Annotated in this window: 52 protein-coding genes, 1 tRNA gene and 1 riboswitch (1 of these 54 cut by a window edge); of the genes, 28 read left to right on the plus strand and 25 right to left on the minus strand. The window is 72.3% G+C overall.

The genetic code is table 11. The features are described 5' to 3' along the window. Positions 1-23: 23 nt before the first annotated feature. Entirely contained in the window at positions 24-257 is a 234-nt protein-coding gene (locus E6R62_RS16205) for a ferredoxin (RefSeq protein ID WP_136214144.1), read from the minus strand. Continuing rightward, positions 257-1,729, minus strand: coding sequence for an aldehyde dehydrogenase (locus E6R62_RS16210; protein WP_136214145.1), 1,473 nt, complete (start codon positions 1,727-1,729; stop codon positions 257-259). The genes E6R62_RS16205 and E6R62_RS16210 overlap by 1 nt, the downstream gene beginning before the upstream one ends. Before the next feature lie 203 nt (positions 1,730-1,932). On the opposite strand from E6R62_RS16210, the gene E6R62_RS16215 reads away from it, so the two are divergent. The 7 genes from E6R62_RS16215 to E6R62_RS16245 all read left to right on the plus strand — a co-directional run bounded on the left by E6R62_RS16215 (position 1,933) and on the right by E6R62_RS16245 (position 9,985). Beyond that, positions 1,933-2,985 (plus strand): MBL fold metallo-hydrolase, encoded by a 1,053-nt coding sequence (locus tag E6R62_RS16215; RefSeq protein WP_136214146.1) that lies wholly within the window; start codon positions 1,933-1,935, stop codon positions 2,983-2,985. Positions 2,986-3,135: 150 nt separating this feature from the next. Beyond that, a riboswitch (cobalamin riboswitch) is annotated at positions 3,136-3,227 on the plus strand. Positions 3,228-3,363: 136 nt separating this feature from the next. Continuing rightward, positions 3,364-4,620 carry a prenyltransferase/squalene oxidase repeat-containing protein gene (locus E6R62_RS16220; protein ID WP_136214147.1) on the plus strand — a complete coding sequence of 419 codons (1,257 nt, stop codon included), beginning with the start codon at positions 3,364-3,366 and terminating at the stop codon, positions 4,618-4,620. Next, a complete protein-coding gene (locus tag E6R62_RS16225; protein WP_136214148.1) occupies positions 4,620-5,261 on the plus strand; it encodes an SCO2322 family protein in 642 nt (213 codons plus the stop codon). The genes E6R62_RS16220 and E6R62_RS16225 overlap by 1 nt, the downstream gene beginning before the upstream one ends. 104 nt (positions 5,262-5,365) lie before the next feature. Further along, positions 5,366-6,490 carry an energy-coupling factor transporter transmembrane component T gene (locus E6R62_RS16230; RefSeq protein ID WP_136214149.1) on the plus strand — a complete coding sequence of 375 codons (1,125 nt, stop codon included), beginning with the start codon at positions 5,366-5,368 and terminating at the stop codon, positions 6,488-6,490. Further along, positions 6,487-8,391, plus strand: a complete 1,905-nt coding sequence (locus E6R62_RS16235) for an ABC transporter ATP-binding protein (RefSeq protein ID WP_136214150.1) — start codon at positions 6,487-6,489, stop codon at positions 8,389-8,391. Before E6R62_RS16230 ends, E6R62_RS16235 begins: the two co-directional genes overlap by 4 nt. After that, the gene (locus tag E6R62_RS16240; RefSeq protein WP_136214151.1) at positions 8,388-9,194 is read left to right on the plus strand and encodes an ECF transporter S component; all 807 of its coding nucleotides are present in this window, start codon (positions 8,388-8,390) and stop codon (positions 9,192-9,194) included. Before E6R62_RS16235 ends, E6R62_RS16240 begins: the two co-directional genes overlap by 4 nt. Positions 9,195-9,538: 344 nt before the next feature. Then, a complete protein-coding gene (locus tag E6R62_RS16245) occupies positions 9,539-9,985 on the plus strand; it encodes a transglycosylase SLT domain-containing protein (protein ID WP_136214308.1) in 447 nt (148 codons plus the stop codon). Between the two features lie 189 nt (positions 9,986-10,174). Here the strand turns inward: E6R62_RS16245 and E6R62_RS16250 are convergent, their stop codons facing one another. After that, a complete protein-coding gene (locus E6R62_RS16250; RefSeq protein ID WP_136214152.1) occupies positions 10,175-11,344 on the minus strand; it encodes a steroid 3-ketoacyl-CoA thiolase in 1,170 nt (389 codons plus the stop codon). A gap of 244 nt (positions 11,345-11,588) precedes the next feature. Here E6R62_RS16250 and E6R62_RS16255 point away from each other — a divergent pair, with 244 nt between their 5' ends. Both E6R62_RS16255 and E6R62_RS16260 read left to right on the plus strand, forming a co-directional pair. Then, the gene (locus tag E6R62_RS16255) at positions 11,589-12,839 is read left to right on the plus strand and encodes a cytochrome P450 (protein ID WP_136214153.1); all 1,251 of its coding nucleotides are present in this window, start codon (positions 11,589-11,591) and stop codon (positions 12,837-12,839) included. Between the two features lie 156 nt (positions 12,840-12,995). Further along, entirely contained in the window at positions 12,996-13,370 is a 375-nt protein-coding gene (locus E6R62_RS16260) for a DUF6193 family natural product biosynthesis protein (RefSeq protein ID WP_136214154.1), read from the plus strand. A gap of 195 nt (positions 13,371-13,565) precedes the next feature. Here the strand turns inward: E6R62_RS16260 and E6R62_RS16265 are convergent, their stop codons facing one another. Next, positions 13,566-15,560 carry a bifunctional glycosyltransferase 87/phosphatase PAP2 family protein gene (locus E6R62_RS16265; RefSeq protein ID WP_240801722.1) on the minus strand — a complete coding sequence of 665 codons (1,995 nt, stop codon included), beginning with the start codon at positions 15,558-15,560 and terminating at the stop codon, positions 13,566-13,568. A 169-nt stretch (positions 15,561-15,729) separates the two neighbouring features. On the opposite strand from E6R62_RS16265, the gene E6R62_RS16270 reads away from it, so the two are divergent. Further along, positions 15,730-16,065, plus strand: a complete 336-nt coding sequence (locus E6R62_RS16270) for an antibiotic biosynthesis monooxygenase (protein ID WP_136214156.1) — start codon at positions 15,730-15,732, stop codon at positions 16,063-16,065. A gap of 48 nt (positions 16,066-16,113) precedes the next feature. Here the strand turns inward: E6R62_RS16270 and E6R62_RS16275 are convergent, their stop codons facing one another. Beyond that, a complete protein-coding gene (locus E6R62_RS16275; protein WP_136214157.1) occupies positions 16,114-16,509 on the minus strand; it encodes a nuclear transport factor 2 family protein in 396 nt (131 codons plus the stop codon). Positions 16,510-16,615: 106 nt separating this feature from the next. Between E6R62_RS16275 and E6R62_RS16280 the strand changes: the two genes are divergently transcribed. Together E6R62_RS16280 and E6R62_RS16285 are read left to right on the plus strand one after the other, a co-directional pair. Next, a complete protein-coding gene (locus tag E6R62_RS16280; RefSeq protein ID WP_136214158.1) occupies positions 16,616-17,164 on the plus strand; it encodes a GNAT family N-acetyltransferase in 549 nt (182 codons plus the stop codon). Between the two features lie 33 nt (positions 17,165-17,197). Further along, the gene (locus E6R62_RS16285) at positions 17,198-17,560 is read left to right on the plus strand and encodes a peptidoglycan-binding protein (RefSeq protein WP_136214159.1); all 363 of its coding nucleotides are present in this window, start codon (positions 17,198-17,200) and stop codon (positions 17,558-17,560) included. Positions 17,561-17,608: 48 nt separating this feature from the next. Here the strand turns inward: E6R62_RS16285 and E6R62_RS16290 are convergent, their stop codons facing one another. After that, complete coding sequence (locus E6R62_RS16290; protein ID WP_136214160.1) at positions 17,609-19,660, minus strand: DHA2 family efflux MFS transporter permease subunit; 2,052 nt, start codon at positions 19,658-19,660, stop codon at positions 17,609-17,611. A gap of 202 nt (positions 19,661-19,862) precedes the next feature. Between E6R62_RS16290 and E6R62_RS16295 the strand changes: the two genes are divergently transcribed. Continuing rightward, positions 19,863-20,819 carry a peptidoglycan-binding protein gene (locus tag E6R62_RS16295; RefSeq protein WP_136214161.1) on the plus strand — a complete coding sequence of 319 codons (957 nt, stop codon included), beginning with the start codon at positions 19,863-19,865 and terminating at the stop codon, positions 20,817-20,819. A gap of 40 nt (positions 20,820-20,859) precedes the next feature. Here E6R62_RS16295 and E6R62_RS16300 read toward each other — a convergent pair whose 3' ends face one another. Beyond that, positions 20,860-21,201 carry a DUF5713 family protein gene (locus E6R62_RS16300; protein ID WP_136214162.1) on the minus strand — a complete coding sequence of 114 codons (342 nt, stop codon included), beginning with the start codon at positions 21,199-21,201 and terminating at the stop codon, positions 20,860-20,862. A 363-nt stretch (positions 21,202-21,564) separates the two neighbouring features. Here E6R62_RS16300 and E6R62_RS16305 point away from each other — a divergent pair, with 363 nt between their 5' ends. Next, on the plus strand, positions 21,565-22,260 hold the full coding sequence (locus E6R62_RS16305) for an HAD-IA family hydrolase (RefSeq protein ID WP_136214163.1): 696 nt from the start codon (positions 21,565-21,567) through the stop codon (positions 22,258-22,260). Between the two features lie 260 nt (positions 22,261-22,520). On the opposite strand, the gene E6R62_RS16310 is transcribed toward E6R62_RS16305, so the two are convergent. Continuing rightward, positions 22,521-23,102 carry a TMEM165/GDT1 family protein gene (locus E6R62_RS16310; RefSeq protein ID WP_136214164.1) on the minus strand — a complete coding sequence of 194 codons (582 nt, stop codon included), beginning with the start codon at positions 23,100-23,102 and terminating at the stop codon, positions 22,521-22,523. Positions 23,103-23,600: 498 nt separating this feature from the next. Between E6R62_RS16310 and E6R62_RS16315 the strand changes: the two genes are divergently transcribed. The 4 genes from E6R62_RS16315 (at position 23,601) to E6R62_RS16330 (ending at position 27,773) form a co-directional block, all read left to right on the plus strand. Continuing rightward, on the plus strand, positions 23,601-24,254 hold the full coding sequence (locus tag E6R62_RS16315; protein ID WP_136214309.1) for an HNH endonuclease family protein: 654 nt from the start codon (positions 23,601-23,603) through the stop codon (positions 24,252-24,254). 161 nt (positions 24,255-24,415) lie between these two features. Beyond that, entirely contained in the window at positions 24,416-26,074 is a 1,659-nt protein-coding gene (locus E6R62_RS16320) for an alkaline phosphatase D family protein (protein WP_136214165.1), read from the plus strand. A gap of 216 nt (positions 26,075-26,290) precedes the next feature. Then, entirely contained in the window at positions 26,291-26,923 is a 633-nt protein-coding gene (locus E6R62_RS16325) for a DedA family protein (protein ID WP_206308740.1), read from the plus strand. A gap of 355 nt (positions 26,924-27,278) precedes the next feature. Continuing rightward, positions 27,279-27,773: a hypothetical protein gene (locus E6R62_RS16330; RefSeq protein WP_136214166.1), complete on the plus strand. Its 495-nt coding sequence runs from the start codon at positions 27,279-27,281 to the stop codon at positions 27,771-27,773. Between the two features lie 70 nt (positions 27,774-27,843). Here the strand turns inward: E6R62_RS16330 and E6R62_RS16335 are convergent, their stop codons facing one another. Together E6R62_RS16335 and E6R62_RS16340 are read right to left on the minus strand one after the other, a co-directional pair. Beyond that, positions 27,844-28,077, minus strand: a complete 234-nt coding sequence (locus E6R62_RS16335) for a DUF2277 domain-containing protein (RefSeq protein WP_136214167.1) — start codon at positions 28,075-28,077, stop codon at positions 27,844-27,846. Between the two features lie 7 nt (positions 28,078-28,084). Further along, positions 28,085-28,822 (minus strand): hypothetical protein, encoded by a 738-nt coding sequence (locus E6R62_RS16340; protein ID WP_206308741.1) that lies wholly within the window; start codon positions 28,820-28,822, stop codon positions 28,085-28,087. A gap of 144 nt (positions 28,823-28,966) precedes the next feature. On the opposite strand from E6R62_RS16340, the gene E6R62_RS16345 reads away from it, so the two are divergent. Then, on the plus strand, positions 28,967-29,572 hold the full coding sequence (locus tag E6R62_RS16345) for a hypothetical protein (RefSeq protein ID WP_136214168.1): 606 nt from the start codon (positions 28,967-28,969) through the stop codon (positions 29,570-29,572). 98 nt (positions 29,573-29,670) lie between these two features. Here E6R62_RS16345 and E6R62_RS16350 read toward each other — a convergent pair whose 3' ends face one another. Further along, entirely contained in the window at positions 29,671-30,972 is a 1,302-nt protein-coding gene (locus E6R62_RS16350) for a restriction endonuclease (RefSeq protein WP_136214169.1), read from the minus strand. 249 nt (positions 30,973-31,221) lie between these two features. Then, a tRNA-Val gene (locus tag E6R62_RS16355) sits at positions 31,222-31,296 on the minus strand. 105 nt (positions 31,297-31,401) lie between these two features. Between E6R62_RS16355 and E6R62_RS16360 the strand changes: the two genes are divergently transcribed. The 3 genes from E6R62_RS16360 to E6R62_RS16370 all read left to right on the plus strand — a co-directional run bounded on the left by E6R62_RS16360 (position 31,402) and on the right by E6R62_RS16370 (position 33,710). Beyond that, positions 31,402-32,646, plus strand: a complete 1,245-nt coding sequence (locus tag E6R62_RS16360) for a hypothetical protein (protein WP_240801708.1) — start codon at positions 31,402-31,404, stop codon at positions 32,644-32,646. Between the two features lie 192 nt (positions 32,647-32,838). Beyond that, a complete protein-coding gene (locus E6R62_RS16365; RefSeq protein WP_136214170.1) occupies positions 32,839-33,432 on the plus strand; it encodes a DUF4383 domain-containing protein in 594 nt (197 codons plus the stop codon). 71 nt (positions 33,433-33,503) lie between these two features. Continuing rightward, positions 33,504-33,710: a zinc ribbon domain-containing protein gene (locus E6R62_RS16370; RefSeq protein WP_136214171.1), complete on the plus strand. Its 207-nt coding sequence runs from the start codon at positions 33,504-33,506 to the stop codon at positions 33,708-33,710. A gap of 94 nt (positions 33,711-33,804) precedes the next feature. Here the strand turns inward: E6R62_RS16370 and E6R62_RS16375 are convergent, their stop codons facing one another. Genes E6R62_RS16375 through E6R62_RS16390 form a run of 4 tightly spaced genes read right to left on the minus strand, consistent with a single transcriptional unit; the run spans position 33,805 to position 39,156 of the window. Further along, positions 33,805-34,464 (minus strand): O-methyltransferase, encoded by a 660-nt coding sequence (locus tag E6R62_RS16375; protein ID WP_136214172.1) that lies wholly within the window; start codon positions 34,462-34,464, stop codon positions 33,805-33,807. After that, a complete protein-coding gene (locus E6R62_RS16380) occupies positions 34,461-35,291 on the minus strand; it encodes an HAD family hydrolase (protein WP_136214173.1) in 831 nt (276 codons plus the stop codon). The genes E6R62_RS16375 and E6R62_RS16380 overlap by 4 nt, the downstream gene beginning before the upstream one ends. Beyond that, positions 35,288-37,993: a phosphoribosyltransferase gene (locus tag E6R62_RS16385; protein WP_136214174.1), complete on the minus strand. Its 2,706-nt coding sequence runs from the start codon at positions 37,991-37,993 to the stop codon at positions 35,288-35,290. Before E6R62_RS16385 ends, E6R62_RS16380 begins: the two co-directional genes overlap by 4 nt. Then, positions 37,990-39,156 carry an HpcH/HpaI aldolase/citrate lyase family protein gene (locus E6R62_RS16390; protein ID WP_136214175.1) on the minus strand — a complete coding sequence of 389 codons (1,167 nt, stop codon included), beginning with the start codon at positions 39,154-39,156 and terminating at the stop codon, positions 37,990-37,992. Before E6R62_RS16390 ends, E6R62_RS16385 begins: the two co-directional genes overlap by 4 nt. 208 nt (positions 39,157-39,364) lie before the next feature. On the opposite strand from E6R62_RS16390, the gene E6R62_RS16395 reads away from it, so the two are divergent. Next, positions 39,365-40,147 (plus strand): TerD family protein, encoded by a 783-nt coding sequence (locus tag E6R62_RS16395; RefSeq protein ID WP_168714087.1) that lies wholly within the window; start codon positions 39,365-39,367, stop codon positions 40,145-40,147. A gap of 53 nt (positions 40,148-40,200) precedes the next feature. On the opposite strand, the gene E6R62_RS16400 is transcribed toward E6R62_RS16395, so the two are convergent. The 6 genes from E6R62_RS16400 to E6R62_RS16425 form a co-directional block, all read right to left on the minus strand. Next, on the minus strand, positions 40,201-40,968 hold the full coding sequence (locus E6R62_RS16400; protein WP_240801709.1) for a Tellurium resistance: 768 nt from the start codon (positions 40,966-40,968) through the stop codon (positions 40,201-40,203). 103 nt (positions 40,969-41,071) lie between these two features. Next, entirely contained in the window at positions 41,072-42,190 is a 1,119-nt protein-coding gene (locus tag E6R62_RS16405; RefSeq protein WP_136214177.1) for a DUF475 domain-containing protein, read from the minus strand. A 25-nt stretch (positions 42,191-42,215) separates the two neighbouring features. Next, positions 42,216-42,791 (minus strand): TerD family protein, encoded by a 576-nt coding sequence (locus tag E6R62_RS16410; RefSeq protein ID WP_136214178.1) that lies wholly within the window; start codon positions 42,789-42,791, stop codon positions 42,216-42,218. Positions 42,792-42,975: 184 nt separating this feature from the next. Continuing rightward, entirely contained in the window at positions 42,976-43,551 is a 576-nt protein-coding gene (locus E6R62_RS16415; RefSeq protein WP_136214179.1) for a TerD family protein, read from the minus strand. Positions 43,552-43,689: 138 nt separating this feature from the next. Further along, positions 43,690-44,148, minus strand: coding sequence for a peroxiredoxin (locus tag E6R62_RS16420; RefSeq protein WP_136214180.1), 459 nt, complete (start codon positions 44,146-44,148; stop codon positions 43,690-43,692). Between the two features lie 170 nt (positions 44,149-44,318). Further along, positions 44,319-44,744, minus strand: a complete 426-nt coding sequence (locus E6R62_RS16425; RefSeq protein ID WP_030009300.1) for a DUF3052 domain-containing protein — start codon at positions 44,742-44,744, stop codon at positions 44,319-44,321. Between the two features lie 447 nt (positions 44,745-45,191). Here E6R62_RS16425 and aceE point away from each other — a divergent pair, with 447 nt between their 5' ends. After that, positions 45,192-47,924 carry a pyruvate dehydrogenase (acetyl-transferring), homodimeric type gene (aceE, locus tag E6R62_RS16435; protein WP_136214181.1) on the plus strand — a complete coding sequence of 911 codons (2,733 nt, stop codon included), beginning with the start codon at positions 45,192-45,194 and terminating at the stop codon, positions 47,922-47,924. Positions 47,925-47,994: 70 nt separating this feature from the next. Further along, on the plus strand, positions 47,995-48,885 hold the full coding sequence (locus E6R62_RS16440; protein ID WP_136214182.1) for a potassium channel family protein: 891 nt from the start codon (positions 47,995-47,997) through the stop codon (positions 48,883-48,885). On the opposite strand, the gene E6R62_RS16445 is transcribed toward E6R62_RS16440, so the two are convergent. Both E6R62_RS16445 and E6R62_RS16450 read right to left on the minus strand, forming a co-directional pair. Next, positions 48,866-49,282 (minus strand): peptidase inhibitor family I36 protein, encoded by a 417-nt coding sequence (locus E6R62_RS16445; protein ID WP_136214183.1) that lies wholly within the window; start codon positions 49,280-49,282, stop codon positions 48,866-48,868. The genes E6R62_RS16440 and E6R62_RS16445 overlap by 20 nt on opposite strands. Positions 49,283-49,479: 197 nt before the next feature. Then, a complete protein-coding gene (locus E6R62_RS16450; protein WP_136214184.1) occupies positions 49,480-51,087 on the minus strand; it encodes an MFS transporter in 1,608 nt (535 codons plus the stop codon). Between the two features lie 133 nt (positions 51,088-51,220). On the opposite strand from E6R62_RS16450, the gene E6R62_RS16455 reads away from it, so the two are divergent. The 3 genes from E6R62_RS16455 to E6R62_RS16465 all read left to right on the plus strand — a co-directional run bounded on the left by E6R62_RS16455 (position 51,221) and on the right by E6R62_RS16465 (position 54,169). Further along, positions 51,221-51,874 carry a TetR/AcrR family transcriptional regulator gene (locus E6R62_RS16455; protein ID WP_136214185.1) on the plus strand — a complete coding sequence of 218 codons (654 nt, stop codon included), beginning with the start codon at positions 51,221-51,223 and terminating at the stop codon, positions 51,872-51,874. 227 nt (positions 51,875-52,101) lie between these two features. Continuing rightward, positions 52,102-53,268, plus strand: a complete 1,167-nt coding sequence (locus tag E6R62_RS16460) for an alpha/beta hydrolase (RefSeq protein ID WP_136214313.1) — start codon at positions 52,102-52,104, stop codon at positions 53,266-53,268. Positions 53,269-53,335: 67 nt separating this feature from the next. Further along, positions 53,336-54,169, plus strand: coding sequence for a DUF4429 domain-containing protein (locus E6R62_RS16465; RefSeq protein WP_206308742.1), 834 nt, complete (start codon positions 53,336-53,338; stop codon positions 54,167-54,169). A gap of 305 nt (positions 54,170-54,474) precedes the next feature. Here the strand turns inward: E6R62_RS16465 and E6R62_RS16470 are convergent, their stop codons facing one another. Then, on the minus strand, positions 54,475-55,471 hold the 3' portion of the coding sequence (locus E6R62_RS16470) for an aldo/keto reductase (protein WP_136214186.1). 26 nt of this gene lie beyond the right edge of the window; 997 of the gene's 1,023 nt are visible here — the last part of the coding sequence; the start codon falls outside the window, past its right edge — the gene reads right to left on this strand; its stop codon occupies positions 54,475-54,477.

Below are 55,471 nucleotides of genomic sequence, written 5' to 3' on the forward strand. Positions count from 1 at the left end.
CCCGCCCCCCCCTGAGCCCCCGCCTACTCCTCCGGCGGGAACACCGCTTCGCCGCTCGTGAGCAGGGTGATGGTGATGGCCTCCACCGGGCAGCCCTCGGCCGCCGTCAGGACCGGCTCGTTGGCGTCCGTCTCCGGGTCGCGGGGGTGTGACTGGCGCGCCGAGTCGAGGCTGAAGCCCGCCGGGGCGTGGTTCACGCACATGCCCGAGCCGATGCAGACGCCCCGGTCCACCTCGACCCGCCAGCGGTCTCCCATCACGCACCGGCCCCGGGGGCCCGGTATCCCGACGGCAGGTGGATCATCTTGTGCTCCAGGTACTCGCTCAGACCCTCGGGGCCGAACTCCCGTCCCACGCCGCTGTTCTTGTAGCCGCCGAACGGTCCCAGCATGTCCAGGCTGAAGGTGTTCACGTTGAAGGTGCCGGTGCGGACGGCGCGGGCGAAGTCGAGGCCGTGTTCCACGTCCGCGGTCCAGACGCTGCCGCTGAGGCCGAACTCCGAGTCGTTGGCGACGCGTACCGCCTCGGCCTCGTCCCCGTACGGGATGAGGCAGACGACGGGCCCGAAGATCTCCTCCCGGGCGATCCGCATCGAGTTGTCCACGTCCCCGAAGAGGGTGGGCTCCACGTACCAGCCCCGCTCCGGCGCCGCCGGGCGGCCGCCGCCGGTGAGGATCTTGGCCCCTTCCTCCTGCCCGATCCGGATGTAGTCCAGCGAGCGCTGCTGCTGCCGGCGGGCCACCAGCGGCCCGAGCTGTGTCGCCGGGTCCAGCGGGTCCCCGACGACCAGCGCCCCCGCGGCGGCGGCGAGGGCCTCGGCGATCTCCCCGTAGCGGGCGCGCGGCGCGAGGACCCGGGTCTGGGCCACGCAGGCCTGCCCGTTGTTCATCCAGGCGGCGGGGACGATCCCGGCGATGGTCGATTCCAGGTCGGCGTCCGGCAGGATCACGGCGGCCGACTTGCCGCCCAGTTCGAGGGTGACCCGCGTCAGGTTGCGCGCGGCCACCTCCATGACGCGCTTGCCGGCCGCCACCGACCCGGTGAAGGCGACCTTGTCGATTCCGGGGTGGCCGACGAGGTACTCGCTGACTTCCCGGTCGGCGGGCAGGATCGACAGCACGCCCTGCGGCAGGCCGGCCTCCCGCGCGATGTCGGCCAGGATGTAGGAGTCGAGCGGGGACTCCGGCGAGGGCTTGAGGATCACCGCCGACCCGGTGAGCAGCGCGGGCGCGAGTTTGGCCGCGGCCACGAACTGCGGGACGTTCCACGGGATGACGGCGGCGACGACGCCCACCGGCTCGCGCCGCACCAGGATCGGTCCGAGCGCGCCCCGGCGGTGTTCCTCGTACGGGTAGTCGCGCGCGACGGTGATCGCCGCGTCGTAGACCATCATCGGGCCGAGCGCCTGGGCGAGGACGCTCCAGGAGTACGGGGACCCGTTCTGGGAGCTGATCGAGCGGGCGATCTCCTCGTGCCGGAGGGCGATGGCGTCCTTGATCCGGGAGACGACGGCGATCCGCTCCTCCAGGGCCATCCGGGGCCAGGGCCCTTCGTCGAAGGCCTTGCGGGCGGCGGCGACGGCGCGGTCCACGTCCGCCGCGCAGGCGTGCGGGACGCTGCCGATGACCTGCTCGGTGTGGGGTGAGACGACGGAGATGGTGGCCTCGCCCAGCGGATCGGTCCATTCCCCGCCGATGAACAGCTGTCCGTGTTGCACGAGCTCGGTCATGGCAAGGCCTCCTGCGGCTACCAGCGGGCTGGGCGTCCCAGAACTGATACCAGTTCTAGTTCCAGGAGTCCACGGCGCGGACGCGATCGCCGGGAGCCGGACGCGCCCCGGAGGGCGCGGAGTCGACGACTAGTCAGAACCCATCCCCGGATGGTGGACTGGGGCGACCAATGCAACACGTTCTCGTTCACCAGGGAGCCCGCATGACACCCCTCGCCCCACCTCAGGTCACCGACCACGGCGGAGGCGTCTGGGGCATCAAGGTCCCCATCCCCGACAACCCGCTCGGGCACACCCTCGTCCACGTCCTCGACACCGACCGCGGACCGGTCCTGATCGACACCGGCTGGGACGACCCGGACTCCTGGGACACCCTGGTGGCCGGGCTCGCCGCGCTCGGCATCGCCGTCGCCGACCTCCACGGCGTCGTCATCACCCACCACCACCCCGACCACCACGGCCTGTCGGGGCGGGTCCGGGACGTGTCGGGCGCCTGGATCGCGATGCACGCCGCCGACACCGAGGTCGTCGTACGGACCCGCTCCACCGCACCGGGCGTCTGGTACGACTACATGGGCGAGAAGCTGGCAGCCGCCGGCGCCCCCGAGGAACACATCGCCCCGCTGCGGGCGGCCCGGGCGGGCGGCCGGCCGCGGACGCTGCCCGGGCTGCGGGCCGCCGTCCCCGACCGGGAGATCGTCCCCGGCGAGCTGCTGCCCCTCGCCGGACGCGCGCTCCGCGCGATCTGGACCCCCGGTCACACCCCCGGCCACGTCTGCCTGCACCTGGAGGAGGTCCACCCTGACAACCTGCCGGGCAACGGCCGCCTCTTCTCCGGCGACCACCTCCTGCCCGGCATCTCCCCGCACATCGGGCTCTACGAGGACCCGCAGGACGAGCGGGTCACCGACCCCCTCGGCGACTACCTCGCCTCCCTCGAACGCGTCGGCCGGCTGCGCCCTGCCGAGGTGCTCCCCGCGCACCAGCACCCCTTCACCGACGCCCCGGCCCGGGTCCGCGAGCTTTTGGCCCACCACGAGGACCGGCTGGCCGGGCTGTGGGAGCTGCTCGCCCGGCCGTTGACCCCGTGGGCGCTGGCCGAGCGGATGGAGTGGAACCGGCCCTGGGAGCAGATCCCCTACGGCTCCCGGACCATCGCCGTCTCCGAAGCGGAAGCGCACCTGCGCCGCCTGGTGAAGCAGGGCCGCGCGGAGGCGGTGCCGGGCACGGACCCGGTGGCGTACCGGGCCGTGTGACGCCCGGGTCGGCGGGTAGGGCGGGGCCGGCGTGACGCGCGGGCCGGGCGAGGTGTAAGGGGCGCTCCAGGTGAGCGCCCCCCGCAGGGGCCACCCGGTGCGCGCGTTCGGGGCCGGTACAGTAAGGCCGTCGTCCACACTTCCGTACGGGGGGAAGCCGGTGCGAATCCGGCGCTGACCCGCAACCGTGACCCGCACCCAGGCGCCCTTCCCGGCGCTGCCGGCGGGGAGCCGGGATGCCCCGTCGGGAGTGCGCGGCTCGTGCCGCCGGGTCCCCGGCGGCCGGCACCGTCGAGGTATACGGAGCCGGAGCCCGGTACCGCGTGTGCTCGCGCGTGCCTGCCTCCGCTCCCCGGCACGAGAGGCACCCGCCCCGCAATGAACGTCCGCCGCAGCGCCGCAGCGCTCGCCGCCTCCGCCGTGCTCTGCGCGGGCGCCGCCCCCGCGGCCCTCGCCGCCCCCTCCCCGTCCCCGGCGCCGGTCATCCCCTCCGGGCTGTTCGGTCAGGCCGACCCCACCTACGACGGCGTCTGGCGCCAGTCGTTCGCGCTCCTCGCCCAGAACACGGTCGGCCTGCGGCCGTCCCCGCGGGCCGTGGACTGGCTCGCCGGTCAGCAGTGCGCGGACGGCGGCTTCGCCTCCTTCCGTGCGGACGCGACGAAGGCGTGCGACCCGGCGACGCCGCTCGACACCAACGCCACCGCGGTGGCCGTGCAGGCCCTCAAGGCGCTCGGCGGCCACGACGCGGCGGTCAAGAAGGCCGTGGACTGGCTCAAGTCCGTGCAGAACGAGGACGGCGGCTGGGCGTACGTCCCGGGCTCCCCGAGCGAGGCGAGTTCCACCTCCGTCGTCATCAGCGCGCTCGCCGCGGCGGGCGAGAAGCCGGCCGACGTCACGTCCAAGGCGGGCAAGTCCGGGTACGACGGCCTGCTCTCCTTCCGGCTGGGCTGCGCCGCCGAGCCGGCATCCGACCGGGGCGCGTTCGGCTACCAGCCGGCGGACGGCAAGCTCCCCGCCAACGCGGACGCGACGGCCGCCGCGACCCTGGCCGGCCTCGGCAAGGGCGCGGTCGTCGCCCCCGCCGGCGCCGACACCCCCGCGACCGCGCCGGCCTGCCCGGCGGGCGCCGACGATCCCGCCGCCACCGACCCGGCGGCCGCCGCCCAGGGCGCGGCCGGGTACCTGGCCGAGGCCCTCAAGAAGGACGGCCACCTCACCGCCGCCACCCCGGGCGCCGACCAGCCCACACCCGACACCGGCAACACGGCCGACGCCGTCATCGCCCTCGCCGCGGCCGGCCACAAGCAGTCGGCGGCGGGCGCCCTGGAGTGGCTGAAGGCCAACTCGGCGCAGTGGGCCAAGGGCAACCCCGCCGCCCTGGGCACCCTGATCCTCACCGCGCACGCGACGGGCACCGACCCGCGCTCCTTCGGCGGTACCGACCTGGTGGCGGCTCTGAACGCGACCGGCCCGTCCCCGCAGACCCCGGCGACGGGCGGCATGACCAAGGCCGACGGCAAGGACGCGGACGGCTCCGGCAACGGCGCCATCGGCTGGATGATCGGCGCGGGCGCCGCCGCCGGCGTCGGCATCGGCTTCCTGCTGAGCGGCCGCCGGAAGAAGAACCGGGCCTGATGCGCAGGCTGCCCGCCCTCGCCGTCACGCTCGGCGTCCTCCTCACCCTGCTCGCCGCGTCCCCCGCGCTCGCGTCGAGCTACCGCTACTGGTCGTTCTGGGACGGCGGCGCCAAGGGCCCCTGGACGTACGCCACCCAGGGCACGGCGGCCCGCCCGGCGGACGGGACCGTCCAGGGCTTCCGCTTCGCGGTGAGCAAGGACGCCGAGGACGAGGCGTCCCGGCCGCGCACGGCCGCCGACTTCGCGGCGCTGTGCGCGGGCACCCCGGCGGTGGACGGCAAGAAGCGGGTGGCCCTCGTCGTCGACTTCGGCGTCCCCGGGGACTCGCCCCCCGGCGAGGCGCCGCCGCAGGCCGGCCCGCGCACCGCCTGCGCGCAGGTCGCCCCCGACGCCACCACCGCCGAGGCGCTCGCCTCGGTGGCGAAGCCGCTGCGCTACAACAGCGCCGCGCTGCTGTGCGCGATCTCCGGTTATCCGAGGCAGGGTTGCGGTGAGCCGCTCGCCGACGGCACGCGGGAGGAACCGAAGACCGCCCCGGCCGGCGACGGCGGCCCCTCCGCGGGACTGCTCGCCGGCGTCGCGGCGGTAGCCGTCCTCGCGGTGGCCGCCGTCCTGCGCTCCCGCCGCCGCTCCCGATGACCCCGGTCCGCCGGGTCCCGCGCACGGCGACCACGCACGCCGCCGCACCCGACCACGCGACCCCGGCCCGGGGCGGCGCCGTCGCGGCCGGTCGGAGGTCGCGGGTGCCGACGTACGAAAGGAAGGGGCCGCGCGGAGCCCCCGAGGCGCGTCGCGGCAACGCCCTGCACGCGGGGGCCTGGTGGGTGTGGGCGCTCGGGCTCGCCACCGCCGCCTCGCGGACCACCAACCCGCTCCTGCTCGCTCTGATCGTCGCCGTCGCCGGTTACGTCGTCGCCGCCCGCCGCACCACCGCGCCCTGGGCCCGTTCCTACGGCGCGTTCCTGCGGCTGGGCCTCGTCGTCATCGGCCTGCGCCTGCTCTTCTCCACCCTCCTCGGCTCACCCGTGCCCGGGGCGCACACCCTCCTGACCCTGCCCGAGGTCGCCCTGCCCGCGTGGGCGCAGGGAATCCGCCTCGGCGGCCGGGTCAGCGCCGAACAGTTGGTCTTCGCCTTCTACGACGGCGCGAAGCTGGCCGCCCTGCTCGTGTGCGTCGGGGCCGCGAACGCGCTCGCGAACCCGGCCCGGCTGCTCAAGTCGCTGCCCGCCGCCCTGTACGAGGCGGGCGTGGCCGTGGTCGTCGCGATGACCTTCGCGCCGAACATGGTGGCCGACGTGGGCCGCCTGCGCACCGCCCGCCGGCTGCGCGGGCGCCCCACCGGCGGGGTGAAGGCCGTCCTCCAGATCGGCCTGCCGGTCCTGGAGGGGGCCCTGGAACGCTCGGTGGCGGTGGCCGCCTCGATGGACGCGCGCGGCTACGGCCGCACCGCGCAGGTCCCGCCCGCCGTCCGGCGCACCACCAACGCGCTCACCCTGGGCGGGCTGCTCGGCATGTGCGCCGGTACGTACGGGCTGCTCGCGGCGGAGGGCGCCGTGTTCGGCCTGCCCCTCCTCTTCCTGGGGCTCGCCCTGGCCCTGGCCGGTCTGCGCCTGGGCGGGCGGCGCAGCGTCCGCACCCGGTACCGGCCCGACCGGTGGGGCGGCCGGGCCTGGCTGGTCGCCGGGTCGGGGGCGGCGGTGGCGGCCCTGCTCTCCTATGCCGGGACGCTGGACCCGGAGGGCCTGCGCCCGGCCGTGGTGCCGCTGGTCGCCCCGGCGCTGCCGCTCTGGCCGGCGGCGGCGATCCTCGTCGGCCTGCTCCCCGCCTTCGTGGCCCCCGTACCGCCCGAGGAGGCGTCGTCGCTGTGATCCGGTTCGAGCAGGTATCGGTGACGTACGAGGGAGCGTCGGCCCCCGCCCTGCGGGACGCGGACTTCACCGTGCCGGAGGGGGAACTGACCTTGCTGGTCGGCCCGTCGGGGGTCGGCAAGTCGACCCTGCTGGGGGCCGTTTCGGGGCTGGTCCCGCACTTCACGGGCGGCCGGCTGCGCGGCCGGGTCACCGTCGCGGGCCGCGACACGCGCACGCACCGGCCGCGGGAGCTCGCGGACGTGGTGGGCACGGTCGGTCAGGACCCGTCGGCCCACTTCGTGACGGACGTGGTGGAGGACGAACTGGCCTACGGGATGGAGTCCCTCGGGCTGCCGGCGGCGGTGATGCGCCGCCGGGTCGAGGAGACGCTGGACCTGCTGGGCCTGAACGAACTCCGAGACCGACCCCTGGCCACTTTGTCCGGCGGCCAGCGGCAGCGGGTCGCGATCGGCTCGGTGCTGACCACGCACCCCCGGGTGCTGGTGCTGGACGAACCGACGTCCGCGCTGGACCCGGCGGCGGCGGAGGAGGTGCTGGCGGTCCTGCAACGCCTGGTGCACGATCTCGGCACCACCGTGCTGATGGCGGAGCACCGGCTGGAGCGGGTGGTGCAGTACGCCGACCGCCTGCTGTTGCTGGCCGCCCCCGGCGCGGCCCCCGTCCTCGGGACCCCGGCCGGGATCATGGCCGTCTCCCCGGTCCACCCCCCGGTCGTCTCCTTGGGCCGCCTGGCGGGCTGGTCCCCCCTCCCCCTCTCCGTCCGCGACGCCCGCCGCCTCGCCGCCCCCCTCAAAGCCCGCCTGGCAACGACACCACTGCCGACCCCGCCGCCCGAGGCGGGCCTTTCAGCCCCGCCGGCGCTTGAAGCAGGTGTCCCAGCCCCGCCGCCCGAGGCAGGTCTTTCAACCCCGCCGGCGCCCGAGGCGGGTTTCCCGACCCCGCCGGCGCCCGAGGCGGGCCTTTCAGCCCCGCCGGCGTTTGAGGCGCGGGGCGCGGGGCGGAGCCCCGCACAACCCGGCGCGGCCGGGGCCGGTCGCGCGACGGCGCCGCGCACCTCCCTCTGGGCCCGCCTCCGCCGACGCCACCCCGCCACGAAACCGGCGGAGCAACCGGCGGAGCAACCGGCGGAGCAACCGGCCCGCGTCACCGGCCTCTCCCTCCGCCGCGGCCGCGCCGAGATCCTCCACGGCATCACCCTCGCCGTGGCCCCCGGCGAGACCATCGCCCTCATGGGCCGCAACGGCGCCGGGAAGTCCACCCTCCTCGCCACCCTCGCCGGCACCCTGGCCCCCACCACCGGCGAGGTGCTCGTCGGCGGACTCACCCCCCACCGCACGCCGCCCCCGGAGATGATCCGCCGCGTCGCGCTGGTCCCGCAGGACCCCCGCGATCTCCTCTACGCCGACACGGTCGCCGCCGAGTGCGCCGCCGCCGACGCGGACGCCGGCGCCGCCCCCGGCACCTGCCGCGCCCTGGTCACCTCCCTCCTCCCCGGTGTCCCCGACGACATCCACCCCCGCGACCTGTCCGAGGGCCAGCGCCTGGCCCTGGCCCTCGCCCTGGTCCTGACCGGCGAACCGGCCCTGCTGCTGCTCGACGAACCGACCCGCGGCCTGGACTATGCCGCCAAGGCCCGCCTCGTCGAGGTCCTGCGCGCCCTGGCCCGTGACGGCCACGCCATCATCCTGGCCACCCACGACGTCGAACTCGCCGCCGAGCTGGCCCACCGCGTGGTGATCCTGGCCGGCGGCGAGATCGTCGCGGACGGACCGACCGCCGAGGTGGTCGTCTCCTCCCCCGCCTTCGCCCCACAGGTGGCCAAGGTCCTGGCGCCGGGCCACTGGCTCACCGTGTCCGAGGTCGCCGCCGCCCTGTCCCCGAAGGGCCGCCCCGCATGACCTCCGCCCGCCCGCTGCGCATCGGCCCGCGCGCCGCCGCCGCGCTGGTCCTGGTCACCCTCATCGGCATCGCCGCCTTCGGCTGGCCCCTGCTCGCCGACGGCCGCTCCGGTCTCTCCCACTCCCCGGACGCCCCCTGGCTCTTCGCCGCGCTCCTGCCGCTCCTCGTGGCGGTGGTCGTCGCGACGATCGCCGATCAGGGGATGGACTCCAAGGCCGTCGCCATGCTGGGCGTGCTGGCCGCGGTGGGGGCCGCGCTCAGACCGCTGGGCGCCGGTACGGCCGGCCTGGAGCCCATGTTCTTCCTGATGGTGCTCAGCGGGCGCGTCCTCGGTCCGGGGTTCGGGTTCGTCCTCGGTTCGGTGACGATGTTCGCCTCCGCGCTGCTCACGGGTGGTGTGGGGCCGTGGATGCCGTTCCAGATGCTGGCGCTGGGCTGGTTCTCGCTGGGTGCCGGGCTGCTGCCGGGTCCCGGGCGGATACGCGGCCGGGCCGAGCTGTGGATGCTCGCCGCGTACGGGTTCGTCGGGTCGTTCGCGTACGGCGCGGTCATGAACCTGCAGGGCTGGGTGCTCCTCCAGGGCATGGGGCAGGGCGTCTCCTTCCACCCGGGGGACCCGGTGCCCGCGAACCTGACCCGCTTCGTCGCGTACTGCCTCGCCACCTCGGTCGGCTGGGACCTGGGCCGGGCCGCCCTGACGGTCGTCCTGACCCTGTCGCTCGGCGGGACCCTGTTGAAAGCCCTCCGCAGGGCGACGCGGAAAGCGGCGTTCGATGTCCCGATTTGCTTCGATATGCGTTGAAAGCGGCCCCAACCACACCCCATTTCGTTGCACGCGCCGTCACGCTGCGTGAGATTCGGACCTCGTCGGGGTGAGGCGGCCCACAGGACCCACGTCACATACGGCGGTCTTTAGTAGCCTCCCGGCCCGTCTCCCGGCCTCCGCAACCGGCCCCCGACCTGCACGGATACCCCTGGTCCAGGGCGGCCGGAGGGCGGCCGCTATGAAAGTGCCTAGTAACAGGGGTCGTTGCCAGGGCTGTCCGGACCTGGCTAACTGGGTGATGTCGCCAGGGCGGCAGGGGTCTTCACCCCCCGCCCGACGAACCCCTCTCCTTCGCGTGAGTGGCTCACGCGTGCTTCGGCATGCACCGCGACCACCCTTGTCCCCTTCGGAAGGTTTCCTCCGTGTCCAACGCTGTCATCCGTCGCATCGCCGCCTCGAAGAAGGCCCTCGCGGGCTCCGTCCTCGCCCTGGGCGTCGCCGGTTCCATGCTCGCCACGGTCCCCGCACAGGCGGCTCCGATGGACGCCAAGGCCATCGCGCGCCAGATGATCAAGGACCCGGCGCAGTTCGCGGCCTTCAACCAGATCGTTTCCCGTGAGAGCGGCTGGGACCACACCGCCACGAACTCCTCTTCCGGCGCGTACGGCCTGGTCCAGGCCCTGCCGGCCTCGAAGATGGCGTCCGCGGGCTCCGACTGGAAGACGAACCCGGCCACCCAGATCAAGTGGGGCCTGGACTACATGAACTCCCGCTACGGCAGCCCCGTGGGCGCCTGGAACTTCTGGCAGTCGCACCACTGGTACTAAGCCGCCAGTGGCAGCAGACGCCGCGGCGCGCCCGAGTGCGCGCGAAGGCCCCGGTGGCCGGCCTCCCCAGGCCGGCCACCGGGCCCTTCGACTTTCCCCATCCCATTGGGTTCAGTGCCGCGTGACGCCGCGGCCCGTCACGGCGGCCCGTCACGGCGGTCCGTCACCGCGGACCGGGCGCGCGCGCCGTCAAAGCCGCTGGATGATCGTGCCGGTCGCCAGCGCACCACCCGCGCACATGGTGATCAGCGCGAACTCCTTGTCGCGGCGTTCCAGCTCGTGCAGCGCGGTGGTGATCAGCCGGGCGCCGGTGGCGCCGACGGGGTGGCCGATCGCGATGCCCCCGCCGTTGACGTTGACCTTCTCCAGGTCCTGGTCGAAGACCCGCGCCCAACTGAGGACGACCGAGGCGAACGCCTCGTTGATCTCCACGAGGTCGATGTCCCCGAGGGACATCCCGGCCTTGCCGAGGACGGCCCGCGTCGCGTCGATCGGCCCGTCCAGGTGGTAGTGCGGGTCCGCGCCGACCAGGGTCTGGGCGACGATCCTGGCCCTCGGCTTGAGTCTCAGGGCGCGGGCCATCTTGCGCGAGGCCCACATCACGGCCGCGGCGCCGTCGGATATCTGCGAGGAGTTCCCGGCGGTGTGCACGGCGGTCGGCATGACCGGCTTGAGCCGGGCCAGCGCCTCCATGGAGGTGTCCCGCAGCCCCTCGTCCCGGTCCACCAGCCGCCACATTCCCTGTCCGGCCGCCTGCTCCGCCTCGGTTGTCGGCACCTGCACGGCGAAGGTCTCGCGCTTGAAGCGCTCCTCCGCCCAGGCGGTGGCGGCCCGCTCCTGGGAGAGCAGGCCGAGCCGGTCGACGTCCTCGCGGGTCAGGCCCCTGCGGCGGGCGATCCGCTCGGCGGCCTCGAACTGGTTGGGGAGGTCGACGTTCCACTCGTCGGGAAAGGGCTTGCCGGGGCCGTGCTTGGAGCCCGAGCCGAGCGGGACGCGGCTCATGGCCTCGACGCCACAGGCGATGCCGATGTCCATGACCCCGCCGGAGATCATGTTGGCGGCCATGTGGTTGGCCTGCTGCGAGCTGCCGCACTGGCAGTCGACGGTGGTGGCCGCCGTCTCGTAGGGCAGGCCCATGGCCAGCCAGGCGTTGCGGGCCGGGTTCATCGACTGCTCGCCGGCGTGGGTGACGGTGCCGCCGACGATCTGCTCGACGCAGTCGGGCTGGATCGCGGTCCGGGCGAGCAGTTCGCGGTACGTCTCGCCGAGCAGGTAGGCGGGGTGGAGGTTGGCGAGCGAGCCCCCCCGCTTTCCGATGGGGGTGCGTACGGCTTCGACGATGACGGGTTCCGCGGCCATGAGCTCGTCCTCTCCTGCACGGTGCCGGCGCGGCGGGCCGTCCCGGCGCCCCGCCCGAACTAGTACGCGTTCTACTTCTCTGCGCAGTCTTATGACCCGGGGGCCCGGCACGCAAGGGTCTTGCACGCGGCTTACACGGATTCCACACGCAACGACCGACGCCGCGACCCTTGTCACTTCTAGAACTCGTTACTACCTTCGAGCCATCTCTGATGCACCATCAGATCGATTCTGGAGTCGCCCGATGTCGTGTCCCGCGCTGCCCGAAGGCTTCGACGCCACCGACCCCGACCTCCTCCACGACCGGGTCCCCTACCCGGAGTTCGCGCGGCTCAGGCAGACGGCACCCGTGTGGTGGTGCGCCCAGCGGCGGGGCGTGACCGGTTTCGACGACGAGGGGTACTGGGCGGTCACCCGGCACGCGGACGTCAAGTACGTCTCCACGCACCCGGAACTGTTCTCCTCGACGCTCAACACGGCGATCATCCGCTTCAACGAGCACATCCGGCGTGATGCCATTGATGCCCAGCGCCTCATCATGCTGAACATGGACCCGCCGGAACACACGCGGGTGCGCCAGATCGTGCAGCGCGGCTTCACCCCCCGGGCGATCCGCGGCCTGGAACGTGCCCTGCGCGAGAGGGCGCGGAAGATCGTCGACGAGGCGCTCGCCGCCTCCGCCGACGGCAGCTTCGACTTCGTCACCCAGGTCGCCTGCGAACTGCCCCTCCAGGCCATCGCCGAGCTGATCGGGGTGCCGCAGGAGGACCGCTCCCGCATCTTCGACTGGTCGAACAAGATGATCGCCTACGACGACCCGGAGTACGCGATCACCGAGGAGGTCGGCGCCACCGCGGCGATGGAACTCATCGGCTACGCCATGAACCTGTCCGCCGCGCGCAAGGAATGCCCGGCGCAGGACATCGTGACGCAGCTCGTGGCCGCCGAGGGGCAGGGCAATCTGGGTTCCGACGAGTTCGGCTTCTTCGTGCTGCTGCTGGCGGTCGCGGGCAACGAGACCACGCGCAACGCCATCAGCCACGGAATGCACGCCTTCCTCACCCACCCCGAGCAGTGGGAGGCGTACAAGGCGACCCGCCCCTCGACGACGGCGGAGGAGATCGTGCGCTGGGCGACGCCGGTCGTGTCCTTCCAGCGCACCGCCACCCAGGACACCGAACTCGGCGGCCAGAAGATCAAAGCGGGCGACCGCGTGGGGCTGTTCTACTCCTCCGCCAACCACGACCCCGAGGTGTTCGAGAACCCGGACGTCTTCGACATCACCCGCGACCCCAACCCCCACCTGGGGTTCGGTGGCGGCGGACCGCACTTCTGCCTCGGCAAGTCCCTCGCCGTCATGGAGATCGACCTCATCTTCAACGCGCTGGCCGATGCGCTGCCCGACCTGCGCCTCGCCGGTCCGGGTCCGCGACGGCTGCGCGCGGCCTGGCTCAACGGCATCAAGGAGCTCCGGGTCGGCCGCGGCCGCGGCTGACCGCGCGGCCGACCCGTGATCCGGGACGGCAGGGGCCGCTCCCGCCCACGCCCCGGCCCCTGCCGCCGCCGGTCCCGCGCCGGCCTGCCACTGGTCTACCGGTTCGTGACCCGCCAAACCGTTGTCCTGGCGGCGCCGGGGCAGCACACTGCGCGGATGAACCTTCAGGAGGAACGCGGGACCGCCGACGCGGTGGAAGCCCGCTGGCAGCGGATGCCCATGACGTGGCGGTTGGTACGGGACCGGGCGGAGTCCAAGACGCTGCCCCAGGGCGTCCTGTCGCTGCTGGAGGCGGCCTCCGCCGAACCGCGGCTGCGCCGGCTGTATCCGTTCACCAAGCAGTGGACGCTGTGGTTCAGCCCCCGCACGAGCCCGCCGTTCAACGTCGACGTGCCGACGGCCGAGCCGCTGCCCGACGGCCGGTTCCGGGTGCGCGGTCCGCGCGCGGGGCAGGTGGTCGGGGAGACCGACACCGCCGGGGCCGCGATCGCGCTCGTGGTGGCGCATCTCCCCGCGGACGGGCGGCAGTAGGGCGTCCCGGGTGGCGGGGACGGCGGCGCGGACCCATCCTGGACGGACGCGGCGATCCACGGAAGGGGTGCCGGAGCGGGCTCGATCGCCGCTCCGGCACCCCTTCGGCCGGTGCCGCCGCCTTGTCCCCGGCCACCCTTCGGCGGGTTGGCCGCCGCGCGACCCCGCGCGCGTGCCGTGGCGGGCACGCGGGGGTCAGGCGCTGGTGCGTTCCCCGGACGGGCTCGCGCTGCCCACCCGCTCCGGCGTGCGCGGGCGCGGCATCGTCAGGCTGACGTCGGCCGGCGCCTCGGCGCCGCGCGGCCCGGACAGCACGTAGACCAGCCCGAACCCCGCGGCGACGACGAGGGCCCCGCCGACCGCGTCGAGCACCCAGTGGTTGGCGGTGGCGACGATCGCGCACACCGTGATCAGCGGGTGCAGCGCCCCCAGCAGCTTCTGCCAGGTCCTCGGCGCGAGCACGACGATGACGATCCCGCACCACAGCGACCAGCCGAAGTGCAGCGAGGGCATCGCCGCGTACTGGTTCGAGATGGCGGTCATCGCCCCGTACTGGGGGTGGGCCAGATCCTGCACGCCGTGCACGGTGTCGACGAACCCGAGGTCGGGCATCAGGCGCGGGGGCGCGAGCGGGAACAGCCAGAAGCCGACGAGCGCGAGGACGGTGGCCAGGCCCAGGGAGGCGCGCGCCCAGCGGTAGTCGCCGGGACGGCGCCAGTACAGGACGGCCAGGATGGTCAGGGGGACCACGAAGTGGAAGGAGGTGTAGTAGAAATTGAAGAACGCCTTCACCGGGGGCGCGTTCACGACGGCGTGGTTCACGGCGTGCTCGATGTCGATGCCGAGCGCCTTCTCCACACCGTGGATGAGGCTGCCGTTGCTCTCGGCGAGACTGCGGCTGGTGGGTGCCGCGGCGCGGATGTGGGAGTAGAGCGAGTACCCCACCCGTATCAGCAGCAGCTCCAGCAACAGGTTGGGGCGCGACAGCACGCGCCGCCAGAACGGCATCAGGGGCACGCGCGACCAACGGGCCGCCGCCGGGCGCCCGTAGGCCGTCGGGACGGGCTCGCGCCAGTACGGGGACGACCGCGGCAGGAACGGTACCGCGCAGGCCGCGGCCAGCGCGGTCAGCAGCAGCACGTTGTCGCGTACGGGGGCCAGCGCGGCCAGGTTCGGCAGCAACACGTCCGCGGAGAGGGTCATGGCCAGCACCACGGCCACCGGCCACACGGTGCGGTCGGCGGCCCGCTTGCCGACCTTGCCAGCGACCGCGAGAAGGACCCACAGCAGTTGGTGGCGCCAGCCGGCCGGTGAGACGGCGACGGCCAGGCATCCGGTGATGGCGACGGCGAGCAGCAGCTGTCCGTCACGGGCGTAGCGCGCCGCGCGGCGCAGGCCGGTCCACAGGACGGCGGCGGCCAGCGCGACGTAGAGGACGATCTCGCCGGGGCCGCTCAGGCCGAGCCTGAGCAGGGCGCCGTGCAGGGACTGGTTGGCGAGGCCGTCGGGCGCTCCGCCGAGGCCGGTGCCCGCGATGTCGTGCACCCAGTACGTCCACGAGTCGCGCGGCAGGGACGCCCAGGAGATCGCGGTGGCGCCGGCGAAGGTCACGGCGGCGGCCCTGGCACCGGCGCGGCGGCCGGTCAGCCACAACAGCGGGGCGAAGAGCAACAACCCGGGCTGCAGCGCGGCGGCCAGGCCGACGAGGAACCCGGCGGGCCGCTCGGCCGGCACCCGGAACACGGCGAGCAGCACCAGCAGCACCGGCAGCACCGCGGTCTGCCCGGGCGAGGCGGCTTCGCGCACGGGCAGCGAGACCATCATCAGCGCGACCAGCACGGGCGCGGCCGGCAGCGCGGTGCGGCGCGGCACGGGATCGGGCAACGCCCGGGCGGCCACCAGTCCGATCGCGGCGACGAACAGGAGGGTGACGCAGGTCCACGCCACCTCCAACGAGGGCGCGGCGAAGCCGACGAACGGCTTGAGGACCAGCCCCGCGAACGGCGTGCCCGTGAACTGGCCGGAACCGCTGTCGTAGAGCGAGCCGGGCAGGCTGCCGGGCAGGTGGAAGGCGCTGAGCCATTCCCCGGGTGGCACGCGCAGTACGACGGCGGCCTGTCTGACGGCGAGCACCGCCGCCAGCGCCCACAGCAGCAGACGCGCCGCTCCGGGCCTTCCGCCATCGCCTATGACCCCGGCATGTCCGGGTCCACCACTGTGCTCCGCCGCGTTAGCCACGCCTCGCCGGCCTCCCGCCCTGTTGAACGCAACCCCGACTTCGCCTGGCTGCCGCGCTTCATGCACCACTTGATTACCTGGGGACGACGATATCCCGCGCGCGATCCCTAGGATGGCGGGCATGAGCATCGTGAAGATCAACGCGCTGACCGTTCCCGCCGAGCAGCGGGAGGTGCTGGAGCGGCGTTTCGCCTCGCGCGCGGGGGCCGTGGAGGGTTCGGACGGGTTCGAGTGGTTCGAGCTGCTGCGTCCCGTGGAGGGCACGGACCAGTACCTCGTGTACACGCGGTGGCGTTCCGAGGAGGACTTCCAGGCGTGGATGGAGGGTCCGATGAAGGCGGCGCACCAGGGCGGGGCGGGCGGTGAGGGCGGTGAGCGGCCGAAGCCCGCGGCGTCGGGCTCGTCGGTGTGGTCGTTCGAGGTCGTGCAGCAGGCTGCGCCCAAGCCGCGGGACTGAGGCGGATCGGCGGCCGTCGGCTCCACCGCACCGGCGGCCGCCCGGGGGTCAGCCCCAGAAGCTGTTCTCCTCGTCGATGTCCTGGGTGCACTGGTCGATGTCGCTGATCTTCCCGCCGACGATGGTGAAGAAGAGGCCCTGGTGGATCTCGATCCCCCGGTCGGCCCGGTCGGCGCGGGTGGTGTGGAAGGCCATGGCGTGGCCGCGGCCGTCCACGAGCACCGACTGCAACTCGACCCGCATGGTGCCGCCGGTCTCCTCTCCGAAGGCCCGGTAGAGGTCGAGGACGGCTTGGCGGCCCTTGTGGTGACCGGAGAGCGGGTTGTCACCGGGTACGTGGTGGATGACGTCGGCCGTCATCAGGGAACCGAGCGTCTCCATGTCGCCCTTGGTGAAGGCCTCGTAGCCGCGGCGGACCAAGGCGGCGTCAGGGTGTTCGGACATGGCGCCCACATCCTCTGATCGAAGCGATTTACCCCTTTTCACATCATCAGGCCGCCCCTGTGGATATTCCAACGCGGCCGCCCGGCATCCGTTTCAGAATGACGCCATGACCAGCGAACAGATCACCGCCACGGGCACCTGGCAGGTCGCCCCCGAACCGTTCACCACTCCCGACGCCACCGCCCTGCGCCGCGCGTACTACGCCGAGGTCGCAGGCCGGTACTGGCGCAGATCCGTCACCGATGCCGAGATCGACCAAGGTCTGCGGGACGACCCGGCCGACGGACTCGCCGCGCCGACCGGCTGTTTCGTGGTCGGCCGGTATGAGGGCCGGCCGCTCTCCTGCGGCGGCATCCGCCTCCTCGACCCGACCACCGCCGAGCTCACGAGGGTGTACGTCGACCCCCGCGCCCGGGGTACGGGCGGCGGGGCGGCCCTCCTCGGGGCTCTTGAGGACGCGGGCCGGGAACTGGGCGCCGAGCGCATACGGCTGGACACGCGTTCCGATCTCGTGGAGGCCCGGCGCCTGTACGCGCGGCAGGGGTACGCGGAGATACCCGCCTACAACCGCGGCCCGTACGCGGAGCACTGGTTCGAGAAGCGGATATCGGGGACGGGCGGAAATCCGGCCCAAACGGCTCGAATAAATCCATGACGCCCACAGCGGGATGATCACTACGGTTCCGTCATGACATCACTCAACCGCACCGCGGCCTCGGCCGCCTTCGCCGTCTCCCTGCTGATCGGCGCCACCGCCCTCTCGACGGGCCCCGCGGCGGCCGTGTCCGGCCACGACCTCGAAGGGGTCCACTGCGGCTTCGACGCCAGGCTCCCCCCTCCCTCGACAGGGGTGGGCAGCACGGGCGACACCGTGAAGGAGGCGCAGTGTCTCCTGGAGTTCTGGACCGGGGTACGGACCGCGCAGGAGGAGGCCGGCGGAGTGTTCGGCGCCTCCACGGCGTCGTCGGCGGAGTCCTTCCAGGGGCTGCGGGGGCTCCCCCGGACGGGCGTGATCGACGCCGCGACCTGGGCGGAACTGCGGCACAGCTGACGGCCCGTCCCGCCGGGAGCCGACGGCACCCGGCGGGGCGCGCGCCGGTCAGTGGCTGGAGTGGTCCCGGCGCGCGAAGGAGTCGTAGGGCTCCTCCGCGTCGGAGCCGCAGAGCTCGTCGTTGAGCTCCTTGAGCAGGTCGGCGAGGTCGGTGGGCCGGTCAGGGCCCCACCAATCACCCAGCAGCTCGGCGAGGGACTCCTCGCGGGCCCGGGACAGCCGGGCCGCGGCCTCGCGGCCCGGCGCGGTCAGGACCAGCGGCAGCCCGTCGCGGACGGCGAGCCCGCGCTCCTCGATCTGGCGGGAGGCCTCGGTGATGGTTTTGATCGGCACCATGGTGCGTTCCGCCAGCATCGCGGGCTCCACCGATCCGTACTTGTTGATCCGCAACAGCATCCAGCTGGCGGCGGGCAGCAGATCGAAGCCGGCCTTCCGGGTGATCTTCTCGTAGACGTGGCGGCGGCCCTCGCGGCTCCCGAGCACCGACAGGGCCCGGGCCACCTCGTCGCGGGACGAGCGCTGGACGGGGTTGGTGGCGATGGTCTCGCTCGCGTCGGGTGCGGTGACCGAGGCGCGCAGCTTGTCCTCCTTGAGGAACCAGGCGACGACGAAGGCGACGAGGACCACGGGCACGGCGTAGAGGAACACGTCGGTGATGGAGGACGCGTAGGCGTCGAGCACCCGCGGCCGGAGGTCGGCGGGCAGCATCGCGATCGCCCGCGGGTCGGCTTCGAGGCCGTGGACGCTCACCCCTGGCGGCAGGGGGACGCCGGCGAGGGTGGCGGAGAGCTGGCCGCCCAGCCGGTTGTTGAAGATCGTGCCGAAGATGGCGACGCCGAAGGAGGCGCCGATGGAGCGGAAGAAGGTGGCGCCCGAGGTCGCGACGCCCAGGTCCTCGTACCGGACGGCGTTTTGCACCACGAGGACCAGCACCTGCATGACCAGGCCGAGGCCGGTGCCGAAGATGAAGAAGCAGACGCTCATGACCAGGTCGGAGCTGGTGCGCTCCAACTGGTGCAGGAGCAGCAGCCCGACGGCGGTGACGGCCGTGCCGGCGATCGGGAAGACCTTCCAGCGACCGGTCCGGCTGACGACCTGACCGCTGGCGGTGGAGGAGATCAGCAGACCGAACACCATCGGCAGCATGTGGACACCGGACATCGTCGGGGAGACGCCCCGGACGACCTGGAGGAAGGTGGGCAGGTAGACCATCGCGCCGAACATCGCGAAACCGATGACGAAGCTGATCACCGAGCAGAGGGTGAAGGTGCGGATCTTGAACAGGCCCAGTGGCAGGACGGGTTCCACGGCCCGCCGTTCGACGGCGAGGAAGGCGACGAGCAGCACGGCGCCCAGCACGGCGAGGCCGATGACCTGCGCCGAACCCCAGGCCCAGCTGGTGCCGCCGAGCGAGGCGACGAGCACGAAACAGGTGGCGACCGAGGCGATGAGGAAGGTGCCGAGGTAGTCGATGGTGTGCTTCGAGGAGCGGCCCGGGATGTGCAGGGCGGCGGCGATGACGACGAGCGCGACGAGACCGATGGGGAGGTTGATGTAGAAGACCCAGCGCCAGGACAGGTGGTCGACGAACAGGCCGCCGAGCAACGGGCCGAGGACGCTGGTGGCGCCGAAGACGGCACCGAAGAGACCCTGGTACTTGCCGCGTTCGCGGGGCGGGACGATGTCGCCGACGATCGCCATGGACAGCACGATGAGTCCGCCGCCGCCCAGACCTTGCAGAGCCCGGTACCCGATGAGCTGCGGCATGTTCTGGGCCAGCCCGCACAGCGCCGAGCCGATCAGGAAGATGACGATGGCGGCCTGGTAGAGCTTCTTGCGGCCGTACTGGTCGCCGAGCTTGCCCCACAGGGGTGTGGCGGCGGTGGAAGCGAGGATGTAGGCGGTGACGACCCAGGACAGGTGCTCCATGCCGCCCAGGTCGCTCACGATCGTCGGCAGGGCGGTGGAGACGATGGTCTGGTCGAGCGCCGCGATGAGCAGTCCCAGCAGCAGCGCGCCGATGGCGACGAGCGCCTCCCTGGAGGTGTGCTCCGAGCCGGGCCGGGGGCCCACGGCCGACGTGGTCACTTCCTGTGCCATCGGCTCCTCCATAGATGTCGGGGGCTCGGGCGTCCGAAGATCGGCCGCCCGCCACGCGAACGGCCTGTTTCCCTCGTCGAGCCCCCTCGGGCGGGATCAACATCTCCATCCTGAGCGGTGTGTCCGGTTATGGCCTCTCGGGAGGTTGGGTGCGGCCTGGCGGGTCTGCATAATCGCTGGCATTGGCCAGGGAGGGTTTCCAGTGAGCGCTGAGCGCTGTCCAGATTGCGGCGCCCCGGGCGCCGGCTGCGGGTGTGCTCCGGCGGCGGGTTTCGACCCCCTGCGCATCCGTCCGTACGTCAGCCTGTCCGAAACCGGCCGGTCGGGTGACGCCGGGTCGACCCCGCAGCCGGTGCTGGGCGCGATGGCGCAGCCCTTCGCGCCCGTCGACGCCGACGCGACGGAGCTGCTGCCCGCGGTCCCGCCCGGGCCCGCGACGGGACAGGACACCCCGGCGTACGGGACCCCCGCGCCGTCGGCGCAGCCCTGGCCGGACCACACGGTCCCGCTCCGCGCGGTCCGCCCGGCACCGGCCACCGGGAACATCACAGCGGGAGGGGAGGGTGGGGGTGGGGGTGGGGGCCCCGAGAAGCGGCGGAAGCTGCCCCTGTTGCTGCTGGGGGCCGCCGCCCTCGTCGTCGTCGGCGGTGTGGCCGTGGCCGTCGGTGCGTCCGGCGGTTCCGGGTCGGGTGACGCGACGCTCCTGGACGCGAAGCCGTCGGCGTCGACGGTCGGCATATCCCCGGCCGGACCGTCGCGGGGGTCGCCCAGCGCGCCGGCCGGACCGTCGCCCTCGGCGTCCGTCTCGGCTTCGGCCTCGCCCAGCGCGTCGCGTTCTCCGTCGCCGTCCGCGTCGGCGAGCGCGTCCCGTTCCTCGGCGCCCCCGTCTCGGAGCCCCTCGCCCTCGCCGAGCCGCACCACCGCCCCGCCGCCTCCGCCCGCCGCCCAGGGCCCGACCCTGCGCTACGGCGATTCCGGCCCGGATGTGAAGAGGCTCCAGCAGCTCCTGGCCGGGCAGGGCCTGTACCGCGGCAAGCCCGACGGCAAGTACGGCAAGTCCACGGAGGACGCGGTGTCGCAGTTCCAGTGGTACAACGACATCACCGAGGACCCGTGGGGCGTCTACGGCCCCGCGACCCGCAAGGCCCTGGAGGGCTGAGTCTCCCGCGGTCCGGAAGCCGCGCCCCCGCGACCGGTTCTCACCACTCCCGGGTGGCGACGAGTTCCTCGACGTCCGCGCCGGCGAAGCCGTGGGCCGCCGCCACGAACCGGATGTCCTCGGCGATCTCCTCGCGCGCGACGGTCTCGATCTCGCTCCCGGCTGCCTCGGAATCCGCCTCCAGGAGGTTGAACGCGTCCGTGGCCGCGTGGGTGAGCAGGCACAGTGCCGCCAGGTCGGAAGGCCGCTCGGCCTCGATCCACTCGCACAACCGCACGAGGACCGCCCTGCCCCGGTCGAGAACGTGATCCGGGTAGTAGGGGTCGGTGTACAGCCGCCGCAGGAAGCCATGGGCCGCCAGCTGCTGGTTCGTGATGGGCATGACCCCTCCCCGTCGTCGCCGGGCCGGCGGCGCGGGTGGCGCCGGCCGGTGGGCCGATCATTCGTCGTCGGACTGACACGACCGGCGCGGGCAGCGCTCGCACGGCCCTTCGGTCCCCGAGCACCGCCCGGGACCTCGCGCTGCCCTGCCCTGCCCCCGCCGTCGTGGGCACCCCGCGCCCACCGTCCTGGGCGGCTGCCCCACCGTCGTGGGCGGCCCCGCCTCACCCCCCTCGAAGTCCCCGGTTGGCGCGAACCCCTCCCGGTTTTGTATAGTGCAGGAACAAAGTGGTTCCGTCCTCATCCCCTGACCGGGGGACGGAACCACTTGTTCTCTTTTGCCCCCGCGTCTGGAGCCCAGCCGATGTCGGCCAGCACCACCAACAACGCCGCCCGCACCACCGTCGTCCTCTCCGCCAAGGCCTTGCTCCTGGACATGGACGGCACGCTCGTCAACTCGGACGCGGTGGTCGAACGGTGCTGGCGTGACTGGGCGGTGGAGCACGGACTGGACCCGCGGGAAGCGCTCAAGGTCGTGCACGGCCGCCAGGGCTACGCCACGATGGCGATCCTGCTGCCCGGGCGCCCGATGGAGCAGAACCACGCCGAGAACGCCGAGATGCTCGCCCGCGAGACGGCCGACACCGATGGTGTGGTGCCCGTCGAAGGCGCCCCGGAGTTCATGGCGGCGATCGCCGACCTGCCGCACGCACTCGTCACCTCCGCCGACGCCGCGCTGGCCACGGTCCGTATGTCCGCGGCCGCCCTGCCCATGCCCCGCGTGCGGGTGACCGCCGAATCGGTCGGCGCGAGCAAGCCCGACCCCGAGGGGTTCCTCAAGGGCGCCGCCGAGCTTGGGGTGGACCCGGCCGACTGTGTCGTGTTCGAGGACTCGGGCGCCGGTATCGCCGCCGGTCAGGCCGCCGGTATGCGCGTGGTCGGCATCGGCCCGCGCGCGGCCGCCCACGCCCCGACCGCCCATGTCCGGGACCTGAGGTCGGTACGCGTCGACTCCGCCCCGGACGGCACCCTCCGCCTCACGCTCACCACGCCCGCCTGATACCCACCGGCCCGGGCGCCTCCGGTCCGCACCCGCCCCACTCCGCACCCCGCCCGGCCCACTCCGCATCCCGCGCCGGCGACACGGACGGGGCCCCGACGGCATCTGCGCTCACCGTCGACCGGGGCCACCATCACCCGGCGCCAGGACGGCCAGGGGGAAGGCGACGGCGAGGGGGAAGGCGACGCGCGGGCGATCAAGCCCGCGGTCGCCCCGGCCCTGGTGTTCTCGGTTGCCAGTCGCCTCGGTTCCCGGTCGCCTCAGCCCGCGATCGCCTCGTACAGCGAGAACCCGGCCAGCGCCGCCATCACCGCGGCCGCCACCTTGGTGATCAGCCTCAGCGGCACGTGCTTCATCAGCGTGCGGCCGCCCAGGATGCCGATGCCGGCGACCGCCCACAGGGCCAGCACGGCTCCGACGCCGACCGAGACGGGGTTGTCGTACCGCGCGGCGAGGTTGGCGGTCATGATCTGGGTCAGGTCGCCGAACTCCGCCACCAGGATCAGCATGAAGCCGGCCCCCGCCACCCTCCAGAAGGACTGGTCGGCGGGCGGCTTGACCTCTTCCTCGTCATCGCTCTTCTTGAAGAGCAGCATGGCCGCGCCCGCGAGGAACAGCACGCCCACGACGGCCTGCACCAGCCGGTGCGGGAGCAGCGTGAGGACGCTGCCCGCCGCGATGGCGAGTCCGACGTGCAGGGCGAAGGCGGCGGCGACGCCCGCGAAGACGTAGGACGCGCGGTAGCGGGTGCCGAGCATCAGTCCGGCCAGGGCCGTCTTGTCGGGGAGTTCGGCGAGGAAGACGACGCCGAAGGCGATCGCCGTGACGGTGAAGCTGAACACGGGGGCAGAACCTCAATCGGTCGGGCGGGACGCCGTCGCTACCGAGAGACCTGGGATGTACGAGGGGTCGCTTCGGCTCGGCGGCGCCCCGGATTGGTTGCCACGCGGGATGCGTGGCGCCGGGACACTGCGGCCGAAGGTCTCGCTGGCCGACCGCCTGCGCGGTCTGCCTCCGGGCGCCGGCTGGTGTGACCCAGCAGTATGTCGACGGTCCGGCGAAGAGCTACTCCCCTTCTGCTCCACCAGCGTACGCGATGCCCGCCGAGGCGTAGGGCGTCCGGAATGTGACGTTGACCCCAGCTCGCCCGCCCGCCTCGCAAGGTTCCCCAACTCCCTCGCACATCAGCCCTCTTCAAATCCTTGATGTGACGTGTCCATGTCGGCAGCCTGTCACCTGGCGCCCACCCGTCGGCCATCTGGCGCCGCCACCATGGCCGCGACCCGCCGGGGTCGCACGGCCACCGCCCCCCACACGTCAAGGGAGCCCTCATGGCGCTCATACCTTCCATCTACGCGCGTCGAGCCGGTCGGATCGGCGTCCTCGCCTCCGCCGTCGCGCTCGCGGCCCTCACCTCCCTCGCCGGTGCGCCCGCCGCCCAGGCCTCCCCGCCCGCCCCCATCAGCGCCGCCGCGGCCCGTTCGTACCTGGCCACGGTGACCCCGGTCGCGGAAGGCTCCCTCAGCGGCTACAGCCGCGCCCTCTTCCCGCACTGGAGCACCGTCTCCGGAACCTGCGACACGCGTGAGACCGTCCTCAAACGGGACGGCTCGGGCGTGGTCGTCTCCTCCTCCTGCTCGGCCGTCAGCGGGAGCTGGTACTCCGAGTACGACGGCGCGACCTGGACCGCCGCCTCCGACGTCGACATCGACCACGTGGTCCCGCTCGCGGAGGCCTGGCGCTCGGGCGCCGCCTCCTGGACCACCGCCAAGCGCCGGCAGTTCGCGAACGACCTCACCAGGCCGCAGCTCATCGCCGTCACCGACAACGTCAACCAGTCCAAGGGCGACCAGGATCCGGGCACGTGGCTGCCGCCCCGTACCGCCTACCGCTGTACGTACGCCCGGATGTGGGTCGAGGTGAAGCAGTACTGGGGTCTGAGCATGAACCCCGCCGAGAAGACCGCCTTGGTCGACGTCCTCAACGGCTGCTGACGCCCACTCCCCTCCGCGCCTTCCCCGCCGTCCCGGCCATCGGAAGCGGACGCCGGCCCCCCTCCCCCACCAGGGCGATCCTTCTCCCCCACCAGGGGGAGGCCAGGGGCCCCCTCCACCCCGTACCGTGATCGAAGGGGACGAGGGGGAGGGGGAGTTCGATGGCCGGATTGCGTCTGGGGCCGCTGCTGCGGCACGTCGACTGGGACCGGGGCGGTTCGGCGACGGTCTGGGTCGAGGCGGACCGTCCGTGCACCGCCGAGGTGCGGTGCGCGGACGGCGCCACCGCAAGCGTGCGCACCTTCCAGATAGCCGGCCACCACTACGCGTTGGTCCCGGTGACGGGCCTGACACCGGGCACGACCACGGCGTACGAGGTGCTGCTCGACGGTGTCCGCGTATGGCCGCTGTCCGACGGGGGCTTCCCGCCGAGCACCATCACCACGCCCGCGGTCACCCGCCCCGGCCGGGCGGCGCCGGAGCTGCGGGTGACGTTCGGCTCCTGCCGACAGGCCGCGCCGCCCGCGGGTCGGCGCGGGCCGCACGGTCCGGACGCGCTCGACACCCTCGCGGCGCGGCTGGCCGCCGAACCGGAGGCGGTGCGGCCGGACGTACTGCTCCTGCTGGGCGATCAGGTGTACGCGGACCAGTTGTCGCGCGAGACCCGGCGGTGGCTCGCGGCCCGCCGGGACCTGCGGGAGGCGCCGGGCGCGCAGGTCGCGGACTACGAGGAGTACACCCGGCTCTACTACGAGTCCTGGCTGGACCCGGAGATCCGCTGGCTGCTGTCCACGGTGCCCAGCCTGCAGATATTCGACGACCACGATGTCGTGGACGACTGGAACACCAGCGAGGCGTGGCTGGCGGGGATGCGGGCGACGCCCTGGTGGCGGGAGCGGGTGCTCAGCGGCCTGATGTCGTACTGGGTGTACCAGCACCTCGGCAATCTCTCTCCCGCCGAGCTGGAAACCGACGAACTGTACGCGGCGGTACGGGCCTCCCCGGACGGTACGGAGGCCCTGCGCGCCTTCGCGGCCCGGGCGGACGCCGACCCCGGCTCGGTGCGGTGGAGCTACCGGCGGGACTTCGGCCGCTCGCGGCTGCTGATGGTGGACACGCGGGCGGCGCGGGTGTTGGCCGAGGACGGCCGGGCGATGATCGATCCGGCGGAGCACCGGTGGCTCCGCGAGAACGCCCTGGCCGGACACGGGGGTTACGACCACCTGTTGATCGGTTCCTCGCTGCCATGGCTGATGCCGCCGCTGGTCCACGACGCGGAGGTGTGGAACGCGGCGCTGTGCCGTGGGGACCGCGGGCCGCGGTGGGCGCGGATCGGGGAGGATCTGCGTCGGCGCGCGGATCTGGAGCACTGGGCGGCGTTCCCGGCCTCGTTCGCGGCGTTGAGTGACCTGATCGAGGAGGTGGGGACGGGCCCGCGCGCTCCGGCGACCGTCATGGTCCTGTCCGGGGACGTGCACCACGCGTATGTGGCCGAGCCCCGAATACCCACTACCGCCCGGGTGTTCCAACTGACCTGCTCGCCGGTCCACAACTCGATCCACACGGCGGTGCGGTTCGGCTTCCGTCTGGGCTGGTCGCGGACGGGGCGGTGGCTGGGGCGCGGCTTCTCCCGGCACGGCCGCACGGGGCGGCCGCCGTTGAGCTGGCGGCGTACGGGCGGACCGTGGTTCGGCAATCAACTCATGACGCTGTCGTTGGCGGGGCGGACGGCGCGGCTGTGGTTGGACCAGGCCCGTTCGGGCGGCTCGGGGGCCCGGTTGGTGACGGTGCTGGACCGGTGGCTCACCGGACCGGAGTAACGCGTACGGCCGGACCGGGGTCGCGTGGCCGGCGGCGGCCTGTCCGGGAGGGGGCGCCGCTGTCCGCTCCCGGGTGTGGTGTGCCGGGCGGGGCGGTTGACGGACCGGCCGCCCCGGGGCTCGGGGGTGTCGGCGGCGGGCGTACGCTGTATGGCTGTCAAGCCGCCCCTGCCGCTCCCCGCGACGACGCGGCGCTTCGGACTGGGGAGTCCCGCCTTGCTTGAGACTCTGGGTTCGCTGACCACGAGCCCCTGGATCTATGCCGTGGTGGCGGTGTCCGTCGTGCTGGACGTGTTCGTGCCGGTGTTGCCGAGCGGTGTCCTGGTGATCACCTCGGCGGCCGCCGCGGCGGCGGCCGGGGCCGCGGGTTCGCCGGCGCCGGTGCCCGCGCGGGTGCCGGACATCATGGCGCTGCTGGTCATCGCGACGACGGCCTCGGTGCTGGGCGACATGGCCGCGTTCCGGCTGGCCCGTCGCGGTGGTGCCCGGCTGGACCGGGCGATCGCCCGCTCGCGCCGGCTGACCCGGGCCCACGAGCGGCTGGGGGTGGCCCTGGCGCGTGGTGGCGGCGCGTTGGTGGTGATCGCCCGCTTCGCGCCGGCGGGACGCTCGGTGGTGTCGTTGGGGGCGGGCAAGACGCAGCGCGAGGTGCGTGAGTTCCTGCCGTGGTCGGTGCTCGCGGGCATGGCGTGGGCCGGTTACAGCGTGGCGTTGGGATATTTCGGCACGCAGTGGCTGGGCGCGGCCTGGTTGGGCACGGCGGTGTCCGTCGTCGCCCTGTTCGCGGCCGGCTCCCTCGCGGTGTTCCTGCTGCGCCGCCCCCTGCCGTCGGCGGCGCCGGCCGCGTAGTGCGCGGCCTCGGGACGGAATTCGTAGGGGACGGCGAGGCGCTCCCACGGCGGGCGGGGCGCTCGTACGGGGTGGCCTGGGTCTCGTACCGGTTGGCGCGGGGGCTCGTGCGGGACTCGTACGGGCCGGGACCGGACGCGTTCGGCGATCGTGCGGGCCTCGTACGGCGCGGGCTCCTTGCGGCTCGCGCGCGGGGCCGGGCGTAGGCCGGTCGGGGCAGTCGGTCACCCGTTCACCCGGCTGCGATCGCCGGGTGGGCGCCGGGCTCCTAGCGTCCTGGGCAGGGAGCGCGACCGAATCCGCTCACACCCGTGTCCTGGCCGCGCCGTTTCGAGGAGCCCGAGGAGTTCACTCCATGCCCGCTACCCGTAAGCGGTACCGCCTGACCGGAGCCGCCGCCGCGGCCCTCGTCATCACCGCCGTCACGCCCACCACCCTCGCCCAGGCCAACGCGTCCGCGTCCGTCTCGCCCGGGGTCGTCGCCCCGGGCAGCCGGGTCAACCTCAGTGTCACGGGCTGCGGCACCCGGACCGCAAGGGCGTCCTCGCCCGCGTTCGGGGACGTGCAACTGGCGCCCGGCAACGCGCAGGCCACCCGGCTGTCCGGCAGCGCCATCGTCTTCGGCGGCGCCACGACCGGTTCGCACCCCGTCACGTTCGAGTGCGGTGGCTCCGGCGGTGAGCGGGTCACGGTGACGTTGACCGTCAGCCTCGGCGCCGCCCGCGGCGGGCTGGGCGGCAGCGTGGGTTCGATGAGCACGGGCGCGGTCGCCGTCGGCGGCGCGCTCGTGGCGAGCGCCCTGGGCGCCGGGCTGTGGGTGGTGCGCCGGCGCAGGGAGACGCACGCCTGAGGGCCCTCCTCGCCCGGCCTCACCGGGCGGTCTGCCTCACCGGGCGGTCTGGCTCACCGGGCGGTCCGCCTCACCGGGCCTGCGCGACCGGCTCCCGGCCCCGTACGTGCACTCCGTCCAGGAGCTCCGCCGTCGCTTCGGCGATGGCGTCCACGGCGGCGTCGAAGACTTCCCGGTTGTGTGCGGCGGGCGCCCGGAACCCGGACACCTTCCGTACGTATTGGAGGGCCGCGGCGCGGATCTCCTCCTCCGTGGCCTTCTCGGGGATGGCGGGCGGACGCAAGGTCTTGATGGAACGGCACATACCTCCACTATGGCTCCGCCGGGTCCCGTCCGGGCGCTCTTCGAGGACCGGGGGTCGACGGCGCGGGCCGGGAAGGCCGTCCGGACGGGCCCTCAGCCGGTGGACGGTCGTACTCAGGCAACTCGGCCCCGGACAGTTTCATGATCAGCCCCGCCTGGAGTCGTCCGCGCAGCTCCGGATTCGCGACCTCGTCCAGCAGCCGCACCGCCTGCGCCATCGACTCCGCCGCGCGCCGGTCGTCACGCAGCGAGGCAGTCTGTCCGGCCATGTGGCGCAGCGCGACGTCGGCCCGGCGGTGGAAGAGCTGCCCGATGAGGGTGACGACCAGTCCCACGGAGCTGGTGACGACCCCGAGGTACAGGTCGCCGCTGCTCTCGGCCTTCCACACCGCAAGCGCCACCCCGCCCAGCAGGATCGCCGCCCCGGCCCCGGCGAAGCGCTGGCTGGTCAGGAAGCTGCTGCGCGCCTGGGTGAGTCCGTAGGCGTAGTACTCGACGAGGAGGGCCGTGAAGTCCTCCCCCGACCCGGGGGGCCGGTGGCCGGGATGCGGCACGCCCCCGACGTCGGCGTACTTCGGATCGTCCGCCTCGACCGCGGGCCCGGGGAGCAGCGCGAGCAACCGCTGCCGCTCGGCCTCCCGCCGGCGCTCGAACCCCTGCGCGGCCCGCCTCTCCAGCAAGACGTACGCCGCCCCGGCGACGAGCACCCCGACCAGACCGACCAGTCCCGCACCCCACTCCCCCATCCCCCGACGATCCCACGCCCCACCCCCACCGCCAAGACCCCGGAACGGGTGCGCGGGGGTGTGCGCCCGTGCCCTCTTGTGTGCCGGGGCTCGGGGCCGGACCTTTGAGGACGGGTGCTGCCTCGACGGGGAGGGCGATCAGTCATGGGTGCGACGAGTCCATGGGCCAGGGAAACCTTCGGAGCCCTCGCGGACCGGCTGGCTGTCACGATCCCCGCCTGCCTGGTCGAGGCCCACGAAAGGGCGCGCCACGGCCACGAAGGGGTGCACACCCAAACGTTGGAGGCCTACGGACACGGTCTCCACGCGGCCCAGTACGAAGCACTGGCCGCGGGTCTCGCGCACCTCGACGGTTCCACGGCGCGACGGCTCCAAGGCCGCACGGTCATGGTGATCGACCGCAACGTCATCTACCCGATCCGCTACGCGAAGAAGGACGTACCGGTGACCGCCGCCCGCCTGCGGCGGGCCGTCGGCTTCCGTGCGGACCTGATCCGGCGCCACGGCCCCGAGCCGATGCAGCAGGAGTTCGACCTCGGACTCGACGACCTGCGCGAGCCGGAGGTACATCCGGACATCGCCCTGCTTCCGTCGGAGCTGCGGCTCGTCATCGTGGCGTACGCGTGCTCGATGGAACGGGGCGTCATGCGTGCCGAGTGGGGTTCGGCCGAACTCCGCCGCGAGGACCGCTATCTGGTTTGGCACCACCACGAACCGCTGATCCCCGCCGCCGGCCACCGGGCCGCCTGACGACGACGCCACCGGTCCGGGTACCGCCCTCGAGGACCTCCAGGACGTCCCCCAGGACCGAATCCGCTGGGCGCGGGAGAGGTCCGAACCCGCGGGGTTTACTCAAGAAGGATCTCTTCGGGGCGCCGGCTGGTGATCGGTACTCCCTGTGCGTAGACGATGTGGTGCAGGCAAGCGGCCAGGTCGTCGCCGTGATCGTCTCGGGCCATACTGCGCAACTCTCGCGCCAGGTCCAGGCCGTTGACGAGGACGATCGGGTACTGGTCCTCTACCATCTCCAGCTGAGCCGGCTCGGAAAAGGCTCCGGTGGTCACATAGATGCCGATCCAGCCACGGCGCAGACGTGCGACGACCCGCGCGATCTGCTCCGCAGACACGAGGCCGTCAGGGCGTACGCATTTGGCTTGACCCAGGACGACAAGGCTGGTGCCGGCGAGCCCTGTTCCGAGATCGATGCGGCCCACGAAATCCGCGCCGCCGTCTCCTGAGCGACGGGTGATCCACCCTTCCCGGTAGTTGTGCCCTGAGCCTTTCAGCACGCGAGCGGCAACAGCAGAAGCGACGGCCTCGAAGTCGTGTTTGCGACCGTCAAAGTGCTCGTAGATGTACTGGAGGTCTTTGTCTCGCCGGCTGCTCGGCGCAGGACGCTGATCACGCACCTTCGTGACGCGCGCCCGAGCAACGCGCCGGCGAACGCGTGGCAGGGCGGAATGCCCGCGCTTGACCCATTCCCGCCAGGCACGGGGCGCCTTGGCGAGTGTCTCCTGATCGGAAACGACCGGACTGCGACGCGCGGTGATCCAGTCCCAGTCGACCTGATCGTTCTCGGTGGCCAGGTCGAGCAAGGCGATGTCGTACACGTAGTTGGTGAAAGTGGTGTGCTCGTGTCCTGCCCACTGAACGATCCGTTCGGCTCGTTCTATGACGCCGAGACCACAGAACTCGACGTAGCCCTTGACCCTGCCATTGCGTGACACGGCGCGGAACAGCAGAAGCGGGGCCGCGCCGGATCGCTCCTCCGGCGTGGGTGCCTGGTGCTCTGCGAAAGCGTCGAGGAGCGCAGCGTTGCCGGTAGTGGTTCCGGGTGGCTTGGTGAGGCCGGCCTTGTGGTCCCCGAAGTACCGCACATGGCCGTTGTCCATGTCGAACACGTCATGCCAGGGCGTCTGCTCACTGCCCGCCTTCCAGGGGCTGGAGCGGACCAGGATCGCCGGCCGTCGCAGACGTCCGCCCGCCGAGACTTTCGCCATGCCGTTGATACCGGATTCGAGAAGCGCCCTCTTGTGACCGGGAGCATCTGTCAGGTGATGGAAGTTCGGGTATCCGTCGAGCACTGGCTCGGTGGGGTCCTTGGCACTCGCATAGCGCAGCACCTGTCCGACGCGCAGCATCTCCCCCATGGCAACCCCTCCAAGGACCACGAAGAGGTGATCATCGCACGGCGCCGCGGAGGCAACGTCTGCCGCCCACCCGCACGCCCGGCCGCCTCGGCTTGCGCGTCGAGACCCAAGGAGCCGGACCCGCCGCAAACCTTCTCGCCGTGCACGGCAGGAAGGCCATCGGGGTGACGGCGGGCGGCCATCATTGATATTGGTGTCACTCGTAGACGTCAAAGGCCCCCCGCCGTGATCGGCGGGGGGCCTTTGTGCTGGTGGGCGCGGACGGTTTCGAACCGCCGACATCTGCTTTGTAAGAGCAGCGCTCTACCCCTGAGCTACGCACCCGTGGATGAGTGGACAGCCTACATGGAGGGCGCACCCCCGGCGCAAACCCGTTCCCGTAGGGGAGAATGGAGCGGGGCATGGCGGACGCGGCACGGGAGAGGGATTGTGACAACGGCATCCCGGCGGTGGTTCGGTGGGCGGGACGAGAGCCGGCGGGCGGATGCGCAGGCGGCGAAGGATGCCGCCGCGGCCGCGTTCTACGAGCTGGACACGGCGCAGCGGGATCTGCGGATCTCGATGGAGACCATAGCCGCTGCGGACGGGTCGCCCGCCGCGCGGCAGGCGGCCGAGGGGTTCGTCGCGCTGGGACAGCGCATCGACCAGGTCAGCCAGGTCTACATCGAGGCCGTCGACGCGCACGACCTGGACCGCGTCGATCTGGAGGGCTCCGTCGCGGCGCAGGCCCGGCAGCAGCTGACGCGGGCGCGGGACGAGCTCGTACGGGTCAAAGGCGAGCTGGACCGGTTCCAGCAGGGGTTGCAGCCGTTGCTGGACAAGGCGGAGACGCAGTTGGCCAGGGTCGCGCCGGCCCGGGAGCGGGCGAAGGCGGCGCTGTTGGCGGCGAGCGACGCGTTGGACGAGGTCCGGGCGAAGGGCATGCGGGCCGACGACCTCGCGGCGCGCCTCGCCGCGCTGGGGCCGGAGCTGACCAAGCTGAACCAGGGCGCCGCCCGGCACGGGGTGCAGGAGACGGTGCAGCGCGCCGACCGCATCCTGCGCGACGCGGAGGCGGTACGGGCCGAGGCGGTCAGGCTTCCCGAGCGCGCCGCGGAGGTCGACCGGCGGCTGGTGAGCCTGCGGACCCGCGCGCAGGCGTTGCGCAACCGGGCCGACCGGGTCGATCCGGTCCTCAGCGAGCTGCGCCGACGGTTCAGCGCGGCGTGCTGGCAGGACCTCCAGCACGTGCCCGACCAGGCGGTACGCGATGTCGCGCGGGCCGAGGAGAAGCTGGCGGAGGCCGGCCGGGCCCGGGACGCGCAACGCTGGGCCGAGGTCGGGACGCTGATCGAGGAGGTCCGCGCGGGTCTGGACGCCACCGACGAGGCGGTGTCGGCGGCGCAGGACCGGCTGACGCGGCTGGAGGCGGTGGCGCGGGACCCCCAGGACGAGGTGCGCCGCACCCGGTTCGCGATCCGGGACGCGCAGCGGCTGGCGATGGAGGGCCGTACCGTGCCCGATCCGCGCCACGCCCGGCCGCTGGACGAGGCGGTGGCGCGGGTGGAGCGGGCGTTGGCGGGGTTGGAGGGGCGCCACCCCGACTACTGGCGGTTCCTCCAGGACATGGAGGGCGTTCGGGCGTCCGTGAACCGGGTGGTGAACGACATCCGGGTGGAACGCGGCCACGCCTGACGCCACGGCGGCCCGGGACGTCGGCTTGAGAACCGATCCGGGCGGGTTCGGGGCCGGTCCGGGGCGGGTTCGGGGTCGGACCGGCGCCAAGGGTTGACGGGGGTGGTCCGGGCTTGCCCGGGCTTGTCCGAGCGTGGACCGCGGCGGATGCTGGGAGGGACGTCAGGCAGACGTCAGGCAGAGGAGGCCGCCATGGCCACTCACGCGACTTCGCACCTGCGGCGGCCGGTCGGCACCCGGCTCGACGAGCACCTGCCGGTCGATCACAAGCTCAGCCGTGTGTACCGGGTGGGCGCCGGTCTGACCGGACTGCTGCTGGTCGTGTTCGGAGTCCTCGGGCTGGTGCACCGGATCGGTTTCTTCGACACGGGCGGGGCAAGGGTGCTGGCGCTGAACACCAACGGGGCGCTGAGCGTCCTGTCCATCTGCATCGGCGCGCTGCTGTTCTACGGGATGGTGGTGGGCGGAAACTTCGCCTCGACCCTCAACATCGCGCTGGGTCTGCTGTTCATCGCCAGCGGGTTCGTGAACCTGGCGCTGCTGGACACGGGGCTCAATTACCTGGCGTTCCACATCCCGAACGTGCTGTTCAGCTTCGTCGTCGGCGTGATGCTCATGTGGTTCGGCATGTACGGGCGGGTCGGTGGCGGTCTCTCGCACGACAACCCGTACTGGCGTGCCCGCCACCCCGAGGAGGCGGCGCGGGAGGACCGGGCGGCGGCCAGGGCGGCGGCGCGGGCCGCGCAGCGGCGGGCGTTCGGCAGCCGCCGCGCGCCCTACCCGTGAGGGGGACGGGCACGGTGCCGGTGGGCCCGGTGGGATGGGCCGGGTGGGGGTGGTGCGGCTAGCCTGTCCGCATGCCTCGTTACGAATACCGCTGCCGCACCTGTGACGACACCTTCGAGGTGAGCCGTCCGATGGCCGAGTCCTCCGCTCACGCCGACTGCCCGGCCGGTCACGCCGACACCGTCAAGCTGCTCTCCGCGGTCGCCGTCGGTGGTGGCGCTGCCGCCCCGGCCCCCGCCATGGGTGGCGGATGCTGCGGCGGAGGCGGCTGCGGCTGAGCCGTCGCGAGGACCCCGCAGCCCCGCCGTCCACGCCGCCCCGACGACCGCGGCGGCCTCGACGGCGGCCGCGACAGCCGCCACGACCGCCCGTCTACCGCTTGCGCGACAGGGTCAGGCCGTCCGAGATGGCGAGCAGCACCGACTCCATGCGGTCGTCGGCCGACACGTGGTCGTTGAACGCGCGGATGGCCGCCGCCGCGCCGGTCGCCGCCTCGTCAAGCACGCGCCCGTGGAAGAGGGTGTTGTCGCTGACGATCAGCCCGCCCGGCCGCATGCGCGGAACGAGCTCCTCCCAGTAGGCGATCTGGTTCTCCTTGTCGGCGTCGACGTAGGCCATGTCGATGTGCGGTTCTCCCGGCATCGCGCGCAACGTCTCCAGTGCCGGTGCGAGCCGCAGGTCGATGCGGTCCGCGACGCCCGCCGCCTCCCACGCCCGCACGCCGTACGCCGTCCACTCCTCGGAGATGTCGCAGGCGATCAGCACGCCGTCCGCGGGCAGCGCCTGCGCCATGGACAACGCCGAGAAACCGGTGAAGGTGCCGATCTCCACGATGCGGCGGGCCCCCGTCATCCGGACCAGGAAGGCCAGCAACGGCCCCTGCTCCTGCGCCGACTGCATCCCCGCCGACTCCGGGAACTTCTCGTACGTCGTCGTCACGAGCCCGCGCTGGATCGGGTCCAGCGGAGGGTTGTGGTCGAGCACGTACTGGTAGAGCTCGTCCGTGATCTTGGTGCTGTTGCCCTTGGTCATGCGCCCAGTGTGCCGAGTTCCCCGACCGCTCGCCGGAACCGGCGCACGATCTCCTCGCCCGCCAGGACCCCGGCCTGCGTCAGGGCCGTGACCGAACCGGCGGTCCAGCCGGCGTCCGCGAGTTCGCCGTGGCCGGGCCGCCAGCCCCGGTCGGCCGCCAGCAGCAGGTCGGCGTCCAGCAGGGAATCCCCGGCGGCCAGGGTCGTGCCGGCCCCGGTCCGGCGGGCCACCTCCCGCATGGCCGCGCTCTTGGTCAGCGGCCGCGGGACGGCGTAGATCTTGCGGCCCTGGAGGGACACCGTCCAGCCGCGCGGCTCGGCCCAGGACACCAGCGCCTTGAGCCACTCGTCCGGGACCAGCGCCCGCTCCACGACCAGGTACGCGAACAGGTCCTCCGCCACCCTCGCCTTGCGCAGCCACGCCGGGTCCGCCGTCGCCAGCAGGTGCTCGTGCACCTCGGCGAGCGGGGCGCACTCCTCGGCGAGCCGCGCCGCGACCCGACGCCGCCAGTCCCGGTCCGGTACGCCGTCCACGAGCAGCTGCCCGCCGTTGGCGCAGATCGCGTACTTCGCCCGGCGGCCGGGGAAGCGGATGCGCTGGTACTGCTTGCGCGTACGGGTCGTCGTGGGGACCCATACGACGCCCGGGTCCGCGGTCAGCTCCGCCAGCAGGCCCGCCGCCGTCTCGGTCATGTACGACAGCGGCCTGCTCTCGTGGACCTCCACGCACAGCAGCCTGGGCGCCACCGGGTCGGGCATGGTCAGGCCGAGGGCGGCCGCCGAGTAGATGAGCGTGCGGTCGAGGTCACTGGCTACGAGGACGGTCACTTGGAGGCCACGGCCTTTCCGTCGGCGCCGGTGGCGCCGCGCGTGAAGCGGGGGTGGATGAGTCCCACGCAGGTGTAGGGCAGCCCGTCGACCTCTTCGACCGGCACCCCGCGCTGCCGCGCGAGCAGGCGTACGTGGTCCAGGTCGGCGCCGACGCCGCGCCGGGCGAGGATCTTCCACGGCACGCGGCGCAGCAGTACGCGCGTGGTCTCGCCGACACCGGGCTTGACCAGGTTCACGTCGTGGATGGCGTACTCCTCGCTGATCCGCTCGACGGCCGCCCAGCCCTCCCAGGTGGGTGTCCGGTCGGCCGCCAACAGTTCCTTGACGTCGGCGTCGACCGCCTCGGCCACCTCCTCGAAGCGTGCGGCGACGGCGTCGACGAACGCGACGGACACGTCCGCGCCGGCGAGTTCGCGGTAGAACTTCGCGCCGTGGAAGTCGGCCGGCCCGACCAGGTCGGACCTGAGCACCGTACGCGAGACCAGGCCCGAGACGGTGGAGTTGAGGCAGGCGGAGGGGATCAGGAAGTCGTCGCGGGTGCCGTACGTGGACACGCACGAGCCGGGGTCGGCGAGGACGACGATCTCCGGGTCGAAGCCGTCGAATTCCGCCAGGGCGTCACGCAGCTCCCGGGTGATCGCCCCCTTGCCCGTCCAGCCGTCCACGAAGACGACGTCGGCGGGGTCGTGGTGGGCGGCCAGCCAGCGCAGCGCGTTGGCGTCGATGCCCCGTCCGCGCACGATGGAGACGGCGTAGTGCGGCAGGTCCAGGCCGTGCCGGGCCTGCGCCCAGCGCCGCATCAGCACACCGATGGGTGTACCGGCGCGGGCGAGGGAGACCAGCACGGGGGACGGCGACCGTTCGGCGAGCACCGTTTCGGTGACGGTGCCCACGGCGCGTGCTATTCGGGCGGCGGAGGCGTCCAGCGCGCTCTGGTAGAGCCGCTGGTATTCGGGGGACGGCTGGTACTCGACGGGCAGCGACTCGGCGTAGTGCGCGCCTCCGGCCTGGATGGCCTCCTCGCGCTCCTCGGTCGGGGCCTCCAGTTCCACGTCCGAGAGGTCCTGGAGCAGCCAGCCGACGTCCTCGGGCGGGTAGGAGGAGAAGGCGGGCCCGCGCAGGGGCTCGGTCATGATCGGCTCCTGCCGGTCGGAGGGGGCGAAGCGGCCGGCCGGCCGCGCTCTCGCGGAGGAACCGGCGTCCGCCGAAGGCAGCGGTTGCCCGGGCGACGGCACCGCCGATCCCGGTACGGCCGATCCCGGTGCGGCCGATCCCGGCACGTACGACGGCACCACCACCAGCAGCACCTGCCCCGTGTGCGGGGCGAGCCGCGCGAGGAGCCCGTCGGGGGCGTGCAGCGCGTCGGTGTCCGCACGGGAGTCGACCACGGCGACGACGGCGTCGAAGCCGGCGCCCGCGACGTTGTACGCGTACCGCTCCCCCGGCCCGTCGGCGGGGTCGTCGTGCGCCGGGAAGGCCAGCCGCGTCCGGATCGCGTAGCCGGGGTCGTCCACGGCGAGCACCGGTGAACGGGTGGTGGTGGAGAAGCGGACCTCGCGTCCGGCGGACGCCCCGGACTCCTCCAGGGCGCGCGCGAGCCGCAGGGGCGCGTACATCAGCTCCTCGTTGCCCAGGACCAGGACCCGCCGGGGTCCGACCCCCAGCTCCGCGTCGATGCGGGCGGCCAGCACGGGCAGCGCCGCCTCCAGACGGGCCCGGTGCGCCGGGGTGAAGCCGTGCCGGCCCCCGTCCGGCAGTCCGGCCGGCCAGTCCAGGCCGACCCGCCGCACCGAGGCGGCCGGGCCGCAGGACGCCGGCCCCGAGCCCACCGGCCCCGAGCCCACCGGGTCCGAGGCGGCCGGGTCCGACTCCGCCGGGCCCCTGCCGGCGCGGGCGACCCCGGACTCGTACTCCTCGACCAGTGCCTGCCCCTTGGCCAGGACGTCCTCGGGAAGGGAGACCGTCCCGCGGGCGAGGGCGACGAGGTCGATCCGGGCCCCGAGCTCGGCGGCGAAGGCGTCGAGGCGCTCGCGGTCGGCCGGGGAACGCATGTCCACGAGGGCGACCACGACGTAGCGCGGGCGCGGATGGCGGGCGTGCAGGTCGCGGATGGTGTTCAGGACGGTGTTGCCGGTGGAGAACTCGTCGTCGACGAGCACCAGCGGTCCGCTGCCGGTCAGCAGCTTCGGGTCCTCGGGGAGCAGCAGGTGCGAGGTGGCGTGCGAGTGGGCCTCCTCGAAGCCGCCCGCGGGCTCCACGCCGGGCACGGGACGGCGGGTGGAGTGCAGGTAGGGGGCGACCCGCAGGCCGTCGGCGACGCTGTGGCCGAGGCCGGTGGCGGTTTCCGCGTAGCCGAGGACGACCGCGTCGGCGGCCTCCTCGCCCAGCAGGTCCGCGACGCGTTCGCCGAGTCCGCGGCCGGCGGCGTGGACGGTCGCCGGGGACTGCGGGACGTGCTTGCCCAGGATGCGGGACACCAGCAGGTGGGCCCGTTTGGGGTTGCGCCGCAGGGCGAGCCCGAGCAGCTCCCGCAGCGGCGGCTGCGCGACCGCCGACCGTGCGGGCGCCGCGGCCTGCTCCAGGCGCACGCCCAGCCGGTCCGCGACCCAGGTTCCCGACCACACCTCTTCGATCGTCTTCCCCTTCTCGATGGCGGGCTCCGAGAGCTCCGGAAACCCAGTGTGCGACGGCCGGCTCATACCTGGAGCCCGGCCGTGAGGAGGTCGACGAAGCCGACCTCCTCCCTCGCCACACCGAAGACCTCGGCGCGCAGCATGGTGCGCTCGGCCCAGGCCCGGTGGGGCTTCACCTCGTTCATCTTGTTCGTGTAGGCCGAGCGCATGACACCGCCGCCGCCGCGCTCGGGGCGCAGGATGTCCTGGGCGTCGCTGAACTCCTCGTGGGAGACGACCGACAGCGCGTGGACGGGTGTGACGTGGGCGGGGTGGATGCAGGTCTTGCCGAGCAGTCCGTTGGCCCGGTCGAGTTCGATCTCGCGCAGCAGCCCGTCGAGGTCGTGCTCGATGAGGGTGGTGCGCAGTTCCTCGGCGCCTTCCGCCAGGAAGGGGCTGCGGCGCAGTTGCGGCTTGAAGAGGCGCTGCTGGCTGCGGAAGTACTCCCAGACGGGTCCGGTGACGGTGAAGCCGGTGCCGTCGGCGCGGCTGAGGACGTTGACGACGTCGGCGATGACGCCGGCGACGATCTTGACGTCGTAGGCGGTCATGTCGGGGGTGCGGCGCAGTCCGTATACGGAACAGAAGTCCGTCACGCCCAGGCGCAGGGCGAGGACGCGCTCGCGGTAGCGGTTCACGGTCCGGGAGATCCCCGCGAGGGCCTCGACCCGGGTTTCGAGGTGGAGGAGGTCGGGGGTCTCCAGGACGGGCATGGCGTACAGGGGTGCGGTGGCACTGTCCCGCTCCGCTTGGGCGACCGCGTCCAGGAACGCCGTTCCGCGACTCTCCGTGAACTTCGGCAGTACGAATCCGGCCAGGTGCCGCCCGGAGCGCCCGAGGCGGTGTACGAGGTCGGGGATCTGCTCGGGCGTCCGCACGCGGATGAAGAGGAGCGGGGGCTCCGCGGTGTCCTCGTCGAGTGCGGCGAACTGACGGATCAGGTTGGCCTCGCCGGCCGTCACCTCGCCGTCGCCGATGGAATCCTCCAGGCAGAGGACCATGGAGACGACTCCGCGAGCCGCCTGCTTGCGGATGTCGTCGGCGAGACGGGGGCGGATCGCCGGGCTGTAGAGGGTGGCGCCGAGGCCGGCGGCGAGCGTACGGGCGGGGGACGCGGCGGTGAATTCCGCTGGCTCCTGGTGGAAGAGGTCCTTGCGGACGCTGGGCGAAATGTGCCCGAAGTGACGCATGTGCTTCCCCCGTACTGCCTCGGCGGCCCAACTGGCGTGGCCGGTAATAGTACGTACGAATGAGAGTCAAGAGTTCCGCAAGCACATGAAGTTCAGGTAACCCTCTTGCACCATGCCCACGTCTCGGGTTCCGTACAAGTGGCTACGGGCAAGTGACTACGGGGGGCCGCATTGTCCAGGTCATGGCCGGGAGGGCAGGATGACCGGCATGACGCACGCGATGCAGAAGGGCTCGAACATCCCGGTGGCCGCCGTGGCGGTCCGGGCGGTACTGCGCTGGACCACCGGACCCGAGGTGCCGGACGTCGACGCGTCCGCGCTCCTGGTGGGGGCGGACGGGCGCGTGCGCTCCGACGAGGACTTCGTGTTCTACAACCAGCCCCGCCACCCCTCGGGGGCGGTGTGGCGCTTGGGCAAGAAGCAGATCGGGGACGCCATCACCGACGCCGTGCAGGCGGACCTGCGGGCCGTGCCCGCCGTGGTGGACCGCGTCCTGGTGGTGGCCTCCGCCGAGGACGTCCCCTTCCAGCAGGTCCGTGACCTGCGCATCCTTCTGTACGACGCCACCCCCACAGGTGGCTCCGAGCCGCTGGCCCACTTCGACGTGCACCCGGAGACGGGCGCCGAGACCGCGCTGATCTGCGGCGAGCTCTACCGCCGGGCCGAGGGCTGGAAGTTCCGCGCCCTGGGCGAGGGGTACTCGGACGGCCTCGTGGGGCTGGCGACCGACCACGGGATCTCGGTCGACGAGAACGCCCCCGATCAGGCGGCGAGCGCCGCGCCCGGACCGACCGACGAGCAGACGGCCGCCATGATGCCGTCGACGCCCGCCGTGCCGCCGGTGATCCCGGCGCCCGCGCCCCCGACCCAGGCCCCGCCGGCCGTCGAACCCGCCTACGGCTATCCGCAGCCCGTCTCCCCGGTCCCCGGCCCGGGCGGCGACTCCGCGTTCCGGCTGCCGGCTCAGGGCCCCCAGTTCATCCGTCGCTGACGCCGGGGGGAGCCCCGCCCGGGGCCTGACCGGAAGCCCGTACGAGGCGCCGGTCAGGCCTTGGTGCTCTTGTAGCCGCGCCCCCACTGGAGCCCCCACCCGTACAGCCGGTCGAGTTCGGCCTGGAACCCGTAGACGAACTTCACCTCGCGGCGCACGGTCAGCTCGCCCTTGACGGTCTCCAGGGAGACCACGGCGCAGGACCGGGCCTGGGGGTGGCGCTCCTCCAACTGGATCTCGATCCGCGGCCCCGTGCTGGGGTACAGGGTGACCAGGGCGTGCGTGCGGTCGAAGGCGGGGGTCTGGTCGTAGATGTAGACGAAGACCAGGAGCCGCTTGATCTCGTCGGCGTGGTCGAGGTTGACGAAGATCGTCTCGCCGGACGGGGCGCCGAACCGGTCGTCGCCGCTGAGCTTGACGTACGGCGGGCTGTTGATGTCGCCGTGCAGGTTGCCCAGGGGCTGGACGACGCCCCGGGTGCCGTCGGTCAGCTCGTAGAGGCAGCCGATGTCGAGGTCGACGTTGACCATGCCCTGGGTGTGCGCCTGCACCATGTCGGGCTTGAAGAGCTTGAACGGGTGGCGCAGGAGCCGACCGCTCTGACCGGAGCGCCCGCCGATGTCGGAGGTGCGCATCCGCCAGGAGAGGTTGACCCGCAGGTTCCCGTGGACCGCCCCCTGTTTGGTGAGCGACACCGTCGGGTGTCGCCTGGTCAGCTCGATGGCGTTGGACGAGGCGCTGCCCGAGTCGAAGCGCATGGCCCGGGCGCCCCTGATGCCGTCGAAGAAGCCGCTGTCGAAGACGCTGCCGAAGAGACCCATTTCCCCTTACCCCCCTGAAACCCACAGACGTACGGAAGCGGGGCGGCCCTGGGGAACCCCCGAGGCCGCCCCGCACATGGAGCGTTCCGCATTACCGCCGGGCTCATGCCTCGACGGGAACCCCTTCCACTTCCGCCAGGCGCTTGTTGCGGCGCACGGAGGACCAGAAGGACCAGGCGATGAGCACGACGCCGACGAGGCCGGTGATGACCTCGTTGATCTCGTACTGGATGGTGACGAGCAGGATCACGGCGAGCGCGCCGATGGCGTAGTGCGCGCCGTGCTCCAGGTACACGTAGTCGTCGAGGGTGCCCTGGCGGACCAGGTAGACCGTCAGCGACCGGACGTACATGGCACCGATGCCGAGGCCGAGGGCCATGAGCACGATGTCGTTGGTGATGGCGAAGGCGCCGATGACCCCGTCGAAGGAGAACGAGGCGTCGAGGACTTCGAGGTACAGGAACATGAAGAACGCGGCCTTGCCGGCCATGACGACCGCGGAGACGGGGTTGCCGCTCTTCCTCGCTTCTTCCTCGGCCTCTTGCTCGGCTTCCTCGTCCTCTTCGAGCTTGTTCTCGAAGTAGCCGGAGAGCCCGCCGACGATCATGTAGGTGATCAGGCCGGCGATGCCGGCCACCAGGACGGTCTGCGCCTTGTCGACGTGGGCGCCGCCGTGCTGGTGAGCCTGGGTCGCGAAGGTGGCCGAGGTGATGACGAGGGCGATCAGGGCGATGCACGCCGAGAGCATGTCGATCTTGCCGAGCTTGGCCAGCGGACGCTCCAGCCAGGCGAGCCACTTGATGTCCCGGTCCTCGAAGATGAAGTCCAGGAAGATCATCAGCAGGAACATGCCGCCGAAGGCCGCGATCGCCGGGTGGGCGTCCGTGACCAGCTGCTGGTAGCGGTCCTTGTCGGTCAATGCCAGATTGACGGCTTCGATCGGCCCCAACGAGGCGGTGATCGCGACGATGACGACGGGGAACACCAGCCGCATGCCGAAGACCGCGATCAGGACGCCGACCGTGAGGAAGATCTTCTGCCAGAAGGCATTCATCTTCTTCAGGATTCCGGCGTTGACCACCGCGTTGTCGAAGGACAGCGAGATTTCGAGGATCGACAGGATCGCCACGATCCCAAAAGCGGTCCACCCCCCGTAGAACACCGCTGCGGCCAGACCGAGCGCAGTGATTGCGAACGACCAGCCGAAGGTTTTGAGAACCACTGGCACCCCATCGTCTTGTACGGCTTTACGAAACGTTGACCCCGAAGTCTAGAGCGATGCCCCGCAGCCCCGACGCGTACCCCTGTCCCACCGCCCTGAACTTCCATTCGCCTCCGTACCGGTAGACCTCTCCGAAGATCATCGCGGTTTCGCTGGAGGCGTCCTCGGTGAGGTCGTAGCGGGCGAGCTCCTGGCCGTCGGCCTGGTTGACGACGCGGATGAACGCGTTGCTGACCTGGCCGAAGCTCTGCCGCCGGGCCTCCGCCTCGTGGATGGAGACGGGAAAGACGATCTTGTCGACCTCCACCGGGACCTTGGTGAGGTCGATGATGATCGACTCGTCGTCGCCCTCGCCCTCGCCGGTGAGGTTGTCCCCCGTGTGTTCGACGGAGCCCTCGGGGCTCTTGAGGTTGTTGTAGAAGACGAAGTACGAATCGCCGAGCACCCGGCCGTCGCGGCACAGCAGAGCGCTGGCGTCGAGGTCGAAGTCGGCGCCCGTGGTCGAGCGCGCGTCCCATCCGAGACCGACCAGGACCCGGGTGAGGTTCGGTGCGGCCTTGGACAGGGAGACGTTGCCCCCCTTGGCGAGTGTGACGCCCATGTTGTGGTCCTCCCCGGACGACGTGGTGATGGTGGTGCTGGGTGCTGCGGTGGGGCGGGTTGCGCTGCCGGCTGAACCGGGGGTTCCGGTGGGGCCGGTAAAGCCGGTCCGGCGCCGTACACACAGTGCACGGCGCCGGACAGGAAGCGGCTGTGGGTCACAGCCGGCTGGCTGAGGCCAGGACTCAGACGTTGACGCCGAAGTCCTGGGCGATGCCGCGCAGGCCGGAGGCGTACCCCTGGCCGATCGCGCGGAACTTCCACTCCGCGCCGTTGCGGTACAGCTCACCGAAGACCATGGCGGTCTCGGTCGAGGCGTCCTCGGAGAGGTCGTAACGGGCGAGCTCGCTGTTGTCGGCCTGGTTCACCACGCGGATGTAGGCGTTGCGCACCTGGCCGAAGCTCTGCTGGCGGGTCTCGGCCTCGTAGATCGAGACCGGGAAGACGATCTTGTGTACATCGGCCGGGACGCCGGACAGGTTGACCTTGATGGCCTCGTCGTCGCCCTCGCCCTCACCGGTGGTGTTGTCACCGGTGTGCTCGACCGAGCCGTCCGGGCTCTTCAGGTTGTTGAAGAACACGAAGTTCGAGTCGTTGGCGACCTTGCCCTGGTCGTTGGTCAGGATCGCGCTGGCGTCGAGGTCGAAGTCGACACCGGTGGTGGTGCGAGCGTCCCAGCCCAGACCGACGATGACCGCCGTCAGGTTAGGCGCGGCCTTGGTCAGCGAGACGTTGCCGCCCTTGCTGAGGCTGACTCCCACGGGTCCTCCATTTGGGTTCGATGTGGGGCTGCGCCCCTTCGTGCGTGTGCTGTCCGATCAACGTCTCGATCCTAGTGACGGGTTCCCGCCCGTCACCGAATTTCCCGCGGATCGGACGGCGTACGCGTCACGGGCTCGTCAGAGGCTGTCGAGTGCCTTGATGTACTCGTTCAGGTCTCGCGCGTCGGGCAGCCCGTTGACGACGGTCCAGCGCACGACGCCGTCCTTGTCGATGATGAAGGTGCCGCGGACCGCGCAGCCCTTGTCCTCGTCGAAGACGCCGTAGGCGCGGGAGGTCTCGCCGTGCGGCCAGAAGTCGGAGAGCAGCGGGTAGTCCAGGTTCTCCTGCTCGCCGAAGACCCTCAGGGTCGGCACCGAGTCGTTGGAGACGGCGAGGAGCTGGACCTCGTCGTTCTGGAAGCGGGGGAGCTGGTCGCGCAGCTCGCACAACTCGCCGGTGCAGACGCCGGTGAAGGCGAACGGGTAGAAGAGCAGCACGACGGCCTTTTCCCCCCGGAAGTCGGACAGCCGCACGGTGGCGCCGTGGTTGTCCTTGAGCTCGAAGTCCGGGGCCTTGCTGCCGACCTCGATCGCCATCTCTCGCATCCCTTCGTTCTGCATGCCTGCGTTGCGCTGTTCGGGTGCGGCCAGCCTATGGGGTATTGCCTCAGGGAGGGGAACGCGCGTGCGCCGCCGGAAAGCGTGCACCCCGCCGACCGGGGTGATTCCGGTCGGCGGGGTGCGTCCGCTCGGCTGCGGGGCGCGGTTCAGCGCTTGGCCTTGGCGGCCTTCGGCGTCACCAGCTTGGTGGAGGTCCACTCCTTGCCGACGGGCAGGCCCTTGGCAAGCGAGAGGCCGGCCGTCTCGGCGGCCTCGCTGATGTCGCTGGCCTCGACGTAGCCGTCACGGCCCGTCTTGGGGGTCAGCAGCAGGATCAGTGCGCCGTCCTCGACCAGCTCGGTCGCATCGACCAGGGCGTCCGTCAGATCGCCGTCCTCGTCGCGGAACCACAACAGCACCGCGTCGGCGACGTCGTCGTAGTCCTCGTCGGCGAGCTCGCTGACGAGCTTCTCGACGGCGTCACGGAATTCCTGATCGACGTCGTCGTCGTAGCCGATCTCCTGGACCACCTGTTCGGACTGGAAACCCAGCCGGGCGGCCAGGCTCTCCGCGTGGTCCGCGGTCGCGCTCACGGGGTGCCTCCTGCTCATGTTCGGTGAATGTCTTTCGGCGGCGCGCGTACGCGCAGCATTGGGCGTAGTCCACACGGGCGCGGCGGATCGCGCAAGTACCCGGCCGCCGAGACCGTCGAAACGGTGACGATTGCGGCCGTCTCGCCGCAACTTTGAGCCTGCCCGTACGGGCCTGTGGTGATTCATCCCACACCATTCCGGCGCATTCGGCATCGGTTGGGACTTCCCACCTGTTTGAGGGACGAACGGCTTTGCGAAAGCGTTGATCGACGTGGGCGTAGGGTGGCGGTCCGGCCGGACCCGCTCTGCCGAACTCGCGCCCGCTCCACCGACGGTGCCCGGACTTTCCAGGGGTTACCCAGTGGTAGAGGTGAAGATTTCGGCAGAGCGTAAGACCATGGGAGGCGGCGACCCAAGGCACGACTCCCCCGACAGCGAAGGAACAGCGTGGCTTCCGCATCCGATCGCAATCCGATCATTATTGGCGGCCTGCCGAGCCAGGTCCCGGACTTCGATCCGGAAGAGACGCGGGAGTGGCTCGACTCCCTGGACGCGGCTGTCGACGAACGCGGCCGTGAACGCGCCCGCTATCTCATGTTGCGCCTGATCGAGCGGGCGCGCGAGAAGCGCGTGGCCGTGCCCGAGATGCGCAGCACGGACTACGTCAACACGATCGCGACCAAGGACGAGCCCTTCTTCCCCGGCAACGAGGAGATCGAGCGCAAGGTCCTGAACGCGACCCGGTGGAACGCGGCCGTCATGGTCTCCCGCGCGCAGCGCCCGGGGATCGGCGTCGGCGGGCACATCGCGACCTTCGCCTCCTCCGCCTCCCTCTACGACGTGGGCTTCAACCACTTCTTCCGCGGGAAGGACGAGGGCGACGGCGGCGACCAGATCTTCTTCCAGGGCCACGCCTCCCCCGGTATCTACGCCCGCGCCTATCTGCTGGACCGGCTCTCCGAGCAGCAGCTCGACGCGTTCCGGCAGGAGAAGTCGAAGGCCCCGTACGGCCTGTCGAGCTACCCGCACCCGCGGCTGATGCCCGACTTCTGGGAGTTCCCGACCGTCTCGATGGGCCTCGGTCCGCTCGGTGCGATCTACCAGGCGCGGATGAACCGGTACATGGAGGCGCGCGGGATCGCGGACACCTCCAAGTCCCACGTTTGGGCGTATCTCGGTGACGGCGAGATGGACGAGCCGGAGTCCCTCGGCCAGTTGTCCATCGCCGCGCGTGAGGGTCTGGACAATCTGACGTTCGTCGTCAACTGCAACCTCCAGCGCCTCGACGGCCCGGTCCGCGGCAACGGGAAGATCATCCAGGAGCTGGAGTCGATCTTCCGCGGCGCCGGCTGGAACGTCATCAAGCTCATCTGGGACCGGTCCTGGGACCCGCTGCTGGCCCAGGACCGCGACGGCATCCTGGTCAACAAGATGAACTCGACCCCCGACGGGCAGTTCCAGACGTACGCCACCGAGTCGGGCGCGTACATCCGCGAGCACTTCTTCGGCGGCGACCAGCGACTGCGCGCGATGGTCGAGAACATGACCGACCAGCAGATCCAGCACCTCGGGCGCGGCGGCCACGACCACAAGAAGGTCTACGCGGCCTACGCGGCGGCCAAGGCCCACAAGGGCCAGCCGACGGTCATCCTGGCCCAGACGGTCAAGGGGTGGACGCTCGGCCCGAACTTCGAGGGCCGCAACGCGACGCACCAGATGAAGAAGCTGACGGTCGACGACCTCAAGCGCTTCCGCGACCGCCTGCACATCCCGATCACGGACGCGCAGCTGGAGAACGGCGCCCCGCCGTACTACCACCCGGGCCGCAACTCCCCCGAGATCCAGTACATGCACGACCAGCGCAGCGCCCACGGCGGTTACGTGCCGACCCGGGTGGTGCGCGCGAAGCCGCTGGCGCTGCCCGACGACACGGCCTACGCGACGGCCAAGAAGGGCTCGGGCCACCAGTCGATCGCGACCACGATGGCCTTCGTGCGCATCCTGAAGGACCTGATGCGGGACAAGGAGATCGGCAAGCGGTTCGTGCTGATCGCGCCCGACGAGTACCGCACCTTCGGTATGGACGCCTTCTTCCCGAGCGCCAAGATCTACAACCCGCTGGGGCAGCAGTACGAGGCGGTCGACCGTGAGCTGCTGCTCGCGTACAAGGAGTCGCCGACGGGCCAGATGCTGCACGACGGCATCTCGGAGGCCGGCTGCACGGCCTCGCTGATCGCGGCGGGTTCGGCGTACGCGACGCACGGCGAGCCGCTGATCCCGGTCTACGTCTTCTACTCGATGTTCGGTTTCCAACGCACCGGTGACCAGTTCTGGCAGATGGCCGACCAGCTCGCGCGTGGTTTCGTCCTCGGCGCGACGGCCGGGCGGACCACCCTCACGGGTGAGGGCCTCCAGCACGCCGACGGTCACTCCCAACTGCTGGCGTCGACCAACCCGGGCTGCGTGGCCTACGACCCGGCGTACGGGTACGAGATCGCGCACATCGTCCAGGACGGTCTGCGGCGCATGTACGGCCCCGACTCGGAGGACGTCTTCTACTACCTGACCGTCTACAACGAGCCGATCCAGCACCCGGCCGAGCCGGCCGACGTCGACGTCGACGGCATCCTCAAGGGCATCCACCGCGTGTCGGCGGGCACCGAGGGCAGTGTCGGGGCGCAGATCATGGCCTCCGGCGTGGCCGTGCCGTGGGCGTTGGAGGCCCAGCGGCTCCTGGCGGCGGAGTGGAACGTGAAGGCGGACGTCTGGTCGGCGACCTCCTGGAACGAGCTGCGCCGCGAGGCCGTGGAGGTGGAGGAGCACAACCTGCTCCACCCGGAGGAGGAGCAGCGCGTCCCGTACGTGACGCGCAAGCTCTCGGGCTCCGAGGGGCCGTTCGTGGCGGTCTCGGACTGGATGCGGTCGGTGCCGGACCAGATCTCGCGCTGGGTGCCGGGCCCGTACACCTCGCTGGGCGCCGACGGGTTCGGTTTCGCGGACACCCGTGGCGCGGCCCGCCGGTTCTTCCACATCGACGCGCAGTCGGTGGTCCTGGCCGTGCTGACCGAGCTCGCCAAGGCGGGTCGGATCGACCGCTCGGTGCTGAAGCAGGCGATCGACCGGTACCAGTTGCTGGACGTCGCGGCGGCCGACCCGGGTGCGGCGGGCGGGGACGCGTAGCGGTCACTCTTCCGAAGGGGCGTTGGGACAGTTGTCCCAACGCCCCTTACCCGTTCTTTACCATGCTGACATGAAGGAACCCTCCCGCCAGGCCCGGTGGGAGCGGCGGAGCCAGACCCCGCTGCTCGTGCTCGCCGTGGCGTTCGCCGTCGCGTATGCCGTGCCGATCGTGGCGCCGGACGCGAGTCCTGCGGTGCACCGGGCGTGCACGCACGCCGAGTGGGTGGTCTGGGCCGCCTTCGCCGCCGACTACGTGGTCCGGCTGACCCTGTCCCCGTCTCGGAAGGCGTTCGTACGGGGGCACTGGCTGGACCTGGCGGCGGTGCTGGTGCCGATGATCCAGCCGCTGCGGCTGCTGCGACTGGTGTCGACGCTGCTGCTGGTGGGCCGGCGGGCCCGGATGGCGCCGCAGATCCGGCTCACCACGTACGTGGCGGGCGCGGTGGTGGGGCTGCTGATGTTCGGCTCGCTGGCGGTGCTGAGCGTGGAGCGGGACGCGCCCGGCGGGAACATCAAGAGCCTGGGGGACGCCCTGTGGTGGTCGGTGACCACCATGACGACGGTCGGGTACGGGGACCACTCCCCCACCACCGGGCTGGGGCGGCTGCTGGCGGTCGGGCTGATGCTGTCGGGGATCGCGCTGCTGGGTGTGGTCACCGCCAACATCGCCGCCTGGTTCATCTCCCGGTTCGAGCGCGACGACCAGGTGGAGCGGGCGCAGACCGCCGCGATCGCCGAACTGGCGCGGGAGGTACGGGCGCTGCGCGCCGAGGTCGCCCGGCTCGGCGGCGCGGCGGGGCCGGGACCGCGGCCGGACGGCGCCCCGGCACGGGAGGACCGCGCCGGGGCCCCGGTCGGGGCGGGGGACGAGGCGGTGGACGCGGCGGCGGTCGAGCCGGCGGACGAACCGGTGGACGACCGCTCCTTGTCCGCCGCGCCGGTCAGCGCTCCCAGACCTTGAACGCGCGGACCTGGTACGGCGACTGCGGGAGCCAGACCCCGTCACCGGGATAGGTCTGGAACTCGCCCGTCTCCTGGCACTCCGCCGACTGGTAGGTGGTCACCGGGCGTCCCGTCCGGTTGGTGAGCGCCTGGGCGGTGGCCTTGGCGGGCAGCGCGGTGCAACTGTTGATGTCGAGGGTGCTGAGCTCGTAGGTCTGCCGGGCGCCCTTGAAGTCCGGCTTCGCCCACAGGCAGAGCTGCCCGGTGGCGCAGGCGCCGAGCGTCGGTGGTCCGGCGGCGTGCGCGGGGCCCGCTGCTCCGGGGACGAGGGCCGCCGCGGCCAGGGCGACGGCGGCGAGGAAGGTGCTGGGGCGCGCGGACAACGTGCCGGGGCGCGCGGGGTAACTCGTACGCATGACGGGTCAACTCCTTGTTGACGGACGGGCCCCGGACCGTTTCCGGGGCTCCGATGACCCCACGCTGACCTGCGGTGACGTGCGTACGGAAGGGGCTGCGGCCGGCTCCACCCTGATAGGCGACAGCCCCGCCGGAACCGTCCGGCGGGGCTGTCGCGCGTATGGGATTGACGCCGCGCGGCCGGCGACCGGCCCGCTCAGACGTGGGCCGCGCCCGCCCCCGCGTCGGCGTTCTCCCCCCGTTTGGTGAAGCCGGCCACGATGGCGGCGAGCACCGCGACCACGCCCGCGACGCAGAAGGCGGTGCTCATGCCCGAGACGAAGGTGTCGTGCGCGACGGTGGTGATCGTCCGCGCGACCTGCTGGGGGACGCCCGGCGGGACGGGCGCGATGCCGACCTGCACGCCCCTCTCGGCGAGGTCGAGCTGCTCGGGGGTGAGCGGCGGCAACCCCGCGGCCCGCCAGTTGTCCCCGAACGAGTCACGGACGGTGCCCGCCATGACGGCGCCGAGCACCGCGGTGCCCAGGCTGCCGCCGACCTGCATGGCGGCCTGCTGGAGCCCGCCGGCCACCCCGGACAGCTCCAGCGGTGCGTTGCCGACGATGACCTCGGTGGCGCCGACCATGACGGGAGCCAGACCGAGGCCGAGGAGGGCGAACCAGAGCGACATGACGGGGGTGCCGGTGCCCGGGGGCAGCCGAGCCATCCCGAAGCAGGCCACGGCGGTGGCGACCATGCCCGCGACCAGCGGTATCCGCGGACCGATCCGGGTGATCGCGGCGCCCGCGAGGGGGGAGCCGACGATCATCATCCCGGTGAGCGGCAGCAGGTGCAGGCCGCTGTCGACGGGCCTCATGCCGTGGACGTTCTGGAGGTAGAACGTGACGAAGAACAGGCCGCCCATGAACGCGAAGGCCATCAGGACCATCAGCACGACGCCGGCGGAAAGCGGCAGCGACCGGAACATCCCCAGCGGGACGAGCGGTTCGGCGACCTTGCCCTCCCAGAGGGCGAAGAGCCCGAAGCAGACCAGCGAGGCACCGAGGAACACCAGGGTCTTGGTGTCGCCCCAGCCCCACTCGGCGGCCTTGATCAGGGCCCAGACCAGCGAGAACATCGCGCCGGACAGCAACAGGACGCCCAGCAGGTCGAAGGAGCGCGGGGCGTTCTCGGCCCGGTGGTCGAGCAGGATGAACAGCCCGAATACGAGGGCGACGATCCCGACGGGCACGTTGATGAAGAAGACGGACTGCCAACTGACGTGCTCCACCAGCAGGCCGCCGACGATGGGCCCGGCGGCGGTCGAGGCGCCGATGACCATGCCCCAGATGCCGATGGCCATGTTCAGCTTCTCGGCGGGGAAGGTGGCACGCAGCAGACCGAGCGCGGCGGGCATCAGCAGTGCGCCGAAGAGTCCCTGGGCCACACGGAAGCCGATGACTGGTTCGACGCCACCGGACAGGCCGATGACGGCCGAGGAGAGCCCGAAGCCGGCGACGCCCACGAGGAATGTCTGCCGGTGGCCGAAGCGGTCACCGAGCTTGCCCGCGGTGACGAGGGAGACGGCGAGGGCCAGGAGGTAGCCGTTGGTGATCCACTGCACCTCGGCGAGGCTGGCGCCCAGGTCCTTTTGGATGGCGGGGTTGGCGACCGCGACGATCGTGCCGTCCAGGGCCACCATCATGACGCCGACCGCGACGGCGAAGAGGGTGAGCCACGGATGGCCGCGCAGTCCTGAACCCGACGGCGCCGGACCGGATTTCTCCAGGTTCACCCGACCGTCGGCGGTGATCTGACCAGTCATGCGAACACGCTAGTGACAGCGACTGACACTTCACAGACGGCTTAACAGGACAGTCGCTGTCAGGTGCGTCACAGGTACCCTCACTCAGCGTCGAACGGACCGACGGCAGCACACCGGAAGGGGACAGGCGGTGATGACCGAGCAACGGCCCGCGCCGAGCGTCCCGGCGGCCGGACTGCGCGAACGCAAGAAGCGGCGCACCAGGGACGCGCTGCTGCGCGCGGCGCTCCTCCTCTTCCTCTCGCAGGGGTACGACAAGACGACGGTCGACGAGATCACCGACGCCGTCGATGTCTCCCAGCGCACCTTCTTCCGCTACTTCGCCAACAAGGAAGAGGTCGCCTTCGCCGTCCAGGACCTGGTCGAATCGCACTTCGTGGCGGCGCTGCGGGCGCGGCCGGCCGCCGAGGGGCCGCTCACGGCCATGCGGAACGCGGTGCTCGTCGCCTGGGACACCGTCGACGAGGCGATCTCCGACGTGGTGCCGGTCGACCTCTACATGCGCGGCTACCAGCTCATCGAGTCGACCCCGGCGCTGCTCGCCGTACACCTGCGGCGCTCCACCGAGCTGGAGGAGCGCATCGCCCGGCTCGTCGCCGCCCGCGAGGGTCTGGACGTGGACGCGGACCCGCGGCCGAGGGTGGCGGTGGCCGCCTTCTCCGGCGTCATGCGGGTGACGGGGCGGTTGTGGGGCCAGGGGCACGACACCAGCGTGGCGGCGATCCGGCGGATGACGGAGGCCTACCTCGACCAGATCGGCCCGGCGCTGGCCTCCGACTGGCGTTGAGCCCGGCCCGCGCGGTGCCGCCCGACGGGACCGGTCCGTGACCGCGGGTGGCGGTGGGCGTGGCGCGATCCGTAGCCGACCGTGAGCGCTCGGCTGCCTGTGACGCGATCGGCGGTGAGACCCGTCACCCGGAGTGCCAGGGACTCCAGGGGTCTCCTAGGCTGGTTCCAGTGAAACTGCCCGGCTCCGTCCACCACACCGCCGGCGCCACAGCGCCTCTCGCCGCAATGCGCACCCTGCTCGCGCTCGCGGTCGTCCTCGTCATGCTGATGATCACCGGCTGGACCTCGGTGCACCGGCCCGAGGCGGGCGTCTCCCCACGGGCGGCCGCCCTCTCCGCCTGGGCGCTGGCCCGCATCGACGGGCGGTCCCTTCCCTCCGCCGACGCCCCCGCCGCCGCCGTCTCGCGCTTCTTCTCCGGGCTCGACGGCGCCCAGCGGGCCCGGCTCGCGGACGGCTACCCCCTCGTCGTCGGAAACCTCGACGGGGTGCCCGCCACCACCCGCTACCGGGCCAACCTGCACTCTCTGGACCAGGCCCGGCGCGTGGAGGAGGCCCGCAGCAAGGACGTGGCCCTGACCCCGGCCGACCGCGCCACCGCGCTCCGGCGCGCCCACCGCCTCGAATCGCTCGCCGAACCGGGGCGGCAGATCCTGCTGTTCGATCCCACCGGCGACGGACTCGTCGCGGAGGTCTTCGGCGACCTCGACCAGGCCCGCCGGGTGTCGGTGATCGTGCCAGGCGTGGACACCGACCTGCTGACCTTCGAGCGCACGCAGCGCCGCCTCACCGCGCCCTCGGGCATGGCCCGCTCCCTCTACGAGGCCGAGCAGGCGGCAACGCCGGACGGTCGGACGGCCGTGATCGCCTGGGCCGGGTACACCGCGCCCACCGGGGTCGGGATGGACGCCGCCACCGGGAAGCTCGCGGTGGAGGGCTCCGTACGGCTCCGGGCGCTGACCGCCGCCCTGCCCGGGCAGTCCAGCGTGGCGTTGATCTGCCACAGCTACGGGTCGGTGGTGTGCGGGGTCGCCGCCCATGAACTGCCCTCGCGGGTGACCGACGTGGTGGTGGCCGGCAGCCCCGGGATGCGCGTGTCGAACGCCGCCGAGCTGCACACGGCGGCCCGGGTGTGGGCGATGCGGGACTCCGGTGACTGGATCGCGGACGTACCGCACCTGGAACTGGGCGGCCTGGGGCACGGGGCGGACCCCGTGTCGCCGGACTTCGGGGCGCGGCTGCTGTCCTCGGCGGGGGCCCGCAGCCACACCGGCTATTTCGAGCCAGGGACCGCGTCGCTGGACAACTTCGCGAAGATCGGAACCGGCGCGTTCGCTTCCGTTGTGTGCGTGACCGGGGGCGACACGTGCCGGCAGGGATTCTCCGGGGACTGACGGGTCCCCGGGCCCCGCAGAACCGTCTCTGCGGTGAGGGGGACGAGCGGGGGCACGTCCCTTTACCATGAGGCGCATTGGGGACGTACTGGCCGGAAACCATGCTGTCTGGGAGTTCGACTCCGACTCGATGATCATCCGTTTCGCGCGGGGGCTGCGGACGCCACGGCTCTGGCACGCCCTCAGGGAGCGCCGGATTCCGCTGGACGCGCTCTGCGGGCTCAGCCTGACCGGGGGCAAACGGGACACCGTGGTGTTGCGCGCCGTGCCCCGGCCCGGCGCCGATCCGCTGATGGAGGCCGCCGCCGGGCAGCTCAAGGAGAGCTGCGACCCGTACCGGCTGGTGCTGTCCGGCGAGTCCGCCCCGCGGGCGGAGGCGCTGGCGGACGCCGTACGGGATCGGCTCGGTCCCGCGACGGCGGCGGAGCGCTTCCTGGTCGCCGCGCCCGAGGCGGGCGCGCACCTGAAGGCGTACGACGCGCGTGTCGGGTTCGACGGGACGGCCGTCACCTTCCACTGGTCGCGCACCGGAGCCAGCAGCACGAAGTGGAAGGCGGGCGACCAGCGGTACCCGCTGACGGAGGTGGCGGGGGTGGTGTGGCGCTCCCCGGAGGGGCCGGAGGGTCACCTGCGGCTGCTGCCGCGGGACGGCGCCGCCGGTGAGGCCCGACCGGACCACGACCTGGCGGCGGCCGTGTTCGGCGTGGGCTACGGGGCGGTGCACGAGTCGCTGCCGTTCGCCGCGGCCGTGTTGGCGGCGGTGCGGGAGCGGCGTACGCCGGTGTCGGCGGCCGTGCCGAAGACCTCCGGCGGGGACCGGCTCCACCACCTGGGGGAACTGCTCAGCGCGGGGCTGCTCACGGACGCCGAGTACTCGGCGCTGCGGGACCGGCTGGCGTAGCCGGGGCCGGCGGGTGCGGCGCCGTGGCGCGAGCGACCCCGCCTGCGCCGGGCTCCGTGGGCTCCGCCCCACACCCCGTGCCTCAAACGCCGGCGAGGCCGAAAGTGCCGCGCCGCCGCCCGAGACTCGACCTGCGCGGCGACGCTCACGAGGCGACATGCGCCGCGCCGCCTGCGTCGGCGAGCCGAATGTGCCGCGCCGGCGCCCGCGAGGCGGGAGTCGTCCGCGCCGCCTGCGTGTGAGGCAGGACGCGCAGGCGACCGCCGGGGGGGCGGGGTGAGCCGGAGCCGCCCGCGCGGGGGGTGTCAGGCTTCGCGGGCCGCCGAGGTGGAGGACATGTCCGGGTAGCGGTCGCCGGCGACCTGGGCGGCGATCGGCTCCAGCAGCGCCAGCTCCGCCTCCGTCAGGGTGATCCGCGTCGCCGCCGTGTTCTCCGCGAGCCGCCCGGGCTTGCGGGTCCCGGGGATCGGCACCACCGTCAGCCCGTGCACCGCCGACCGCTGCTGCACCCACGCCAGGGCGATCTGCGCCGGCGTCGCCCCGTGCGCGGCGGCGATCTCCCGCACCGGAGCCAGCAGCGCCGCGTTCGCCTTCGCGTTGTCGCCCGTGAACCGCGGCTGGAAGGCGCGGAAGTCGCCCTCGGACAGGTCCGCCGCCGCGTCCGCGAACGCGCCCGTCAGGAACCCGCGTCCCAGCGGGGAGTACGGCACGAACGCCACCCCCAGCTCCGCCGCCGCGCCGACCGCGCTGCGCTCCACGTCCCGGCTGAACAGCGACCACTCCGACTGGAGCGCGGCGATCGGGTGCACGGCGTAGGCCTCGCGCAGCTCGGCCCCGGTGACCTCGCTCAGGCCCAGGTGGCGCACCTTGCCCTCCCGCACGAGATCGGCCATCGCGCCCACCGACTCGGCCAACGGCACGGCCGGGTCCCGCCGGTGCATGTAGTACAGGTCGATCACATCGGTGCCGAGCCGCCGCAGGCTGGCCTCGACCGCCTGGCGGATGTAGGCCGGGTCGTTGCGGATGCCCCGGTACTGCGGGTCGTCGGTGCGCTCGATGGCGAACTTGGTCGCCAGGGTGATCTCGTCCCGGTGCGCCGCGACGAAGGGGGCGAGGAACTCCTCGTTCGCCCCGCGCCCGTACACGTCCGCCGTGTCGAAGAGGGTGACCCCGGCGGCCAGCGCCGCGTCCAGGGTCTGCCGGGCGGCCGTCTCGTCCGTGTCCCCGTAGAACTCGCTCATGCCCATGCAGCCGAGGCCCTGCACACCGACCAGGGGGCCGCCCTTGCCGAGTTCTACCTGC

The sequence above is a fragment of the Streptomyces sp. A1136 genome (assembly GCF_004795055.1).
GTDB lineage: Bacteria > Actinomycetota > Actinomycetes > Streptomycetales > Streptomycetaceae > Streptomyces.

Bases quoted from the DNA above. Each gene is read 5' to 3' on its own strand.
- E6R62_RS16205 (WP_136214144.1), bottom strand. From the start codon at position 257: ATGGGAGACCGCTGGCGGGTCGAGGTGGACCGGGGCGTCTGCATCGGC.
- E6R62_RS16210 (WP_136214145.1), bottom strand. From the start codon at position 1,729: ATGACCGAGCTCGTGCAACACGGACAGCTGTTCATCGGCGGGGAATGG.
- E6R62_RS16215 (WP_136214146.1), top strand. From the start codon at position 1,933: ATGACACCCCTCGCCCCACCTCAGGTCACCGACCACGGCGGAGGCGTC.
- E6R62_RS16220 (WP_136214147.1), top strand. From the start codon at position 3,364: ATGAACGTCCGCCGCAGCGCCGCAGCGCTCGCCGCCTCCGCCGTGCTC.
- E6R62_RS16225 (WP_136214148.1), top strand. From the start codon at position 4,620: ATGCGCAGGCTGCCCGCCCTCGCCGTCACGCTCGGCGTCCTCCTCACC.
- E6R62_RS16240 (WP_136214151.1), top strand. From the start codon at position 8,388: ATGACCTCCGCCCGCCCGCTGCGCATCGGCCCGCGCGCCGCCGCCGCG.
- E6R62_RS16245 (WP_136214308.1), top strand. From the start codon at position 9,539: ATGCACCGCGACCACCCTTGTCCCCTTCGGAAGGTTTCCTCCGTGTCC.
- E6R62_RS16250 (WP_136214152.1), bottom strand. From the start codon at position 11,344: ATGGCCGCGGAACCCGTCATCGTCGAAGCCGTACGCACCCCCATCGGA.
- E6R62_RS16255 (WP_136214153.1), top strand. From the start codon at position 11,589: ATGTCGTGTCCCGCGCTGCCCGAAGGCTTCGACGCCACCGACCCCGAC.
- E6R62_RS16260 (WP_136214154.1), top strand. From the start codon at position 12,996: ATGAACCTTCAGGAGGAACGCGGGACCGCCGACGCGGTGGAAGCCCGC.
- E6R62_RS16270 (WP_136214156.1), top strand. From the start codon at position 15,730: ATGAGCATCGTGAAGATCAACGCGCTGACCGTTCCCGCCGAGCAGCGG.
- E6R62_RS16275 (WP_136214157.1), bottom strand. From the start codon at position 16,509: ATGTCCGAACACCCTGACGCCGCCTTGGTCCGCCGCGGCTACGAGGCC.
- E6R62_RS16280 (WP_136214158.1), top strand. From the start codon at position 16,616: ATGACCAGCGAACAGATCACCGCCACGGGCACCTGGCAGGTCGCCCCC.
- E6R62_RS16285 (WP_136214159.1), top strand. From the start codon at position 17,198: ATGACATCACTCAACCGCACCGCGGCCTCGGCCGCCTTCGCCGTCTCC.
- E6R62_RS16290 (WP_136214160.1), bottom strand. From the start codon at position 19,660: ATGGCACAGGAAGTGACCACGTCGGCCGTGGGCCCCCGGCCCGGCTCG.
- E6R62_RS16300 (WP_136214162.1), bottom strand. From the start codon at position 21,201: ATGCCCATCACGAACCAGCAGCTGGCGGCCCATGGCTTCCTGCGGCGG.
- E6R62_RS16305 (WP_136214163.1), top strand. From the start codon at position 21,565: ATGTCGGCCAGCACCACCAACAACGCCGCCCGCACCACCGTCGTCCTC.
- E6R62_RS16320 (WP_136214165.1), top strand. From the start codon at position 24,416: ATGGCCGGATTGCGTCTGGGGCCGCTGCTGCGGCACGTCGACTGGGAC.
- E6R62_RS16330 (WP_136214166.1), top strand. From the start codon at position 27,279: ATGCCCGCTACCCGTAAGCGGTACCGCCTGACCGGAGCCGCCGCCGCG.
- E6R62_RS16335 (WP_136214167.1), bottom strand. From the start codon at position 28,077: ATGTGCCGTTCCATCAAGACCTTGCGTCCGCCCGCCATCCCCGAGAAG.
- E6R62_RS16340 (WP_206308741.1), bottom strand. From the start codon at position 28,822: ATGGGGGAGTGGGGTGCGGGACTGGTCGGTCTGGTCGGGGTGCTCGTC.
- E6R62_RS16345 (WP_136214168.1), top strand. From the start codon at position 28,967: ATGGGTGCGACGAGTCCATGGGCCAGGGAAACCTTCGGAGCCCTCGCG.
- E6R62_RS16350 (WP_136214169.1), bottom strand. From the start codon at position 30,972: ATGGGGGAGATGCTGCGCGTCGGACAGGTGCTGCGCTATGCGAGTGCC.
- E6R62_RS16365 (WP_136214170.1), top strand. From the start codon at position 32,839: ATGGCCACTCACGCGACTTCGCACCTGCGGCGGCCGGTCGGCACCCGG.
- E6R62_RS16370 (WP_136214171.1), top strand. From the start codon at position 33,504: ATGCCTCGTTACGAATACCGCTGCCGCACCTGTGACGACACCTTCGAG.
- E6R62_RS16375 (WP_136214172.1), bottom strand. From the start codon at position 34,464: ATGACCAAGGGCAACAGCACCAAGATCACGGACGAGCTCTACCAGTAC.
- E6R62_RS16385 (WP_136214174.1), bottom strand. From the start codon at position 37,993: ATGAGCCGGCCGTCGCACACTGGGTTTCCGGAGCTCTCGGAGCCCGCC.
- E6R62_RS16390 (WP_136214175.1), bottom strand. From the start codon at position 39,156: ATGCGTCACTTCGGGCACATTTCGCCCAGCGTCCGCAAGGACCTCTTC.
- E6R62_RS16395 (WP_168714087.1), top strand. From the start codon at position 39,365: ATGACGCACGCGATGCAGAAGGGCTCGAACATCCCGGTGGCCGCCGTG.
- E6R62_RS16400 (WP_240801709.1), bottom strand. From the start codon at position 40,968: ATGGGTCTCTTCGGCAGCGTCTTCGACAGCGGCTTCTTCGACGGCATC.
- E6R62_RS16410 (WP_136214178.1), bottom strand. From the start codon at position 42,791: ATGGGCGTCACACTCGCCAAGGGGGGCAACGTCTCCCTGTCCAAGGCC.
- E6R62_RS16420 (WP_136214180.1), bottom strand. From the start codon at position 44,148: ATGGCGATCGAGGTCGGCAGCAAGGCCCCGGACTTCGAGCTCAAGGAC.
- E6R62_RS16440 (WP_136214182.1), top strand. From the start codon at position 47,995: ATGAAGGAACCCTCCCGCCAGGCCCGGTGGGAGCGGCGGAGCCAGACC.
- E6R62_RS16445 (WP_136214183.1), bottom strand. From the start codon at position 49,282: ATGCGTACGAGTTACCCCGCGCGCCCCGGCACGTTGTCCGCGCGCCCC.
- E6R62_RS16450 (WP_136214184.1), bottom strand. From the start codon at position 51,087: ATGACTGGTCAGATCACCGCCGACGGTCGGGTGAACCTGGAGAAATCC.
- E6R62_RS16455 (WP_136214185.1), top strand. From the start codon at position 51,221: ATGACCGAGCAACGGCCCGCGCCGAGCGTCCCGGCGGCCGGACTGCGC.
- E6R62_RS16460 (WP_136214313.1), top strand. From the start codon at position 52,102: ATGCGCACCCTGCTCGCGCTCGCGGTCGTCCTCGTCATGCTGATGATC.
- E6R62_RS16465 (WP_206308742.1), top strand. From the start codon at position 53,336: ATGAGGCGCATTGGGGACGTACTGGCCGGAAACCATGCTGTCTGGGAG.